We start from the raw sequence: 44432 nt of genomic DNA, 5'->3' as shown, positions 1-44432 counted from the left end.
TTAATAAGAAGAACTTCCATTTGTTTTTAAAAGAGTGCGAGTTTAGATTCAACTATGGCTCACCATCTAATCAGCTGAAAACCTTGAGAAAATGGTGTGATATTTAATCCTTATCTACTACAGCCCCATAATTTTTTATTGGACTTAACTAACCATATATTTGCTAAATTCTTTGCGCAGTTTGGCAAGCTTTGGCGGTATTGCGAAGTTGCAGTAAGCTTGTCCTGGGTTTCTGTTGAAGAAATCTTGATGTGAGTCTTCTGCTTGATAGAACTCAACGGCAGGATGTACTTCCGTCACCACATTGACACCCATATTGCGTAATTTGTTAATAGTACGGTCAACGGTCGGTTTTTGACTGTCTTCAGTGTAAAAGACCACGCTGCGATACTGACTACCGACGTCATTGCCTTGACGATCCATCGTGGTGGGATCATGCGTAGCAAAGAAAACATCGAGTATTACTTCTAACGGGACGATAGACTCATCAAATTTGACTTTGATGACTTCGACATGACCAGTCGTACCACTACAGACAGCTTCATAATTGGCAGAGACAGCATCGCCGCCCATGTAGCCTGAGACGACAGATTGCACACCTTTTACCGATAAAAATACAGACTCGGTGCACCAGAAGCAGCCGCCACCTAATACGATCGTTTGCATAATTTTTTCCTATTATTATAAATATGGGTTAAGCGCTATATTTGGTAGTGATGCTCTCGTTTTTCAATGCTTCTTTCAAACGTCTCATTACCCTTGGCACTATTTATTCAGCTTAGCAGGCAAGCCAAAGGCGATAAGTAACAAACAGTAATGTTATAATGGGCTTTTGCTATCTTGCTTCTTTATCAACTGATAATGACAAGCGAACTACCAAGCAAAATTCACCAAGTAATTCTTAATTTCAGTTCTATTCTAAAAAATGAGTCGTCCCATGAGCCAATCCCAGCCTGCTATCAAACATGACACCCTATTTGATAAACCGTTTACTACGCCACTGGATAAGGCGGCACGCTTTTCGTTTGACGAGCAAGTGGTGGCTTGTTTTCCTGACATGATTCGCCGCAGTGTACCCGGTTATGGTCAGGTACTAGCTATGTTACCTATATTCGCCCGTCGTCATTGCAAGTATCGCCAGCAGAGCGATAGCGGTCAACGCGTTAGTCGTGTTTATGATTTAGGCTGTTCATTGGGTGCAGCCAGTATGACGCTAGCGGGTGAGTTCGACCCACAAGACTTGCAGATTAAAGCAATTGATATCTCACCAGCGATGACGACAGAGGCGACCACGCTACTGAGTGAGAATTATCCTAAGCATGACATCGAAGTAATCACAGCAGATATCCGCGATATTGAGCTTGAGCCGTGCGATATGGTGATTTTGAACTTGACGCTACAGTTTTTGCCAGCTGCTGATAGGGTCGCAGTATTAGAGAAAATTTGTGCGGCATTGAGCGAAGGCGGTATATTGGTGCTGACTGAAAAAACTCATGCGTTTGATGAGCAGTATGATGCGTGGTTGGTGGAGCGTTATTACGACTTTAAACGTGCCAATGGCTACACCGAAATGGAGATTAGCGGTAAGCGTAATGCATTGGAAAATGTCCTCATTACTGACACGTTAGATGAGCATCATACACGATTAGATCAAGTTGGCTTTAAACGTCATCTGACGTGGTTTCAGTTTTTGAATTTTGTTTCTATTGTGGCGTTTAAATAATCCTTACTTTTAACACAGTTATTTCTTAATCAATACGGTAATCTGCTTTTATGCTCAACGACACTATCATTAACGCCGAACGCGAATTGTATCTAACCCTACTAGAGCTGACACAGCATCAGCCGAGCGCTTATGAGTGGCTTAAGCGATTACCAACATGGCTAGGTGATATAAAAGATAAAGCCAACTATGCGCACGCGCCTGCTTACCAAGCGTCAGTCGCTCGTTTGCCAAACTTAGCTGTCAATAATGTCGACCTAAACAGTGATACATTAACGATTGAGGCAAGTCTAAATGAGTCTCAGCGCAAGCAAACAACGGCGTTGTTAAAGCAGTTGATGCCATGGCGTAAAGGGCCATTTCAGATTGGCGGTCAAATCGGCGATGATGAGTCAGGTATTAAGATTGATACCGAGTGGCATAGTGATTGGAAATGGAAACGTGTTGCGCCGCATTTAAGTAGATTGGACGGTCGCCGCGTATTGGATGTGGGCGGTGGCTCTGGTTATCACGGCTGGCGCATGGCAGGGGCTGGCGCAGATACGGTTATTATTATTGATCCGTCATGTTTGTTTTATCATCAGTTTATGGCGATTCGTCATTTCGTTGGTGCCGCAGATGCTAGTGATACAGGCCGTTACCGTACGCATTATATTCCTGTACCGCTTGAAGCCTTACCTGAGCACAGTCAGCTGTTTGATACCGTATTTAGCATGGGCGTACTTTATCATCGTCAATCACCGTTTGAGCATTTACAACAGCTTAAAGGACAGTTAGTCAAAGGTGGTGAGCTGGTACTTGAGACGCTGGTCATTGAAGGTGATGCTAATACTGTACTGGTACCGCACGACCGCTACGCGCAGATGAATAACGTCTATTTCTTACCATCGGTGGCGGCATTAATTGGCTGGTTAGAGAAAGCAGGATTTTCAGACGTGCGCTGCGCCGATGTAGCAGTAACCTCGACTAAGGAACAACGACAAACCGAATGGATGACCTATCATTCGTTAGCAGATTTTTTAGATCCTAATGATTTTACTAAGACCGTCGAAGGATATCCTGCTCCCATGCGTGCGACTTTGATTGCCAAAAAATAGCATTGATGGTGGTAGCTAACATAAGGAAAGCACTATGAAGACATCAAAGACTTTGATTGTGGCTACCATCAGCTTGCTATCGTTACCTGCTATGGCAGGTTATGGAACTGTATCTGAAGGCTGGGGCTTTGTACAAGACGACTGGCAAGTGGTTTGTGATAATACGCGCACTTGTCGAGCTGCTGGATACGCTAGTGAAGCACTCATAGATGAGCCTGCCTCAATATTGCTCACAGCATTGCCAAAAGTAGCTCTACCAAAAGCGCAAATTCAGTTTGTCTCAGAAGTGCCGCTAGATGATCTTAAGCCTGCTGAGCTTTGGCTAAACAATAAAAACTATGGACTGCTGCAACCCAATAAAGAAGACAGTCTACTATACGACTTGTCAGCCAAGCAGACCCAAGCACTGCTTGATCATGCTCGTATAGCGACCAAGATAGCGATTAGAGCGGGTGACAATCAATGGCAGATTAGCGATAAAGGTATGTCGGCAGTGTTGCTCAAACTAGACGATGAGCAAGGTCGAGTAGGGACGCCGATAGCATTGGTCAGTAAGAATAATCCAAATCGTCAACGTCCTAAAGCAACCTTGCCAAAACCAACCATTCAAAAAGCATTTGCGTATTCAGCAAAAGACAACAAAGCACTTGCTCCATCAAAGCTGGCGTATTTTCAGAAAAATATTGATAACTGGGTCGATATTAATGCCGAGCAGCTTATAGGGTCTAAGGACGTGATGGGCGAGTGTGGGCTAATCAACCCAAAAACTGAAACGTATCAGCGGATGTCAGAGTATGGCTCTACGATGCTTGATTGGGACTTTATACCGATTGATGATAGCTATACGTTAGCCGCGCATACTTGCTGGCTAGGTGCTTACAATTCCAGTAACGGCTATTGGCTCATTGATAATACAAAACCTAGCAAACCTACGCTTATCACGACAGCAGGAAATGATTATTTTGATGGTGAGATTTCCGCCACTCACAAAGACCGAGGCATTGGTGATTGCTGGAGCCGTACTGCATGGATATGGAATGGTGAGACATTTGCTAAGAGTGAAGAGTCTAGTACGGGCATGTGCCGAGGTTTTGCTGGTGGAGCGTGGGACCTACCAACTTATGTGAGTCAGGTTATAAAAAATGATGCTAAGGCTCAGTAGCTTCTTTGATTTAGAAGACTTTGGTCTAAGAAGCCTTGATTTAAAAGGCCTTGATTTAAATGACTGATACCTTATAAAGCGCAGCAGTCATAGGCTGTATATTACATTTTCAGTTTTGCTATTCATGTCCTAAGTGATATCAAAAGATAAAGTTAAAAATGGCTAATTAGATTAACCATTTTTTGAACGCGACTTCCATAACTATCTTTAGGATAAAACCAACAGAACCTGCGCCTAGGGCTAAGAAGATCCAAAAAGTACCAGCGCGCCCAGCATCAGACTTTTTAGAGATATCCCACATAATAAAAAACAAGAAAGCGATGAATATCGGCAACAAGACGTACAGTCCCCAACTGGTGACAGTACTGGCGGCAATAGCAAACATGGCGTAATCCTATAATAGAGTAGTAACGTGTCTTCTATATTTTAGAAGAGCCGTACAAACCATTATTATAACGTGGAAGCAGTCAGGTATAAACGACTGCCCAGTATTGAGCAACAGTAACGCTACAATTCACGTTATGGGTTATTTATCAGTTTTGCATCATTGATATTAGTCAGCCCAAATCCTGATAACGGTAAGATTTTAGTGCTAATTTTGGCGCAAATGGTGCAATAAAGCGCAAAGATTGTTATATTTACAGGTTACTTATCTTTTTACATTATTCTATCCCTGCAATGTCGGTCGCTATTATAATAAGCAGTTATCGATTGCTCGCATTCGCACCGTTTTTGTTGTTTATTTAATTGAGTTCAAATTCCTATGTCACAAGCCCAAATTGATACGCTTGCATCCCTGTTTAACGATGCAATTCAAACCCTACAAGCAGATGGTACGCTACCAAGCGATTGGCAAAACAACAGTCAAATCACCCGTACAAAAGATTTAAGTCACGGTGATTTTGCCAGTAATATCGCGCTAACGGCAGCGAAAGCAGCTAAAGCCAATCCGCGTCAACTTGCTGAAAAAATCGTCAGTGCATTGCCTGACAATCAAGATATTCGCCAAGTAGAAATCGCAGGACCAGGGTTTATCAACGTATTCTTAAACTCGGAAGCTAAATTTTCTGTATTGGACGATATTTTCACGTTGCAGGACCGCTTTGGCTTGAGTAATCAGTTTGACGATCAAAAAGTCCAGGTTGAATTCGTCTCTGCCAATCCAACGTCAAGTCTGCATGTCGGTCACGGTCGCGGTGCTGCATTTGGCATGAGCGTCGCTAACTTGTTAGAAGCTATTGGCTATGACGTCACGCGTGAATATTATGTCAATGACGCTGGTCGTCAAATGGACATCTTGGCCACCAGTACATATTTGCGTTATCTACAGCTAAATGGTGAAGAGATAACTTTCCCAGTCAACGCCTATCAAGGTGATTATGTTAGTGATATCGCCCAGACGCTAAAAACACAGCATGGCGATAGCTACGTACATAGCTTTGCAGACGTTGCCAAAGACGTGCCAGAAGATGCTCAATTTGAGATTAATGCTGATGGCGAAAAAACCGTCATTTCAGGTGATAAAGAAGCGCATATTGATGGCTTGATTGCCAATAGTAAGTCTTTGCTAGGTGACAGCTATGCGTTATTTTTAAACGCGGCATTGAGCAGTATTTTGGCGGATATTAAAGACGACTTAAATGACTTTGGCGTGAGCTACGAGTGCTGGTTTAGCGAAAGATCTATCGATAGCGAGATTGAGCCTGTATTACAGATACTAGATGACAAAGGCTATCTATACGAAAAAGATGGCAACATCTGGTTTAAGTCGACTGATTTCGGCGATGAGAAAGACCGTGTGGTACGCCGTGCCAATGGCCAGTCGACGTATTTTGCTTCTGACATCGCTTATCATAAAAACAAGTTTGATCGCGGCTTTGATAAAGTCATTAACGTCTGGGGCGCAGACCACCATGGTTATGTCCCACGCGTAAAAGCAGCGCTACTAGCTCTTGGTATCGATGCTGAACGTCTTGATGTGGTACTTGTACAGTTTGTGGCATTATGGCGCGGTAGTGAAAAGGTACAAATGTCTTCGCGTTCTGGTCAGTTTGTGACCTTACGTGAGCTACGTGCAGAAGTCGGTAACGATGCTGCACGATTCTACTATGTTGCGCGTAAGCCTGAAGTGCATGTTGATTTTGACTTAGAACTTGCCAAATCACAAAGCAAAGACAATCAAGTGTATTATATTCAGTATGCTCATGCGCGCGTTTGCCGCGTGTTAGAAAAACTGGCAACCTACGATTTGACCGTAGATGATGCTGTTGGTTTGGCACATCAAGATTTGCTAAGTGCGCCCAATGAAGACGAGCTGATTAAACTGTTAGCAGGCTATCCGGCGACGTTACTTCGCGCAGCGACTGGTTACGAGCCACACGTCTTGACCAATTACCTAAAAGAGCTTGCTGCATTGTTCCATGGTTGGTATGACACCAATCGCATTTTGCCTGTGAGTCTCACGTCAGGTGAAACACCAAGCTCAGATGAGATGGCATTGATGCAAGCACGTTTGCGTTTGTCTAAGGCAGTACGGCAGGTACTGGCAAATGGCCTTAGTCTGCTAGGCTTGTCTGCACCGTCTAGCATGTAGTACTTTTCTAATATGTGACATGAGTATAGACAGCTGATAGCATTAATTCGATGATGATAGTTAAATTCAGTAGGGAGAACGAGATCCATGCTAGCCAAAAAACCTAAAGGCGCAACAGAAAAGCGCAAATCAAGTAGCGTATCAGGCTTATTGTGGATGTTTGTTGGGGCCGTATTGACCCTTATGATCGGGGTGTTTATCTACCTCTCACCATTATTCAATTTCAGCCCCGCTGATGGTAGTGCTGAGAACGATTCTGATCGCCAAGTACAGCCACGTGTGGATACTGATACCGACAATGGCGATTATGAATTCTACGATATTTTGCCAAATCAAGAGATGGCAACCATCCCTGATGAAGATATCGCTGACATTGATAATGATCAAATAGGTGATATAGGTGCGTTTGAACCAGACGTTGTTGTGACTCAACCAGAGAGCGATGCAGGCAGTATAGAAAATACAGGCAGCTTCGGTGGTTCGGAAAATGCGACTGTCGAACCTGCTGGTGCTAATAATGCTGGGTCTAATGAGGATATCGTTGTCGTTGAAGAAGATGCAACTTATGATGGTACGCCGCCTGCTACTAGTAACGCTACAACCCGTAATAACAATGCAGCAGCAGGTACGGCAAGCATCCAAGCTGCCAAACCTGCGGCGACCTACATCTTGCAGATCAATAGCTTTAGTGATGCAGATGAAGCGGATCGTCGCCGTGCGCAAGTACTGATGGCGGGTGTCGATGCTCGCGTGGTCAAAAACACGACGGGTAATGGCTTGCCAATTTATCAAGTCATCTCGCGTCCTTTGAATAACCGTCAAGCAGTGACGACGGCACAGCAGCGCCTACAGAACAACGGTATAGACTCTATTATTGTTGAACAGCGTCGCTAGATTCAGTCGTTTACAGTTATTGTATCTATTAAAAAAGCGTCGTAATGACGCTTTTTTTATCTCTTTATTTTATCAAAAGCTTTCTAGCTATTTTATCCTATTAAACGTCCATTAAGAGTATGGTTATGACCGTATCTAACTCAGTAACACCGCAAGCAGGCATCATTAAGGCGTTCTTTCAAAAATACTTTATCGATGCTTTTACTGGTATGGCTTTAGGGCTATTTGTCACGTTGATCGCAGGTCTAATCATCTCGCAAATCGGTGGTTGGTTAGATTTTCCAGCATTGGTCGCGGTCGGAAAGCTTGCCTCGATATTGATGGGTGCTGGTATCGGGGTAGGTATCGCTTACTATCTCAAAGCGCCAACGCTAGTGATGCTTAGCTGCCTCGTAGCAGGTATGCTTGGTGCCCATTCTGAAGCGCTAATGGCAGGAACACTCTTTACGCCGCAAGTGGGTGGACCTGCAACTTTTGTAGCACTGCCGGGTAATCCAATCGGTGCTTATCTGACCTCTGTGTTTGCTTATCGTGCTGGCACTTGGATCGCTGGTAAGACGAAGCTTGATATTTTATTGGTGCCCTTAGTGGTGTGCGGCGTCGCGCTATTAGTTTGCGCACTGCTCAATCCGCCTATCGTAGCAGGGGTCGCAGCTATCGGTCAGGGTATTCATGCCGCTACTGAATTACAGCCACTGTTAATGGGTATCGTCATCGCTGTAGTGGTTGGTATTTTATTGACCCTACCAACGTCGAGTGCAGCTATTTGTATTGCTATTGGACTGGGTGGATTGGCGGGCGGGGCAGCAGTGGTGGGTTGTGCAGCGCATATGATTGGTTTTGCTGTTGCAAGTTTTAAAGACAATGGCGTTAGTGGCGTTATCTCTCAAGGCTTGGGTACCAGTATGCTGCAAATCCCTAATGTGCTCAGAAAACCTATCGTTCTGCTACCTGCTGTCATTGCTAGCGCTATCGTTGGGCCGATCGCGACCGTTGGTTTTGGATTAGCTTGTACCGCGACAGGTGCGGGTATGGGTACTGCTGGTTTGGTCGGTGTGTTTGGGGTGATTGAGGCATCACAAGAGATTATGAGCACTGGACAATTATGGACAGCGATTATTCTATTGATGTTTGTATTGCCTGCGGTGATTGCAGGGTTAGTGGCTTATATCATGCGCCGTATGGGTTGGTTAGTCGCTGGTGATATGAAGCTTCCTTAATCTTTTAAGTATTGAGTTAAAATATCCTCAACAGTCTCAAAATTCAGTCTTATCCTTCATCAATAATGGCAACTTTCAAAAAGCCCAGCTACGACTATAGCTGGGCTTTTCATATATAAATTTATCAATTTTTCATGATGCAAAATATGCTTAGAAAATATTATTCAACCGTCTTTAATTTCTTATGACGACGCGGTTTTAGTTTGCGGGACAGTTGATGGAAGTCGTTCAGCACTTGGCTATAGTGTGATGGAAATACACGTTGGATGGCATCAATCATCTTGGCATCGTTACCAATCAGGCAGCGCTGCTGATTAGTCGCTGCTGCCTGTAGGATAATCCAAGCCGCTTCATTGGCATCGAATTTTAAGAATTTATTAAAACTTCTGATGGCTTTGGGCCCAGTACTCATGCCAATATCATGGATGCTCTCATTACCGCGCGCGCTGTTGGCAATATTAGTTTTGATGCCGCCCGGATGGATACAAGTCGCTGATACCCCGCAGTTCTGGATATTTAGCTCTTGGCGTAAACTCTCTGTGAAGCCGCGTACGGCAAATTTGCTAGAGTTGTAGGCGGACTGTGATGGCTGAGCGGTCAAACCAAAGAGACTTGAGATATTAATAATATGTCCATGCTCGCCAAACTGGCTCTGTTTAACGCTGTTTTTGATTAACGGTAAAAACGCCTTAGTACCGTAAACCACGCCCCAAAAATTAATGTTCATTACCCATTCAAGCTCACTAATACTACTGCCTTCGACGGTAGAGTAGAGCGCAACACCTGCATTGTTAAAGATAAAATTTACTTTGCCATAATCGCTCATCACACTATCAGCCCATGCTTCCACGGCTTTATTGTCTGACACATCGAGTACCGTCATAGTGACGTTGACATCATAATTGGCAAGTAATTGTTTGGTCGCTGCTAGCTGTTCAGGATTGATGTCCGATAGTGCAACATGACAGCCCATTTTTGCTAAATGAATGGCCAGCTCACGTCCCATACCAGAGCCTGCGCCCGTAACGGCAGCGACATGGTTTCGGTAGTAGGATGCAACGTCCGAGTCATCCAATGAAGTATGGTTAGAAGAAAACGGTAGATGTTGGCGCAATGAAGTCGCCATAGCGGTCACATGGTTGAGCATAATAAACAGTCCTTTGTCTTATTAATCATATGGGTTGTACGGGCTATATCTTGCGGTATATAGAAATAAAGTATAAAGGTCAAAATAGTCTATCTACATTAGCATGGTTTGTGCTGATGTTTACTCGCGATTGATAAACGCTGCTGTCATTTCGGAGCAGGTGTAATGAAAGTCGCCAATTTTCAGTAGACGAGTTATCTAACGGGCAAGCTATCTAACAGATAAATTGGTTAAATAATAGGCATAAAAAAAGCGCCTTAGCTTATTCAGCAAGGCGCTTTTTGAGTAGTCCGTTAATGATAACGGACTACTTATATCAGTTATAAATTAAGCAATTTTAGGCACTTTACCTTCATTGATAACGTCCGCATCAACCATTACAGTTTTAGCATTTTCCATAGAAGGTAGCTCATACATAGTCTCAAGCAGGGCGTTTTCTACAATTGAACGTAGACCACGAGCACCTGTCTTGCGCTCCATTGCTTTTTTGGCGATGGCATCTAGTGCTTCTTGGGTAAAGCTAATCTCAGCACCTTCCATATCGAACAAGTACTTGTACTGTTTTACCAGTGCGTTCTTAGGTTCGGTCAGGATTTGTACTAGGGCTGCTTCATCTAGCTCTTGCAGTGCCGCAAGTACTGGCAAACGACCGATCAGCTCAGGAATCAGACCAAACTTGATCAAATCTTCTGGCTCGACTTCTTGTAGCAAGTCTGAGCTGCGACGGCTGTCGTCTTTTGAGCTAACATCAGCGTTAAAGCCGATACCGCCTTTTTCGGTACGTTGCTGAATGACTTTATCAAGTCCAGCAAATGCACCACCAACGATGATTAGGATGTTGCTAGTGTCAACTTGGATCAACTCTTGCTGCGGATGCTTACGACCACCATGCGGCGGGATAGCAGCCACCGTACCTTCGATTAGCTTTAGCAACGCTTGCTGTACGCCTTCACCTGACACATCACGCGTGATAGATGGGTTGTCACCTTTCTTACTGATTTTGTCGATTTCATCAATATAAATGATACCTTGCTCAGCTTTAGCTACATCATAATCAGAAGCTTGGAGGAGCTTTTGTACGATGTTTTCAACGTCTTCACCAACATAACCAGCTTCGGTCAATGTCGTGGCATCAGCCATCGCAAAAGGTACATCTAACAGACGAGCCAAGGTTTGCGCAAGCAGCGTCTTACCAGAACCAGTCGGACCGATTAGCAAGATATTACTCTTAGCCAATTCTACCATTGCATCGTCAGCGCCGATCTTAGCTTTTTTGCTATCGTTGGCTAGCGTTTGGCTAACTTTTAGACGTTTGTAATGGTTATAGACGGCCACAGCCAATGCTTTTTTGGCAGCGTCCTGACCGATGACATATTCATCAAGCTTGGCACGCAGCTCTTTTGGCGTTGGTAATTTTTTATTGACCCAAGAAGTGTCTACTTCGCTATCATCATCACCGTGCTCTGCGCTGTCTGCGATTAAGTCAGTACATAGCTCGATACATTCATTGCAGATATTGGCATCGTCAGCAGCAATCAATTGCTGTACATCGCTTTTGGCTTTACCGCAAAACGAACACTGCGGGGTATTATCTTCTGCCATAAAAGGCGCTCCTAAAATTTAAAACTGGTTAGTTTATTTGTAGTATGTCGATTATCGTATCCATTCAATGTCATACCTTCCAATAGATCAGGTATGACATTGATAACGGTTTACTGTACGGCAAATAAACTATAAAAGGTCTTATGATTGCACTCTTAATTAAGAGGCATCACGTTAATGCTTAGATTACAAAGATTCAGGACGACGCTCTAATACTTCGTCAACCAAACCATACTCTTTGGCTTCTTGTGCATCTAACCAATAATCACGCTCAACGTCTTTTTCGATTTTCTCTACTGGCTGACCAGTGCGCTCAGCTAAGATACTATTTAAACGTGCACGAGTTTTAAGGATTTCACGAGCATTAATTTCGATATCTGTTGCTTGACCCTGCGCGCCGCCTGAAGGCTGGTGAATCATAACGCGAGCATTAGCCAGTGAGTAGCGCTTGCCTTTTTGACCAGCAGCCAATAGGAATGAACCCATGCTATAAGCACCGCCCATACAGATAGTGGATACTTCAGGTTTGATGAAGTTCATGGTATCAAAAATAGCCAATCCAGCGCTTACTGAACCACCTGGTGAGTTGATATACAAATGGATATCTTTATCAGGATTTTCAGCTTCTAAGAATAGCAACTGGGCGACGATAAGGTTAGCCATGTTGTCTTCGACCTGACCGGTCAAGAAGATAACACGCTCACGTAATAGACGTGAAAAAATATCAAACGAGCGTTCACCGCGTGAGGACTGTTCAACCACCATAGGTACTAAAGCCGCTTGTGTGGTCTGTACTTCTTTGTGCGCACTCATCAGCATATCAAAATGCGGGTTGGCAGTGATGCGATCATAATCTGTCATAGAAAAGTCCTATCGATAAATGTATAAAATAAAAATGGATTGAATGATTTTATTGTCTAGTAGTTTTTGACTAATGGGTTGTTTATAAGGGGGCTGCGCTCACTATTCAAGCCTATAAAATGGGTTTGTGCATAAAATAGCTGAAAAAGTGACCCTCCGATATGTCTAGGACTCATTGCTTATATTGAAACGGGCACTAAAAATACGTCTAAAAGTAGATAAATACTATCTTATCTATTATCAAGTCATACAGATATTGATAGTACCTGTATCGACAGTGTCTATATCGATACAAAGAGCGTAAATCATGTCTGACCTGACTTTTTAACATAGAATACCTGATTAATAGCCCTACAATCTACCTATCTTACTGACTAAGCCTGCAAATAGTTATGCGTTTAGTATTTTTGCTTATCTAACATCTTCATAAAGTATTGCGCTAACAATAACGCTAAAAAATGCACTGTTATGGACAAAATGTACTATTTTGGTGCAAATATCTGCTGATTTTATAAATAGATAAGGCTCAAAAAACGTTAAGAAAATAGCTGGAAATATACGGTTATTTTTATCATTTAAGTTAAATAAAAAAAAGCGCAGACAAATCAAAGTTTTGAGCCGATAAGGTTGTCTATTTGATTATCTGCTATCAAGAGTTGGCACAGTGCTTGTATCAATAAAAACATTGACGCTTTTATTTATAGTGGTGCGCTAGGCACGATAAATGGTGTAGGCTGTATTTCTTCGCTGTTATTCTGACATTACTGTAGTTAATGAACTGTAATTAACGATTGGCAATAGAGTTTTTAACGGATAGTAAATGAGAGTTGTCACATAAAATACTGAAACATAATTAATTGGTAAATGAGTATACAAAATGAGTTGGGCATCTTCTTTAGCATTAAGCTTTGACACTGTTAGCAGTACAAGTACGGCCAAAGAAGGTACGGCTGATAACTCAAAGACGCGGCTTTATCATCGTAAGCATACGGGTGCCTTGATGGTACAGCGTGCTCTGTATCCTGAGCCAAGCGTACAGCAGGGTATTTGTCACATACTGATGTTGTACCCGCCAGCCGGTATTGCAGGTGGCGATATGCTGACTATAGACCTAAATTTGGATAGTGGTAGCCATGCTGTTATCACTACACCAGGGGCAGGCAAATGGTACGGCAAGGACAGTGTTAGTCAAAAACATAAAGTTTCATTGGGCAGCGATGTTGCTCACCAAAGTATGAGTCAAGACGAGATAGCTGATTATGCTAGTCAACATGTACAGGCCAACCTCGCAGCACATACCCGATTAGAATGGCTGCCGCAAGAGAGTATCATTTATAACGAAGCCAATATGCATGCAGTGAGTCGCTTCGATTTGACAGATTCATCTAGCCTACTGACATGGGAGATTAGCGTATTTGGGCGGCAAGCTTACGACGAGCAGTTTTTGCAAGGGCGTTATCATACTGGATTGAATATCTACCGAGATGGTAAGGTTATCGTTGCTGAGCGAGTGGCGCAGGCAGCACAAAATCGCTGGTTTACCTCAAATTTAGGATTAGCGAACCAGCATATTTATGGATCGTTTTGGGCAGTACCAAGCTTAAGCGATGTCCATGACAATCTTGCACTCTCCGCATCACAAACCACGCAATCGACCGAAACTGCCCAAGCAACTATCAAGCAGTCATTAACTCGCTATCTAGATAACACCATAGCAGCATTACGACAAGTCATTGCTCAAGCACAACTGCCTGTCTACTGCACTCATAATTGCCAAGCGATCAATATCCGCTACATCGGCTCAGATGTACGTGGTTGTTTTGAAGCGTTTTATCAGCTGAGAGAAGTCTTGCGAAATCATTGGTGGCAACTTGAGCCTTGTCGTCCACGTATTTGGGACACCTAATACGGCCACTTTTAATAATGAAACTAAGATATATTGCGACTATTTTTAATCGATATTTAATGCTTTGAAAATCTCTAATCTGCTATAAATATAATGATAAGTACAATAAGGAATTGTCATGCACCTGACCCCAACAGAAAAAGACAAACTCATGCTATTTACCGCTGGTATGGTGGCTGAGCGCCGCAAAAATCGCGGTGTTAAGCTTAACTATCCCGAAGCCATCGCTTATATCAGTATGTTGCTGATGGAAGGCGCACGAGATGGTAAAAGAGTTGCCGAGCTGATGAGTGAAGGTGCTACGTATTTGTCTGCTGATGATGTCATGGAAGGTGTCGCAGAGATGGTAGATGAAGTGCAAATCGAGGCGACTTTTCCTGATGGCACCAAACTGGTCACGGTACATAATCCCATCGTGTAACGCTGTATACCATTGTTATAGCACTGACATGCTCACTATAAAATAAGGCGGCTACCATGCAAGCAGGCGAATACCATATCCAAGATGGCGATATTATCTTAAACCAAGGGCGACAGGTACAGACCATCAGTGTGAGTAATACTGGTGATAGACCTATCCAAATCGGCTCGCATTATCACTTTTATGAAGTCAATGATGCCTTGAGTTTTGACAGAGAGCAAACTCGGGGGTTTCGCCTAAATATTATCTCTGGCACCGCCGTACGTTTTGAGCCTGGCCAATCACGGGAAGTCGAATTGGTAGCATACGCTGGCAAGCAAGACGTCTATGGTTTTGCTGGGCGCGTCATGGGCGCAGCTCATCCAGACAAAGCATCAGAGAGCACTACTGATAAGAAGGTAACCGCTACTTCGAAGAAGCGAGTCAGTCGTCGTATTTATGCTGAGCATTTTGGTCCTACCACAGGCGATAAAGTCCGTCTTGCCGATACTGAGCTTTGGCTACAGGTTGAGGCGGATTTAACCAGTCATAAAGATACAGCTGTTGATCAAGCAGATACGTCGCAAAGTGGTGAGAGTAGTAAGCCTATTGAAATCAAAGGTGAAGAAGTCAAATTTGGTGGTGGTAAAGTCATCCGTGATGGCATGGGACAAGGACAGTTACTAGGCGCGGAAGTTGCCGATACGGTTATTACCAATGCATTGGTCGTTGACTATACAGGCATCTATAAAGCGGATATTGGTATCAAAGATGGTCGTATCAGTGCCATTGGCAAAGCGGGCAATCCTGATATCCAGCCCGCTATTGATATTCCTATTGGCGGAGCTACCGAAATCATCTCTGGCGAAGGCAAAATCCTGACAGCAGGTGGCGTCGATAGTCATATTCATTTTATCGCGCCCCAGCAGTGTGAGACGGCGCTTATGTCAGGGGTAACTACGATGCTGGGCGGCGGCACAGGGCCAGCTCAAGGTACGCTCGCTACTACTTGTACACCAGGGGCGTATCATATTGCCTCAATGCTAAAGTCTACTGATAGTATCCCTATGAATATTGGACTACTGGGTAAAGGCAATGTGAGTGTACCAGAACCCATTGCTGAACAAATCGAAGCAGGTGCCGTGGGACTGAAGCTACATGAAGATTGGGGTACAACACCGCAAGCTATTGATAACTGCTTGAGTGTCGCTGACGACTATGATGTGCAGGTGGCCATTCATACCGATACTTTAAATGAAAGTGGCTATCTAGAGAGTACACTTGCTGCTTTTAAAAACCGCTGTATCCATACTTTTCATACTGAAGGGGCAGGTGGTGGCCATGCGCCCGATATTCTAAAGGCTATTGGCGAGTCGCATGTTTTGCCATCATCTACCAATCCCACTCGACCATATACCGTCAATACCATTGATGAGCATCTCGATATGCTGATGGTTTGTCATCACCTAAGTCCTGCTATTGCTGAAGATGTGGCCTTTGCTGAAAGCCGTATTCGTCAGGAAACCATCGCCGCAGAAGATATATTGCATGATTTGGGCGCAATTTCTATGATGAGTAGTGACTCACAAGCGATGGGACGAGTGGGTGAAGTGGTCATCCGTACATGGCAAACCGCGCACAAAATGAAAGTTCAACGTGGCCATCTAGCGCCAGATGCAACGGCGAACATTGAGGATGAGCAACAGTACATCACTTTGACAGATTATGACCAAAGCGTGGACAACGATAACTTCCGTATCAAACGCTATATCGCAAAATATACGATAAACCCTGCGATTACTCACGGTATTAGCGATATGGTTGGTTCAATCGAAGTGGGTAAATGGGCAGATATGGTGCTATGGTCGCCCAAGTTTTTTGGGGTAAAACCTGAGTGTATTATAAAAGGTGGTCTTATCGCTGCGGTACCGATGGGCGATATTAATGCCTCTATTCCTACTCCTCAGCCTGTGCATTATCGTCCTATGTTTGCTACTTATCCAAAATCAGTCGCCCAAACTAGCATCACCTTTATGTCGCAAGCGGCGATCGACAAACAAGTGGATAAGCAGCTTGGATTGACCAAAGTCATTCAGCCAGTACACGGTATTCGTAAAATTCGTAAAAGCGATATGCGCTTTAACAGCTACTGCCCAGATATGGATATCAATCCTGAGACCTATGAAGTACGTGCGGATGGTAAAACACTGACCTGTGAGCCAGCTGATGTACTACCCATGGCACAGCGTTACTTTTTATTTTAGAGCTTATGATATACGTTTATAAGAGCTCTAGGACAGTGAGCCATAAACTATGTACACCAATAGTCAGTTGGTTTCTTGAGTGAGATCGCGTCTTTATTCCCAATACTTTTACCATCAATACTATTGACCAATAGTTTGAGCAACAACAGCCAGAGAAGAATAATGAAAATATTTAATACCCGTTTAAGTACGCTTAGCGATACCCAAAAAGCACAATTGGTAGAACAGTATCAAGCCGATGATTACCTGCTATTGGATTTTGATACTCGTCAGCATTCCCGCTTTAGAGCCATTACTGTTTCAGGTGAGGCAGTTGGTGTTGACTTGCCTCGTACAGGTGTACTAAAAGGAAATGATGTCCTTATCAATGCAGCAGGGGAGTTGATGCAAGTCATCGCCAAGCCGCAAGCGGTGACCAAAGTGACGGCTGACGATGACTTTCTACTAATGAAAGGCGCTTATCACTTGGGCAACCGTCATGTGCCATTGATGTTTGACCACAGTTTTGATCAGGGTAATGCAGGCTATGCGTTATATTTTGAAAACGATCATGTACTTGCACAAATGTTAGAAAATCTTGGTCTACATATCGAGTCTACCTCAGTGCCATTTGAGCCTGAAACGGGCGCTTATCAAACGGGACAAGGGCATTCGCATGGTCATGCTCACTCCCATGCACATTCGCATAGTGACTCTCATAGTCATAAGAAAAGTCATAGCCATGACGAAAGCCACAGCCACGGACATCACCATAGCCATAGTCATCATGATGCGCCTGTAGGTCGTTCAAATGATGGTTAATACCAGTGCTCAGCCTACTCAGTCTACCCAACTTGGGCAGCTGTTGATGCTGGCATCTAGCAATTTGCCGATTGGTAGTTATACCTATTCGCAAGGTGTAGAGTCAGCGATCGAGTCAGGGGTTGTCTCTGATGAATCCAGTACGCTTACATTTATGCAGGACTATCTAGCGCTTGCAGTCATTGGCTATGAGTTGCCTATATTGGGTCTGATCATGTGTGCACTAAGCCAAGGTCGTGAAGCGATAGCGGCAAATCTAGCACACGACTATCACGCTGGCCTCGAGAGTAAAGAGTTTGTTCTGGAGTCGCAGCAGTTGGCACAGGCGATGGTGTCGTGGCTCAACGAAGTATTGAGTCTTGGCATACCGGCCGAAATACCTGAAGATGGATTTTTGCCGCTATTTGCACATATTGCTCAGCATTGGCAGCTGCCACTAGCGCAGTCAATGACTACTTATGGATTTGCTCAATTAGAGAACATGGTGCTCGCCGCTGTTAAGACAGTGCCGCTAGGACAAATGGCGGGTCAGCGTATTCTTTGGCAATTGCAAAGCGAATTGGGTGCTCAGGTTGATGCTCTAAGCGATGATGTGCAGCATGCCTTTGATACTTTAATTACATCGACAAACACGTCCAATACTTTAGGTAATAGTGAAGAGTCGGACTGTCAGCAGCTATGCCAAGACCTCTATGAATCGCTTAATATCTCGAATAGTTTACCCAATTTGGCTATTCTCTCGAGTATGCATGAGGAGCAATACAGTCGGTTGTTCCGCTCATAACTGTACCTTTATTTCTATTTATACTTATTAATATACAAACTGTTTTAGGAAATTAATATGTCTCTAACTCCGCTCAAATCAAAAAATTCTCACGCTGCATTAGACGTACAGACTGATAGTGATAGCCAGAAACCATCTTCTGCCTTATCGTGTTTACGCCTTGGGATTGGCGGGCCAGTTGGTAGTGGTAAGACTGCTTTGACATTAAGACTATGCCAAAACCTGCGTGATACGATCAATATGGCAGTGGTGACCAATGACATCTATACCAAAGAAGATTCAGAGTTTTTGACCCGCAATGATGCCATGCCTGCTGAGCGTATCCGCGGTGTAGAGACAGGCGGCTGTCCGCATACGGCTATTCGCGAAGATGCTTCTATTAATCTGACTGCGATTGCTGAGCTACAAGCGACTTTTGAAGGGTTGGAGTTGATTATCATTGAGTCAGGTGGCGACAATCTAGCCGCGACATTTAGCCCAGAGTTGTCTGATTTGACCTTGTACGTCATCGATGTCTCTGCAGGCGATAAGATACCTCGTAAAGGTGGCCCTGGCATCACCAAGTCTGATTTGTTGATTATCAATAAGACCGACCTTGCACCAATGGTTGGTGCTTCGCTGGAAGTGATGGAACGCGATGCCAAAAAAATGCGTGGCGACAAACCTTTTGTATTTAGCAATATGAAAACAGGCGATGGGTTAAATGAGATTATCGCCTTTATTAAAGAACATGGCATGCTTGCCTAAAGAGCAGATGAGCTTTTACCATTAAAATATAAAGAATAAGGAAAACCCGCATGACACAGTATACAAAAGGTCTTCATATCGAAAACTCTCGCTTCTCACAAGTGCTCTCAGCTCGTCATATCGTGTCTGGTTCGGCTGTGATGATGACATCGCTAATGCTGCCGTCATTGGCGCAGGCGCATTCAGGTCATATTCACTCCACTACCACGCAAGCACCGTCGTTTTTAGGTACGTTGCAAGCAGGACTGATGCATCCAGTCACTGGCCTTGATCATCTGTTTTTGGCAGTAGGCATGGGCATGTTGTTTTATGGCCTGCAAAAGCAGCGCTTAGGCATGATGTCATTGACGGCAGGGTTGTCATTAGGCGCGATATTGGGCACGGCTGGCGTGCTGATTGGCGGTATCGCATTTGCTGCATCATCTGGGCTGATTGAAGTGGCGATATCACTGTCGGTAGTCGTATTGGCTATGGTCTTGATGAGCCAGAAAAGCAGACAAGAAGCATTCTCTGCTCAGACCCATACAGCACGCACGCCAAGTATTCAGCAGTTGTCACTGTTTGGCTTTGGTGGTCTGGCAGTGTTTCATGGCATGGCACACGCGATGGAAGTACCAGCAAATGTCGGTGTGAGCGGTCAGCTGGGATTTTACGCAGGGATGATGGTCACGATGCTAGCGCTATATGCAGTTGGTACGCTGGTTAGTCAGCAGTTGCAGCAACGCTTTAGCGATAGCCTGTGGTTACAGCGCGGGCTAGTGCTGCTAGGATTGAGTGCTGTATTTGCGCCTGTTTTGGTGTAAAACGCGCTTTATATTACAAGTACGATGTTTATAGGTTCGATGTTTGTAGAGTCGATAGTTGTGGCTGATTTTATCTAGTTAACGAACGCCATAAAAAATGCGCCCCCGATCAAAAGGTCGGGGGCGCATTTTAGTTTTGATAACCGACTACAGCATATCTAAAAAGATAGCTTGTCGTATCAATTACATTGCTTGCTGCTGTTGTTGCTGAGCAGCTAGCAAGTCTTGGTAGCTAACTTCTTTGTCAGTTACTTTACCTTGAGCGATCAAGTAATCTACTACTTGGTCTTCTAGTACAACAGACTCAATGTTAGCGCGCTGCTGCTTGTCATTGGTGTAGTACTCGATCACTTCTGCTGGATCTTCGTAGTTTTCAGCGGCTTCTTTGATGAAGGTTTCAACACGCTCTTGATCTACTTCTAAGCCTTTGGTATCGATAACACGGGCAACGATGATGCCAAGACGGGCAGCACGTAGCGCTTGCTCTTCAAATAGCTCATTTGGCAGCATGTCTTTATCGAAGCTATCAGCATTTGCGCCGAACTGCTGAGAAAAACGTTGCATCATCATGTTGCGTTGACGCTCGATTTCTTGCTCTAGCATCGCGTTTGGTACGTCAAACTCGTTCTTTTCTAGCAATGCGTCAAAAGTCGCTTGCTTAACTTGGCTACGCGCAGCGTTTTTGATTTCGCGTTCCATGTTTTTGCGTACGTCTTCTTTCAATTTCTCAACGCCGCCTTCTTTCACGCCGAATAGCTCAAGGAACTCTTCGTTGATTTCAGGTAGCTTAGATTTTTCAACCAATTTTACGTTGATTTTGAACTGAGCTTCTTTACCAGCTAGGTTCTCAGCTTGGTAATCTTCTGGGAAAGTTACGTCGATAGTTTTTTCTTCGCCAGCTTTCATGCCTTTGATACCCGCTTCAAAACCTGGAATCATTTGGTTGCTACCGATAACTAGTTTGAAGTCTTCAGCAGAACCGCCTTCAAATTTTTCGCCGTCGATAGAGCCTTCAAAGTCAAAAGTCACTTGGTTGTCTTTCGCCGCCATGCCTTTTTTCTCAACGAATTCTTCACGTTGCTTTTGTAGGTTTTCGATCATGGTGTCAACGTCTTCTTCACTCACTTGTGCAGTGTGACGCTCAACTTCGATCTCATCGATACCTTGTACGTCAACTTCTGGGAAGATTTCAACAGTGGCTTGATACACCAAGAAATCGTCTTCAAGTTTTACGTCGTCGATGTTAGGCATGCCAACAGCGCGGATGTCTTCAGATTTGATCGCTTCAAATACAGTATCACGGATGACATCGTTGATAACTTCTTGTTGAATGCCAGCACCGTACTGAGAGCGGATGTGTGACATAGGGACGTTACCTTTACGGAAACCGTCAATCTTGGCAGTTTTCGCAACTTGGCGAATACGGCCTTCAACTTTGTTTTGAATTTTTTCAACAGGAACTTTAACCGTTAGCTGAGTTTCTTTATTAGATAGCTTGTTGGTTGTGACTTGTAAATCTGTAGCCATGTTAATTACACCTTTAGGATTAAGTAGTACGTTTGATTAATGAAATAGTACTTAGGGTTAAATGGTAATAGACAGACCGCGCCTCAAATTACGGGCATGTACGACGGGCTGCCGTTGAAATAAATAGGGGATAGCGATAGCGCACAACGTCAAATTCAGTGCCAGTAGCAATCGCCGCTGATACCAAAAGGTGAACCTGCTGAGGTTGTCCATGCTATCAAATATCGATAATAAACCGTTAATGCACCGCATAATAACGCTTTTTGGTGAATTATACAGCCAAATAACGGATTTCAACAAAATTTTAAAAGTAGAACAGTATAATCTATCTGTTTATTAAAGTAAAAATTATCTCTTTGACAGCATGTTTCCTTATGTTGCTTGCTCTTATATGGCTTAATTTTATATAAAAATTTAGCCAGATTCGTATTCAATAAATCAGATAACGGACAAGAAACAGCGATAAGGTTGCAAGCGCATTATGAGCATTGAGCGCGCTTACGGATAGTTATGGATAGAACAGCTACAAATACTTATAAAGGTAGCTGCGCCAATAGCTGTTGGATTGCCTGACCACGATGGCTGATGCTGTTTTTATCAGCAGCGCTTAGACTAGCCGCACTGGCTTGCAAGTCAGGTAACCAAAACAATGGATCATAGCCAAAACCGCCGTCACCATGTAGCGTATCCAAGATTTCGCCATGCCATAATCCTTGGGCGACAATCGGTAGCGGGTCATCGGCATGACGCACCATTGCCAGTACGCAAACGAACGTACCTTTGATCGGAGCATTCGGATTTGCTACGCGGATAGGCTGCAAGTCAGCGACGAGCTTGGCATTATTTTTACTATCGTTACCATGCTCACCAGCGTAGCGAGCAGAGTAGATACCTGGCGCATTACCTAGTACAGGCACGCACAGTCCCGAATCATCAGCAATTGCAGGCAGCCCACTGATACGGCTCGCATGACGGGCTTTAATAATGGCGTTTTCTATAAAGCTTAGACCATCCTCGATCGCATCTTCGATATCGAGTTGACCTTGCGGGACAATCGTCACGTCCAAGTTCGCTTCGGCAAATAGTCGTTTAAACTCAGCCAATTTGCCTTTATTGTTACTGGCCAGTACCCATTGGTTGCCAGATGTCGGATGGGTAGCAGTTAACGAGTTAACAGTGGTGCTCATAGAGTCATTCCGTTATATGAAAATGATGAAAAACTATTATTCGAGTAGGCTTTATTTATCTTTTGTAGCGCTAATCGATAAATTGTTTGTCGATTGAAGTAGTTATACTAACAATGATAACGCATGAGTTTGGAGTGAGCGCAGTTACCGCTTAATAAATAACCAATCGCTATACAGATTGTACGGGCTATAACATTTGGTAACTGATATTATTGGTCACTATTGCTATAATAGATACCAAGCTACAGTGAATTATATCTTATAGCTTGTGAATATTAAGTTAATAAAAGTCTATAAAGTCAGAGACTTGGCTTTTTGGCGAAGAATAATAGCAATAAGTAACTGCTAGGTTAATTTTGGATTCATAATGATACGTGATATTGTATTGAGCAGTACCGTGTATCAAGCAATAAAGTTCATTTCAAACAATAAACTCAGCCAATTTAGTCCGCTATTTTATAGTGTTTTTTGCGGTGTAAAAATAGCGTAAAATTCAGTTTCTATAAGCAAGTTTTTATAAACTAACGGCTAAACAGCAAGGATAAAATAATTATGTCAAACATTACTTTACCAGACCTACCATATGCAAAAGACGCACTAGAGCCACATATCAGTGCCGAAACGCTAGAGTATCATCATGACAAGCACCATGCTGCTTATGTAAACAAGCTAAAAGACATGTTGCCAGGTTCTGGTCTAGAAGACAAAACATTGCCAGAAATCATCGTAGCGACTGCTAAAGATGACAGTAAGCAAGGTATGTTCAACCAAGCAGCTCAAGTATGGAACCACACGTTCTACTGGAACTGCATGACGCCAAAGAACGGCGGCGGCGAACCTACTGGCGATCTAAAAGCAAAAATCGAAGAAGATTTCGGCAGCTACGACAAGTTCCGTGAAGAGTTCAAAAATGCAGCATTGACTCAGTTTGGTTCAGGTTGGGCATGGCTAGTCGCTGATAAAGTCGGTGGCAAATTGTCAATCGCCAAAACTGCTAATGCTGATACTCCACTTGCACATGACCAAGTAGCGGTATTGACTTGTGATGTATGGGAACACGCGTACTATGTAGATTATCGTAACCGTCGTCCTGACTATGTTGACACGTTCCTAGACAAGCTAGTGAACTGGGACTACGCAAACGCAAAATATAAAGGTCAAGATGCTGGCGTTGAAGAGTAATCTTTAACGACCAAGTATTTGATTAAAAAAAAGGACACCGCGAGGTGTCCTTTTTTTTGTGATAACTTTCTATATAGCTTTCTATTTTGATATCTGATCAACATATATCTTTAATAAAGCATTTCAATCACGCTATTAGGCAATACCGCCGTTTGCGCTGATATTTTGTCCAGTAACCCAAGCGGCTTCTTCACTGACTAAAAATGCTACCACACGAGCGATATCGACTGGTTCACCGATACGGTTAAACGGTGACATGCTAGCAAGTCTTTCTACCGTGTCATCCGCTTTACCTTGATGAAATAGCTCAGTATCAGTAGGGCCGGGAGATACTGCATTGACCGTGATGTTGCGCTCGCCAACTTCTTTGGCAAAGATTCTGGTGAGCTGATCGACCGCACCTTTGGTCGCACAGTAGGTGCCGTAACTAGGTAGTAGCATACGAGTGGTCGTACTTGAGAGGTTTACAACGCGGCCACCGTCATTGAGTTTAGTCGCAGCTTCACGCAATGTATTGAACGTGCCTTTTACATTGATAGCAAATATACGGTCAAAGTCTTCATCGGTGGTCTCGGCAATGGGTTTATTAATCATTATACCTGCGCTATTGACCAAAATATCTGGCTTACCAAACGCGCTGATAGTGGCATCAAACATTGCTTCGACTTGCTTGGTATTGCTGACATCAGCTTGAACGGCAATGGCTTCACCGCCTGCGGATTTAATCTGACTTACGATATTATTGGCTGCTGAATCATCATTTGCATAATTAATGACGGTTTTAGCCCCTGATTCTGCAAGTGATAAGGCTATCTGTGCGCCGATACCTTTTGATGAACCGGTTACAATCGCGACTTTATTTTTTAGTGTTGTCATCGATACTTTCTCCAATAGTATAAGTGAATATCAGCACGCGCATATGGCGTTTTGACTGATGTCTCTTGATTAGTAGGATATAAGTTACCAGTGTGCCAAACCAATAAATAGAGCGATTCTGTAGGCTTGTTTTTAGATAAGTTTATCTATTGTGTCTATGCGGATGTAAAGCATAGAGTTTAAGAGGTTGGCGTGGAAAGTTAGTCTTTAGCTATTGAGGGCTTGGATGATAAAAGGACACCGTGAAGCGTCCTTTTTTGGTTATTGTATGTTTTAAAACATAGCAACTCCCGTTTCAGAAAGAGATGTCAAACTCAGAAAGAGATGTCAAACTCAGAAAGAGATGTAGGATGTATTTTACTTTCAATTAGAGAAGTCAAGTCTTGTGCTTCAGTAACTAATTCTCTTAATATTTCTACCGATAATTCAATTTTATTATTTTCTTTGTCATAACCCGCTCTGTGTACGCAATGATGCCTAGTTACAACAGCTTTAAACAACCAACTAATATCGCCAAACTCACAATCTAAAACATCCTTGTACATAGGTTTTACTTTTTTGAGGTCATGAAATATTAAGTCTTTTAAGTAAGTAGCAACTGTGATTTTCAGCTTTTCCTGTTCTTCAAAAATTTCTTTAAGGGTAAATTTCATTTTTGAAAAAGTAGGGTCAGTCTCAATAAGCTTTCTAGTTAATTTTTCAGAATTAGTTACCTTCTGTATAAATGTAGAAGATAGGTAGGCTTCTATTGCAGCAACCACATGACCGTATAACATGACCAATAAGCTAAAATAAGCTTCTGAATCGATATTAGCTTCAAGAATCTTTTCAACACTTTTTATATGATTCTGAAAAATTTCGATTTGAGTTTCGCTTTGAATTAACCATGCCAATTCATCTTCATCGTAATCTGATTCTGGAAAGTAAGGCATTCCAAAACTTACATCTGTATTTCCATCACTTGTTACATAACAATCAGCTGCTGAAAAAGTATTTACTACAAGTATTTCGTGTTCTCTCTCACAAGACATACAACAAATTTCTTCATAATGTTCACTGGCGCTATCTTTGTTTTCTTCAGCCATAAAGTTAGGTGCTGGTACATAAACTGTTTCTTCTATCCGTTCACCACATTTACATGAAAACGATATATCCATTAGCATCATTTGATAGTCACTCCCCTGACAATATTTTAGTTCACGTATTTATATGACTTTATACACTATAGTTTACTAATCAAGGAAAGATTACATTATTCTGACTTGATAAAAATTCAAAGAAAATATGTATGACCTTGATTCATCTTTAGGTGATGATTTATGTAGCGATAAATTCAACTTACAACACCTCAAACCCAAACTTACCCAGCGCTTCACGCAGCATCGCAATATTATAGTAAGCGTGTGCATTGACGGTATTTTGAAAGAAAATATAGAGCGTATCAAAATGCTGTCGCTGATTGGCAATCGCTTGCGCCCAGTCTTGCATCTCTGTCTCACTATAACGATAATCATGGCGATCAGCCGCACTCATCGCATCCCACCAGTTTAGATTATTGCCGTGCATACGCAGATAGCCAGTGCGTTCAGTGAATATCAACCGTGACGGCGGTAATCCGCTGACCTTGGGGTAATCAACGCTGCACCAAATGAGCCCTTGCTGCCGAAAGCTATCGACCACTTGCGGTGTGTGCCAGCCGTTATGACGAAACTCAATAGCGAGTGGATAGTCTTGAAACCAACTGACGAGGTTCGCTAAATAGAGACGGTGCTCGCGAGTACGATCAAAGCCATGCGGAAACTGTAATAGTAAAGGCGCTAAAGCATTTGCTTCGATAAGTGGAGATAAAGCGTTTAGAAATGCCTGTGCGTGTTCGGCAGTGCCTTTACGTGCATGAGTAAAGTCTTGATGCAGTTTGACGGCGAACTTCAACTGACTGTCCGCCTGTACATAAGCTTTATCAACCATCCCAGCAAAGGCTTTCTGTCCGATGGGCGCATAGAATGTGCTGTTGATTTCTACTGCGCCGTATTGTTTGGCGTATTCACGTAAGAAATCGGTCTTTTTAGTGCCGGTGGAATACAGTGTACCGAGCAAATCGGTATCGCTATAGCCACCAGTGCCGAGGTAAATGCGCTGGGTAGGGGAACTGTCCATGTTGACCACTCACTGCCGTTTTGAATAATAAAATTTACTAAGATATCTACTTTCGACTGCTATTTGACAAGCTACTTTTTACGCGACCAGAGCCATTCAATCAGTGCTAGTAGTGCATCATTGTCTGTGCCAATATTATCTTCATTGTCGCTAAGCTCACGACTATGTAGTTCATGAGAAATGGCTGCACGTCCGTCATTAAATAGCGATTGCGCATAACTGGTGGCATTATCGACACCCATCAGTTTTACGTAGGTAGATTTGTCTAGTTTTTCATCGCTACCTGCAGGCTTACCAAGTGTATCAGTCGTCATCGTGACGTCTAGCACATCGTCTTGGACTTGAAAGGCGAGACCGATATGTTGGGCGCACTCTTGTAGTGCCATGCGCTGCGGAGCCGTTGCACCAGCACAGACACCGCCCATGAGCATCGCTGCTTCAATCAACGCGCCTGTCTTATCACGGTGGATGGCTTCCAAATCATCCTGCGCGACACTGACACTGGCTTCGGCATTAAGATCTAACATTTGACCCGACACCATGCGTCTGGCGCGCGGCGCAAATATTGCCATGAGCTGACTTGCAATATTTGTATCAAATGGCGCAAAGGTTGGCATCTCTGCGGTTAATACTTCAAAGGCTAGCGTCTGCAATACATCTCCTGCCAGCAGAGCCGTCGCTTCATCAAAGGCGATATGCGCAGTCGGTTGCCCACGGCGCAGCTCATCATCGTCCATACAGGGCAAGTCATCATGCACCAACGAATAAGTATGCAGCAGCTCTACCGCCAATGCGGCACGGCGCGACATATCATAGTCTGAGTCGTTTTCTAGTAGCGCGTCCAGCTCAGCATCGAGAGTATTGATATCGTCATTAGGCTCGTCTGTACGCGCATTATTGCTGCTATTAATACTGGCAAAAGCGCTGGCAACCATCAGTGGGCGTACCAGTTTACCTTGACCCGTCATTACGTAACGGCAGGCATCTACCAGTGGGCTAGGGAGCTTGGCATAAGCAAACAAGACCTCGATATCTTGCGCTAATTGGGCACGCACAGCACCATGGAATTGCTCAGTGCTTTGAAAAGAGACAAAGTTAGAAGGGATAACGCCAGTAGAGGTAGTGCTAGAAGTAAGGGAAACAGTCATAATCCAACCATTTATCAGGGATACAGTAAAACTTATTAGGGATAAGGAAAAAACGCTATTAGTGTAGCATGATAGGTCATATCGCTTATGTGACACACGGTATCAATTGATTATTTTTTGCATTTTTCTACCAAAGTCTATTCGAAAGTAGAGCAATCTTAGCTGCAATATAACGACAAGATTTCGTTACCGATGGATGATGTCACTCTCTGGTTGAATATGTTCTGATAAAAGAGCAAGCTAGGCTGGTACGTTAATTTTATTATAGTAGAAAAGTGGTATTGAATGCTGACACTGAATAGCTAGCACTGACCAAGTAGCATCGATCAATTGGCACTTATTAGATAGCGCCAACGGACTGTCGTTCCAAAGATGGCATTCGTTGAGCCAACAACACGAAATAAATCTAAATTAACAATTCAGTATACATTTATTCACTAAAACACTTTTAGCGTAAGGTAAATGCCTGCAAGTGATTTAAGAGTGACTTGCGAGTATGGTATTAGCTTGTGACAGTTAGGGGCATAATCCCCTACACTAATTGACGTGAAAATGGTCTGATGGTGGCCCTACTGGGTTTTTTCTCAGGATGTTCAATCGTCGATACCGAGTATTAGACCAAGTCTCAGTCAATATTTTGAACATCAGTACCTGCAACAGCAGTATATAAATGAAGCGTCATATGATGTCATGCAAGAGACGCAAAATACGTGCATCATGATGAACGCTGGATAATAAAGACATCTTCACTTGTGAGCTAGTTATATGTTTGTCTTTATAACATGACAAGCGCACAGTGCTATTACCCATTTTACTAACAGTAACTGGCTATTTATTTTAATTCAAAACGTAGCTTTCGTTATATAGAAAGGAGTTTCAAATGGTATACCAAGGAAATCGCATCACGGTGACAATGCTAGAGGATGGCATCGCCAACATGCAGTACAACGCCGAAAATGAGAGCGTGAACAAATTTGATGCCGAAACTAACAAACAGTTTGGTGAAGCAGTTAGTGCGTTAGAAAAAGCCGACAACGTAAAAGGTCTTATCGTTACTTCAGCCAAAGGCGTGTTTATCGCTGGTGCTGATATTACAGAATTCGTCGGTTCTTTCAAAAAATCAGAAAGCGAGATCAAAGATTGGGTCGTTCATGTTAATGACGCTTTCAATCGTTTTGAAGACCTGCCATTCCCGAAAGTTGCGGCTATCAATGGCGCGGCAATGGGCGGCGGTTGTGAAATGACTTTGGTTTGTGAATACCGTGTCATGAGTGACAAAGCGATCATCGGTTTGCCAGAAACTCAGCTAGGTATCTTCCCAGGTTTCGGCGGGACAGTTCGTAGTACGCGTATCATCGGTATCGATAACGCACTTGAGCTGATCGCGACTGGTAGCCCAAAGAAAGCATTGGCAGCATTGAAACTAGGCTTGGTTGATGCGACTGTACCTGCTGATGACTTACAAGATGCCGCAATTGATCTAGTCAAAAAATGTATCTCAGGTGAGCTTGATTGGAAAGCAAAACGTGAAGAAAAACTGGCTCCAGTTAAGCTAAACCAGCTTGAGCAAGCAATGGCGTTCAACAGTGCCAAAGGTGCTATTTTCGCTAAAGCCAATCCTAAGCAATATCCAGCGCCAGCAATCGCTATCGAAACGATTGAAAAGCACGTTAATTTATCACGTGACAAAGCAATCGAAGTAGAAGCTGCTGGTTTTGCAAAAGCCGCTAAAACCCCACAAGCAGAGAGCTTGGTTGGTCTATTCTTAAATGATCAGCTAGTCAAAAAACTGGCCAAAAAACACAGCAAGCAAGCACACGACATCAGCGAAGCTGCTGTACTAGGCGCTGGTATCATGGGTGGCGGTATTGCTTATCAAGCAGCCAGCAAAGGCTTGCCAATCATCATGAAAGATATCAAGTCTGAGCAATTAGACCTTGGTATGGGTGAAGCGAGCAAATTGCTTGGCAAAATGGTAGAACGCGGCAAGATGACCCCAGCAAAAATGGGTGAAACATTAAGCCGTATCCGTCCTACTTTGAACTACGGTGATTTTGCTGAGACTGATATCGTAATCGAAGCTGTCGTAGAAAATCCAAACGTGAAGCGCGCGGTACTAAAAGAAGTAGAAGGTCTCGTAAAAGACGATTGTATCCTAGCATCAAACACGTCGACTATCTCTATTACGTTCCTAGCAGAAGCGCTTGAGCGTCCAGAAAACTTCGTTGGTATGCATTTCTTCAACCCAGTACATCGTATGCCACTCGTCGAAGTTATCCGCGGTGAGAAATCATCTGAAGAAGCTATCGCGACTACTGTTGCACTTGCTTCTAAAATGGGCAAAGTGCCTGTAGTAGTTAACGACTGCCCAGGTTTCCTCGTAAACCGTGTATTGTTCCCATACTTTGGCGCGTTTGACTTGCTACTTAAGCAAGGTGCTGACTTTGCTCATGTCGATAAAGTTATGGAAAAATTCGGTTGGCCAATGGGCCCTGCATACCTAATCGACGTGGTCGGTCTAGATACAGGTGTACATGGCGCAGCAGTGATGGCTGATGGTTTCCCTGATCGCATGAAGCCTGATTATAAAGGTGCTATCCAGCATCTATATGACAATGAGCGTCTAGGTCAGAAAAACGGTATCGGTTTCTATAAGTACGAAATGGACAAGCGCGGCAAGCCAAAGAAAGTTGCTGATGAAGCCACTTACGAGCTGCTAAAAACCACAACTGACAGCGAAAAGCAAACGTTTGATGATCAAGCAATCATTGATCGCACTATGATTGCCTTCTGCAACGAAACGGTTCGCTGCCTAGAAGATAACATCGTAAGTACCCCAAGCGAGGCCGACATGGCGATGATTATGGGCGTAGGTTTCCCTCCATTCCGTGGTGGTCCTTGCCGTTATGTCGACCAAATGGGTCTAGATAACTACTTGGCACTATGTGAAAAATACGCACATCTTGGCAAAGCTTATGAAGCGCCACAAAAGATTCGCGACATGGCAGCCGCAGGCGAGACTTTTTACGCAACAGCGTAATAGTCAGTCATTACTAGGATGAAGTGCAGTACGTTTGCTATTTTGCATAAAAGCAATTGAGACATGAATCGTCTCCAATAGCGAACGTACGATTATAGTTGGTTCGGTTTAAGGCTAGTACGAGTAAATCAAGCGCAAATGTACCTATTGTACTTTGAGCGAGATTGACGAGGTAATAGGCGTAAATTGGGCTGACTACACTGACAATAAAAATTGAAAAGGAATATGGTATGACAACTTTAAGTCCAAAAGATGTGGTCATCGTAGATGGCGTACGCTCGGCAATGGGCAAAACCAAAAACGGTATGTTCCGTCATGTACGTGCTGACAGCATGTCAGCGGAACTAGTACGTGCGCTAGTAGAACGTAATGACTTTGATACCAATGATATCGAAGACATTATCTGGGGTTGTGTAAACCAGACACTAGAGCAAGGCTTGAACATCGGTCGTAACATCGGTTTGCTAGCTGGTATCCCAAAGACTGCTGGTGGCCAAACGGTTAACCGTCTATGTGGTTCTTCTATGCAGGCACTACATACTGCTGCTGCACAAATCATGACCAACCAAGGTGATGTATTCATCATCGGTGGTGTTGAGCACATGGGTCACGTTGGCATGATGCACGGTGTTGATTTGAACCCTGCTGCTTCTAAGCATTATGCAAAAGCGTCAAACATGATGGGCTTGACTGCTGAAATGTTAGGTCGTATGAACAATATCACGCGCGAAGAGCAAGACGCGTTTGGTCTTGAGTCACATCGCCGTGCATGGGCTGCAACCACTGAAGGTCGTTTCGACAATGAAATCATCGGTATCGAAGGTCATGATGCTGCTGGTCGTCTGCAACTATGTACGGTTGATGAAGTGATTCGTCCAGACGCAACGATGGAGCAAATGCAAAAGCTACGTCCAGCGTTTGATCCAAAAGGCGGTACAGTAACAGCAGCAACCTCATCTGCATTATCTGACGGTGCGTCAGCGATGCTAGTAATGAGCGCACAAAAAGCCAAAGATCTAGGTCTAAAGCCACGTGCTCGTATTCGTAGTATGGCTGTGGCTGGTTGTGATGCCGCTATCATGGGTTATGGTCCTGTACCTGCGACCCAAAAAGCATTGAAGCGTGCTGGCATGAGCATCGATGACATGCAAACCATCGAGCTAAACGAAGCATTTGCTGCTCAAGGTCTATCGGTATTAAAAGGTCTGAACCTATCTGACAAGCAAGACATCGTTAACATCAACGGTGGTGCCATTGCTCTAGGTCATCCACTAGGATGTTCGGGCGCTCGTATCACAGTGACATTGCTAAACGCAATGGAGCAGTCAGATACTGAAATCGGTCTAGCGACAATGTGTATTGGTCTTGGCCAAGGTATTGCTACTATTATCGAGCGTGTTTAATCTTATTTATATAAACAAGATTATTTGAACACTTAATAAATAGCTACTCGCTAATAAAAACCTCTAGTCATAACGGCTGGAGGTTTTTTTATAGGTTAAATTAATGGTTGGTAAGCTAATAAAACACAGAGTCGAAAAACACAGTATTACAGCGATTAAAAATTATCTCCATTGACGCATTCATGAAACTATGACTAAATAAGAGAAAGATGAACCATGGCACTGTTTATGATAATTCTAAAATAGTTTTTAGTTGCAACTGTCAGCCGTACAAGGAGTGTACTATGTCTACTATGATTAATGATCGCACCTATCGAATCGCTCGTGAGAATACCCAAGCAATGATTGTCGATGTGCAAGAGCGCTTAACGCCGCATATCTATGACCACGAAAATATCGTCAAAAAAACCGTTACCTTGATTAAAGGGCTGCAAGCGCTCAATATTCCAATCATGCTCAATGAACAATATAAAAAAGGCTTGGGCGATACCTTGCCAGAGCTGCGCGACATACTCGAAGGAGACAATGCCAAGAGCTTTGAAAAGGTTACCTTTAGTGCCTGCGACAACAATGATTCATGGCACCATCTAGCGCAGCAAAACCGTAGTACCGTGTTGCTTTTTGGTGCTGAAGCTCATGTCTGTATTATGCAAACGGCACTAGATTTATTGGATAATGGTATGCAGCCTGTCATTATTGGGGATGCAGTGGGTTCTCGTTTTCCTTATGACAAAAAGCAAGCAATTCGCCGTATTCGCCGTGCAGGTGGGGTGATTAGTACCGTTGAATCAATCTTATTTGAGCTGTGCCGTAGCAGTGAAGATCCTGCATTTAAAACCATTATTAATTTGATTAAGTAGGTGGTTAATATTTAGGTGCTTAAGGACTTGGATAAATAGGGACTCAATTTGACCATTTATTTTCTAATTTATAATAGATAGCGCTTGGTAAAATAAGCGCTATTTTTTTGATAACGGTAATAGTCTTTTAACCATTGCTAGATATCAAACTAACTACAATACCTTATACCTTTAGCAATGAAACTTAAAATCGCCAGAACTTATCAACATTAAAAATCAATAACTAGAGAAAACCAGAGAAAAACTAATGCCGCAAGTCAGCTCTATATCACTCACTCATTCCGAATCTACTTCACATATCGACATCGACGATGTCACTCATTTCTTATTAGAGTTAGATGCGCTCAAACGCGTGAATCGCCGCAGCTATGTGACACAGACTACTCGTAAAGAAAACTCTGCCGAACACTCTTGGCATCTAGCAATGGCCTGTTGGTCGATTGCTGAATTATTTGCACTAGATGTCAATCATGAAAAGTTGCTGAAGATGGCACTGGTTCATGATTTGGGTGAAATTGATGCTGGCGATACTTTTTTGTATGCCGTTACGCGTACTGATGCACACGTCGAAGAGCGTGCAGGCATTGCCAGATTGCAACGTGAGCGAGGCAATGGCATTAGTGATTTAAGCGAGGTTTGGGAAGCGCAAGAAACAGGAAGTAGCAAAGAGAGCCAGTTGCTCAGAGTAGTTGATCGCTTATTGCCATTTCTACTCAATCTAAATACCAACGGTAAAACGTGGATTGAACTTGGTGTTACGCGCTCGCAGGTGGCGGGTGCGCATGCATTTATCGAAGACAGTTTTCCTCCTATTCATGATTGGCTCTCACATAATATTGCATACGCAACTCAGCAAGGCTGGCTGATTGATGCGTAAATCTGCATAAATAACAGGCATAAAAAAAGCCCAATTAAGCTTTATGATTCACGCTTAACTGGGCTGATATTTTCAGTACTCTTATACAGGCGTGTTATTGAGCGTTCGCCATTCCTAGCAATTGACCCATTTGCACGACGCTATTGGCTTGCATACTATCTAGCCAGTCAGCCTTCGCTGCTTTTGGTAATACCACGATAGCCGTTGAGCCTAGATAGAAGCGTCCAAGCTCTTCGCCTGCTGCAAACTGCATGTCATGATCAGACTCGAATATGTCGTCAGTACGAGCAATCTTGCCAGTGGCGACAGTTTCAATACCAGCGACGATCATAGCACCAACCATCACGACAGCTGCTTTGCCGTACTTGGTATCGAACATACAGACCAGACGCTCATTACGCGCAAACAAGTCTGGCACGTTAGCCGCCGTAGTATTGTTGACCGAAAACAGGGTGCCAGGTACATAGCGAGTCTTGGTCAATGTGCCAGTAAACGGCATATGCACACGGTGATAATTGCTAGGTGCTAAGTAGATAGTTGCAAAACTACCATCAGCAAAATAACTGCCATCTTCACTATCAGCAAGCAATTGGCCGACATCATAGTGACGACCTTTTGCCTGTAGCAGTTTGTGATCTTCGATTTGTCCTAGCTGAGAGATAATACCGTCCGCAGGGCTCACGATACCATTTGCAGTAGCGTCGATGGTACGAGCGTCTTCTTTTAACTCGCGGGTAAAAAAGTCATTAAAACTTTCATAAGCGTTGAGGCTTTGGCGTTCGTACTCGTCTAAGCTGATATTATAAGCTTTGGCAAAGCTACGGATAAAGGTGCGTTTGACATAAGGGTGGCGACTGGCGGCCAAACGTCCAGCGACTTTACTGAGCTTTTGCTGCGGCACAAGCTGTTGTAAGGTGGTAAATACATTCATAATAAGGCTACCAAAATAAGGTGTAATGTAATAGGGGCGTGTTGAAAATTCGACCATGGCACTGACAGTGGCTAAAATTGCGCCATACTACGTTGTAAATCTAGATAAGGCATGAGCATTATCTAGATTTACGCCTTGTCTGGAACAGTTTTAACGATCCGCAGCACCTATTTGTGAATATCAAACACGCCCTAATAATAGTTAAGTTAATGACGGTATTTTATCATGGACAGCATATTATTGTATGGCCATAATCTGTTAAGGAATCAGTAAATGAAAGCACTCATACAACGGGTGAAGCAGGCTAGTGTGGTCGTCGATCAGCAGTGTATTGGCGAGATTGGGCATGGGGTATTGGCATATATTGGCTTAGGGCACGAAGACGATTTCGCCGCTGCCCAGCGTATGCTTGACAAAATACTGACCTATCGCATTTTTGAAAATGACGATGATCCTGCCAAGTTTGGTAAACTGGATAAAAACGTCCAACAGGTCGGTGGTGGGCTATTATTAGTTTCACAATTTACCTTAATGGCAAAAACAGACAAAGGTCGTCGACCAGACTTTGGTGGTGCGATGGTACCTGCTGCGGCACAAGCATTATTTGAAAAACTGGTCGACTATGCCAAAACTAAGCACTCAAATGTGGCAACTGGTCAGTTTGGTGCGGATATGCAAGTGTCGAGCGTCAATGATGGGCCGCTCAATTTTTTACTAGAGATCTGATTTTAGAGTGTCATCAAGCTGTCATAATTAATCCGTTTAATAGGTAGAGACTGGTGAGTATATATCGCCTTTTTACATGCTAGATTTTGTCCGCTAACACGAGAATGTCCTATGTATAATGAGCAAATTTTGATTGTTGAAGATGAGCCTGCGATTCGTGAAATGGTTGTCATGACGCTAGAAATGGCTGGGTTTGATAGCTTGCAAGCGGCTGACGTGTCAGAGGCGCATCAGCAAGTGGTCGATCATAGACCATCACTGATACTGTTAGACTGGATGTTGCCGGGTGACAAGAGCGGTGTGGATTTTTGTCGTATGCTCAAAAACGATGAGCTGCTCTCTGAAATACCAGTCATTATGCTAACAGCAAAAAGTGAAGAAGACAGTAAGGTGCATGGTCTTGATGCAGGTGCAGATGATTATATGACCAAGCCTTTTTCGACTCGTGAACTGATTTCTAGAATCAAAGCCGTACTACGCCGCAGTAGTGCGATGAGCAGCGACAAACCTATCGAAATTGGACAGTTAAGTTTAGATACCAAGAGTCAGCGCGTGACAGCTGCAGGTAAAATCGTTGATGTTGGGCCCACAGAGTACCGTCTATTGGCATTTTTTATGAGTCATCCTGAGCGCGCCTATACACGAACGCAGCTACTCGATCAGGTATGGGGCGGCAATGTATATATCGAAGACCGAACCATCGATGTACATATCAAACGTCTACGTAAATTACTGCGACCTTATGACTGTGATACATTAATACAGACGGTACGTGGAACAGGCTACCGATTTTCTAGCCTGATTGAGCCAAGTTAATCTTGTACAAATAATGCCGCAGCGATATAAAGGCCGCGGATAGTGGTAAGGATAAAAAATGGACAAGATAGCGCCAGCACAACGTGAGCAATCAGCTCTATTAGAGCAAATATCTACTCAAAGTACAGCTGAGCAACTCAAAAAAATCGGCAGTGCACTACGAGCCCTGCGCGATGCAGTGATTTTGCTCAACAACAATGACGGTCTAGAATGGTGGAATCAGGCGGCACAAGACTTATTGCTGCTACAGCCAGAAGATAAAGGTCAGAACATCTTTGACTTTATTACTGTACCTGAGTTCCGCCAGTACTATGAAGGTACAACGATACCTAACGATGGCGTCCATATAGAATCATGGCGAGATCCTAGTCGCTACTTAAAGTGTGAATTGACCCCTTTCGGTGATGAAAAACTGCTGTTTGTATATGATGTGACCCGCTTGCGGCACTTAGAGCAAATGCGTCAGGATTTTGTGGCGAATGTCTCGCATGAGCTTAGAACACCATTGACGGTAATGATGGGCTATCTAGAGAATTTCTCCGATCAGCCAGATATGCCGCCGCAATGGCGTCGCGGTTTTGAGCTGATGACCCAGCAAACTGCCCGTATGAACAGAATCGTGAACGACTTACTGCTACTGTCTAAGATTGAAATCGAAGAGTCACACGAACTGCACTACATAGATATGACTAAGCTACTGACTAATATCTACGACGATGCACAGGCCTACAACCAAGCGTACAAACACATCATTCATTTGCATATAGATACGTATGATGGGCTGTACGGGTCAGAGATGTACTTGAATAGTGCGCTATCCAATTTGGTAATCAATGCAATCAAATATACGCCAAAGGGTGGCAATATCACTATCAGCTGGACAAGGACGTCTGATGGCTGCCGTTTCGCGGTCGAAGATGATGGGATAGGTATTGCGTCAGAGCATATCGCCCGTTTAACAGAGCGTTTCTATCGTATTGACAAAGGTCGTAGCCGTGCGACAGGTGGTACGGGGTTGGGATTAGCGATTGTAAAACACGTACTGCACCAACACGAAGCGCAGTTGCAAATCGATTCAGTAGAAGGGGAAGGATCGACATTTAGTGTGGTATTCCCTTCAAATTATGTCAGATCCTTCACAGCTAATTAATATGATTTAGGGGCTGTATTAACGACAGTTTTTCGGCTTCTGTTTTTGATTAATCTAAACCTAGCACGACTTTAAATCAGGATAACGACATACTTTTCTATATTCGTTAATCCTTTTGCAAAAGCGGATAAGGGTTGACCGCACTGCCATTAATATAGATACCATAATGTACATGTGTCGGTGTCCCTTTTGCATTACCGCTATCGCCCACATAACCTATCACATCGCCCTGATTGACCCAGTCATTGGGAGAGATGTCAGCATAGTCTTCTAGATGAGCGTAGTAATGTCCTGCGCCACCAGGCCCTACCACCACGACTACGCGCCCACCCAATGTGTTCTCACCAACTTTGCTTACTACGCCTTGCGTGGTCGACTGCACGGGAGTATTACGCGGCGCAAAGATATCGATGCCTTCGTGGGAGCGGCCTTGACTACGTGCAGCACCCCAAGTGTCTGTTAGGTTTCGTTCTGGTAGTGGACTGGGCAAGCTATTTTCAGTCGGCAGTTCTTGTTGCAATAGACTCAATTGCTGCCATTTGGCAACCACAAATGATTGCGTTTGTTGACTGATACTGGGTAGCAGTTTATCAAAGACAAATAACAGTGCTAGTAATACGATAGCCTTAATCAGTAGGCTTATTAAACGACTAAAAAAAGAAGGTCTGGGAGGCTGGTTGTTTCCATCTGCTAGCATTGATGTCTCATATATATTTTATGTCAATTGAGTTTTTATTATAAAAGCTTCGTCTGATAACGTATGTATCGCATTGTTATCTATCGTTTTTACCCCCATAGTTATTCTTATGGTTAAGGATATAGACAGCAAATACAGTTTTATCTACTTAACATTTCTGCTGAGCATAGACAGTTGCTACTGATGGTTAATACTTTATGAATGATGCTTTTAAGCCTGCTGATATTTCTACCACGCGCGAAACAGCGCTGGTTATCGATACCGAAACAGATCAGGGCAGCGATCCCAGACCTATCCAAGTTGCTACTATCAATGTAGCAACTGGTTTTGAGTGGATGAAATACTTTAATAGTGGTCGAACTATTTCACCCATTGTCATAAAGGTGCATGGTATTACTGATGATGATGTGGCTGGACTTGAGCGCTTTGAGTTGGAGCAGTTTGAATTGCCAGAATACTTGATTGGTCATAACGTACGTTTTGATTGGCGAGTGATTGGCAGTCCTTCTGCTAAGCTGATTTGTACGGTGAGACTTGCGCGGGCAGCCTTTCCAGAATGGCGTGCTTACGGTCAGTCTAAGTGTATCGAGCAGTTATTGGGCAAGGGTGAGGCGAGTGCAATGACGATTGCCGCTCATGATGCGCTTGGCGATGCTCGGATGTGCTATCTGCTGTATCAAGCATGCTGCGAGCGTCTAGAAATTGCGCCGACAGATTTTGCAGCGGCACATGCTATCTCCAATAAGGCGACTCCTGTGAGCAAGATGCCGTTTGGCAAGCATAAAGGCAAACCGATCAAAGATGTGCCTATCAGCTATGTTAAATGGATGATAGGCAATATTCATAATATGCAGCCATCCCTGTATTCGGCGTTGACTAAACGCTTACAACTGAATGAAGCAGAAAACCCAAAAAAGTAATCTAAAGTATTATGGGTCTGCTATGTAAGGTGCGACATGGCTCTAAGCTTATGATTGGTCGTGCAACCATGTCACCGCCATTTGCCATAGCTGCGGTGCTTTGATATTGGTCTTACTGCTAAAATAGCGCATATGACCGATATGATTTAGTCCAAAATCTTCAGGGTCTAAGAATCGCTTTTCTACAGGCATTTTTGTAAATACCCTTATCATATCGTCCATGTTTTCACTGTTGGCGATATCGTCATCGCTAAAGCCAAGCCATAGTGCTGGCATGCTGAGTTCATCGTAGAAATGCGTATGTATGCTTTTGCCAAATGCGGTTTTGATATAGCCCGCACCATTGCACCATTCACGCCATTGACGAGCCACACCGCGTGGCAGCGGCTCACCCATACCGATTTTGTCTGACGGCGTATAGCCTAGTGTTAAATTAGTGAATGGAATAAACGCATCCATAAAGCCCATGGCTTTGAGCTTATATGGCATGCCCATGTTTTTGATACGCCCTGACGAGCAAGCGACATTGAACACTGAGCCAATCGCCTGATAATTAGGCATCAAGCCGATGAGCTGACCGCCTGCGCTATGACCGATAAGATGATAAGAGGCATCAGGAAACTCATCTTGTAAGGCATCAAGTACAGCTGGCATGTCGTGGCGACCCCAACTGATCAAGGAAGCGCTACATTTTGCCAGATCGGTCGATAGTGACTCACCGATTCCTTCGTTATCAAAGGTCAGCACCCCAAAGCCGCTTTCTGCTAGATAGGTCGCAAAATTATGATAAAAGTGACGCTTAATACCTGTGGCAGGTGCCATCATGATTGCTTTTTTTGTTGCATCTTTAGGGCGGTAGACAGTGGCTGCCAATGCTTGGTTGCGATCGGTCATGATGCTTAATGAGTAAGTATCAATATTGCTCGCGTCATTCGTATTGCTTTTACTAGTGAGATTGCTATTAACCACAGAGCTTGATGGCTCGGCGGTAGGAGAGGCGTTATGATTATCCATGGGTATACCTTAGTATTTTTATTAGTAGATAACGAATATCGGGCTATGATGAACAATAAATGCGCATCTTGAAAGTGTAGTCGTTGCGTAGTGATAAATCGTTGTGACTATGTGGTAGCATTGCTTATGTTAAGATAAATGCTGGCAAGACAGTTGCTCAAATATGACTTCCAAGTTTTATATAGCTTGGTTGAGTTTGTCTTATGAATCATGTGCATGACAATATAAATGATAGGTATCGGTATGCAGCCTTCACTAATAACAAGCACTCAATAAAAACTGACAGGTAATTAAGGAAGCTATATGCAAATGAAAATCAACGATGATACTTATGATGTAATCACAAGCAAAGACATTACAAATATCGAAAAAGCAGTTGACAAGTCTGCCCTATCAATGCCGCTCGTGGCTGTGTATTGCGGTTCACGCTTGGGCAATGGTGACGTGTATGAACAGGCGGCACGTGAGCTTGGCAGTGCATTAGCAAATAATGGCATGGGACTAGTATATGGTGGCGCTAGTATCGGTCTAATGGGTGCAGTTGCGGATGAAGTAATTAATGGCGGCGCGCAAGCAGTGGGCGTGATTCCAACCTTTATGCTCAAGCACGAAATCGCTCATGAGCAGCTGACTCGCTTGCATTTGACTGACACTATGCACACGCGTAAGACTGTTATGGCAGAGTATGCCGATGCCTTTATCACGCTACCAGGCGGGTTAGGAACATTAGAAGAGATTATGGAAATCGCCACGTGGCGTCAATTGTACCAGCACGAAAAACCAATGATCATTCTGAATATCAATGGTTTTTATGACCGTATGATTGAGCATTTAAAATATACCACTGAGCAAGGCTTTATGAAGCAGGAAGATTTAGATCGTCTAGTGGTGTGCAATACCATCAGCGAAGCGATCGATATGCTACAGACAGTAGTGACCATAGATGATGCTGTGGATACAGAGAAAATGGCAGGTAGTAATAGTTAAGCCATATAGTTATTAATACACAGAAAGTACTTAAATATTAAAAGCTATTGCAAAAAAGGAGCAGACAACCAAATCTCGGTTATCTGCTCCTTTTTTATGTCTACTAAAAAATCATCAACGAATCATGTCTGTTAGGCATCAACAGGCGTGAGATCGTCCAATGCTACTTCACGAATACTATGATTAACGTGAGCCATCGCTATCGGGAATCCACGCTGCTCAGCGAGCTCACGTGCAACCTCATCGACAGCGAGGCTATCGTTATGGACAAGGTACGACCATTCATGAGCATAGCGACTACGATTCAGAGGTGTATCGTTCTCTATCAAGCCTAGATCTGTCAGCTCATTAACTATTTGATCAGCGGCAATCAAGGTCGAGGATGCTTTGACGTTTTCTGCACGGGCATAGCGTATATTAGAGTACAAGCTAACGTCTGCAACTCGCAGCGTATCATCCTGCCCGGGAATCTGCTGCCCACCATATAGCGCGTTACCAACAGTACGTGCGCTGTTGAATGTCGGTACAAACTCCGCCACATACTCAATCGCTTGCTGACTACGTGCCTGTAGGGGTGCTTTATCCCAACCATCTTCAATATAGTGCACATATTGCTGTGGCAGTTTGGGCTGCGCACTGTCTTCACTTGATGCGACAAGACCATCATCAAACAAAGTAATGGCTTTACTCATACCATGAATCTGAAAATATCCACCAGGGTAGGGAGTAAGCTGCGCCATGCCTTCTGGCGTGCCTCGTTGACCATAGACAATAATCTCTGGTATCTGTCCACCAGCATCGCCCCAGTAGGTCACATAAGACGATTTAAACTCGACCATACGCGTGACTTCGACACCAACCATATCGTCGATGACACCTGTACGGAATCCGCAAGCATTGACTAGATAATCAACCTCGATAGACTCAGGCTGAGAGGCGTGTTCTTGACTATGAATCTGTTGATAGTCGATACGCCATTTGGTGACATGATGGTCAGCGTTGGTACAGTTCTCACAATCTACCGGTACAACTTTTTGCACAGCAGTTTCAGTAAACACGTGCGCATTGTCGTACTCTTCAAGTGCAAGTTTGGCAGAAGCGGCTAAACGAAAAATATTCCAACCATATTCTTGAACAACAATTAATGGAAATTTAACTTTGTTCAAATCCAAGTATCTAGCGACTGGAATCATCCACTCATCAACTGTACTTGGTACAGCGACTTGCTCACGTTCAGAGAGCTCAATCAGTTGCTCATGGCTATAAAGCTGATAATAATCTTCAGGCTCGCCCAATACTTTATTATTAGCATCTTGCTCGATCAGCTCTCGATAAGCATCGGTCAAAATATCTAAACGCGGCAGTAAGTCTTCAGGAAATCCTTCGTCACGTGTCGGTACGGCAAACACAGTAGGACGAACGTCAATAGTGTGCGGATACAAACGCAAAATATCGATACATTGCTTAAGCAGCGCTACGCAATCTTCGTCCGGTATTTCACGGTACAAGTTACCACCTGCATGCAAATGACACATAGGTGGTCCATCAATGAGTGATTTTTTCTTCTCAAATAAGTAGGTCTCTAATCCTAACGCAGCAAGACGAATCGCAATCGTAGATCCCGCAGTACCGCCGCCCAAAATGCCAACACGCTTTTTAGGTTGAATGTTTTTTGCCCCGTAAGATAACACCTCAGAATGAGCGTCACGATTAAAGGATTGAGCGTAGTTTTTATCAAAAGACTGAGTCATTGTCGTCGTTGTATCCTTAATAGCATCTGTATTAGCCCGTGCTCGGTATATTTATTCAATGTTCTATATTTCTTGATATGAGTGCGAAGGTAATTAAGTTCAACACACAAATCTGAACTTCAATAGTCATCTTTTCTATTGTTTAGCCATTCTTCATCTCTATAGGTTTATTTTACGAAGAACTACAGACAATATGATGGGAAATACGTAAGAAGATGCATGAGTTTTGTCAACGAGTCGCTATATGTGTGAAGTTTTTCAGATGAATGAGTCTGTTTAAAAATAGAGTAAACGAGAGAGGTGGCAAACTTGTGAAATCGACAATAAGCTCGTTTTATTGTTTTGTAAAATTCGACCACTTTTGTAAGTGTGTATATTGGTAGCCAAGATAACTTGAAAGCATATGCTATATTTATTTTGCTTAACAAGAAGTGTAGGTTATGTTTTGATGACTGTTCAAAATTACAAATATCAGAATTAACAAAAGGGACAGTCGACAAAGTAAACGATAACAAGCTTATCGCTATAAAAAACACGATTAAAATTACAAGGAAGTTATGATGAAAAATATGATGATGTTATCGGCACTAACAGGTGTATTAACACTAACTGGCTGTACTACTTTAAAAAACGTAGTCGGTAACGATATGTCAGGTACGCATGAAGTACAGGCAATGAGCAATAACACAGCACCAGTTACTAGCAAGAATGGGGTGTTGGTAGATGCTACCAACCATATGACGTTATATACGTTTGATAAAGACTCTATGAATAAGTCAGATTGCGGTGCAGCTTGCCAAGTTGTTTGGCCAATTTTCAAAGCACCCAGTGATGCCAAAGCCTCAGGTCAGTTCGCTGCCTTTAAGCGTGAAGATGGTAAATATCAATGGGCAATGAACGGTAAGCCTTTATACTTCTATGCTAACGATACAAAAGTTGGTGACAAAGACGGTGATGATAAACTTGGCGTTTGGCATGTTATCCCAAGCAAATAGTATGCATTAGATATAAACTGACTCGAAAACGTTAACGCAAAAAAGCGGCCCGTCCTCTGGGAGTTTCCTAAAAACTGTGTAACTGCTTATAATCCACTAACAGGAGAATAAGCAATGACTACTCAATCTGACATTAAAAAATTGGCCGAGCAAATGGCTGGTAGCATGAAAAGCTTTGATGACA

Annotated in this window: 39 protein-coding genes and 2 pseudogenes; 26 read left to right on the top strand and 15 right to left on the bottom strand. The window is 43.5% G+C overall.

Annotated features, from left to right (window positions below; translation table 11 throughout):
• Positions 1 to 107, top strand: a pseudogene (locus JMX63_RS11390) (IS1595 family transposase); the annotation flags it as partial.
• A gap of 37 nt (positions 108 to 144) precedes the next feature.
• On the opposite strand, the gene msrA reads toward JMX63_RS11390, so the two are convergent.
• Complete coding sequence (gene msrA / locus JMX63_RS11385) at positions 145 to 666, bottom strand: peptide-methionine (S)-S-oxide reductase MsrA (RefSeq protein ID WP_201572443.1); 522 nt, start codon at positions 664 to 666, stop codon at positions 145 to 147.
• 259 nt (positions 667 to 925) lie between these two features.
• On the opposite strand from msrA, the gene cmoA reads away from it, so the two are divergent.
• The 3 genes from cmoA to JMX63_RS11370 are packed head-to-tail and all read left to right on the top strand — an operon-like array spanning position 926 to position 3982.
• Positions 926 to 1723 (top strand): carboxy-S-adenosyl-L-methionine synthase CmoA, encoded by a 798-nt coding sequence (gene cmoA / locus JMX63_RS11380; RefSeq protein ID WP_201572441.1) that lies wholly within the window; start codon positions 926 to 928, stop codon positions 1721 to 1723.
• Between the two features lie 50 nt (positions 1724 to 1773).
• On the top strand, positions 1774 to 2820 hold the full coding sequence (gene cmoB, locus JMX63_RS11375) for a tRNA 5-methoxyuridine(34)/uridine 5-oxyacetic acid(34) synthase CmoB (RefSeq protein WP_201572439.1): 1047 nt from the start codon (positions 1774 to 1776) through the stop codon (positions 2818 to 2820).
• Positions 2821 to 2854: 34 nt separating this feature from the next.
• Positions 2855 to 3982, top strand: coding sequence for a DUF1176 domain-containing protein (locus JMX63_RS11370; protein ID WP_201572437.1), 1128 nt, complete (start codon positions 2855 to 2857; stop codon positions 3980 to 3982).
• A gap of 166 nt (positions 3983 to 4148) precedes the next feature.
• Here JMX63_RS11370 and JMX63_RS11365 read toward each other — a convergent pair whose 3' ends face one another.
• The gene (locus JMX63_RS11365; protein ID WP_057761830.1) at positions 4149 to 4367 is read right to left on the bottom strand and encodes a DUF2788 domain-containing protein; all 219 of its coding nucleotides are present in this window, start codon (positions 4365 to 4367) and stop codon (positions 4149 to 4151) included.
• A 378-nt stretch (positions 4368 to 4745) separates the two neighbouring features.
• On the opposite strand from JMX63_RS11365, the gene argS reads away from it, so the two are divergent.
• The 3 genes from argS to JMX63_RS11350 all read left to right on the top strand — a co-directional run bounded on the left by argS (position 4746) and on the right by JMX63_RS11350 (position 8689).
• Positions 4746 to 6575 carry an arginine--tRNA ligase gene (argS, locus tag JMX63_RS11360; protein ID WP_201572435.1) on the top strand — a complete coding sequence of 610 codons (1830 nt, stop codon included), beginning with the start codon at positions 4746 to 4748 and terminating at the stop codon, positions 6573 to 6575.
• Positions 6576 to 6662: 87 nt separating this feature from the next.
• A complete protein-coding gene (locus tag JMX63_RS11355; RefSeq protein WP_201572433.1) occupies positions 6663 to 7469 on the top strand; it encodes an SPOR domain-containing protein in 807 nt (268 codons plus the stop codon).
• Positions 7470 to 7594: 125 nt separating this feature from the next.
• On the top strand, positions 7595 to 8689 hold the full coding sequence (locus tag JMX63_RS11350) for a PTS transporter subunit IIC (protein WP_227673325.1): 1095 nt from the start codon (positions 7595 to 7597) through the stop codon (positions 8687 to 8689).
• A gap of 160 nt (positions 8690 to 8849) precedes the next feature.
• Here the strand turns inward: JMX63_RS11350 and JMX63_RS11345 are convergent, their stop codons facing one another.
• From JMX63_RS11345 to clpP, 3 genes are all read right to left on the bottom strand, one after another.
• Entirely contained in the window at positions 8850 to 9836 is a 987-nt protein-coding gene (locus JMX63_RS11345) for an SDR family NAD(P)-dependent oxidoreductase (RefSeq protein ID WP_227673324.1), read from the bottom strand.
• Between the two features lie 327 nt (positions 9837 to 10163).
• Positions 10164 to 11438 (bottom strand): ATP-dependent protease ATP-binding subunit ClpX, encoded by a 1275-nt coding sequence (clpX, locus tag JMX63_RS11340; RefSeq protein WP_057761822.1) that lies wholly within the window; start codon positions 11436 to 11438, stop codon positions 10164 to 10166.
• 186 nt (positions 11439 to 11624) lie between these two features.
• Positions 11625 to 12251 carry an ATP-dependent Clp endopeptidase proteolytic subunit ClpP gene (gene clpP, locus JMX63_RS11335; RefSeq protein ID WP_197411852.1) on the bottom strand — a complete coding sequence of 209 codons (627 nt, stop codon included), beginning with the start codon at positions 12249 to 12251 and terminating at the stop codon, positions 11625 to 11627.
• 925 nt (positions 12252 to 13176) lie between these two features.
• Between clpP and JMX63_RS11330 the strand changes: the two genes are divergently transcribed.
• From JMX63_RS11330 to JMX63_RS11300, 7 genes are all read left to right on the top strand, one after another.
• Positions 13177 to 14205: an urease accessory protein UreD gene (locus JMX63_RS11330; protein ID WP_201572429.1), complete on the top strand. Its 1029-nt coding sequence runs from the start codon at positions 13177 to 13179 to the stop codon at positions 14203 to 14205.
• A gap of 118 nt (positions 14206 to 14323) precedes the next feature.
• The gene (ureA, locus tag JMX63_RS11325; RefSeq protein ID WP_057761815.1) at positions 14324 to 14626 is read left to right on the top strand and encodes an urease subunit gamma; all 303 of its coding nucleotides are present in this window, start codon (positions 14324 to 14326) and stop codon (positions 14624 to 14626) included.
• Positions 14627 to 14682: 56 nt separating this feature from the next.
• Entirely contained in the window at positions 14683 to 16869 is a 2187-nt protein-coding gene (ureC, locus tag JMX63_RS11320; protein ID WP_201572427.1) for an urease subunit alpha, read from the top strand.
• Between the two features lie 162 nt (positions 16870 to 17031).
• The gene (gene ureE, locus JMX63_RS11315; RefSeq protein ID WP_201572425.1) at positions 17032 to 17670 is read left to right on the top strand and encodes an urease accessory protein UreE; all 639 of its coding nucleotides are present in this window, start codon (positions 17032 to 17034) and stop codon (positions 17668 to 17670) included.
• Entirely contained in the window at positions 17660 to 18454 is a 795-nt protein-coding gene (locus JMX63_RS11310) for an urease accessory protein UreF (RefSeq protein ID WP_201572423.1), read from the top strand. The genes ureE and JMX63_RS11310 overlap by 11 nt, the downstream gene beginning before the upstream one ends.
• A gap of 57 nt (positions 18455 to 18511) precedes the next feature.
• Complete coding sequence (gene ureG / locus JMX63_RS11305; RefSeq protein WP_160023340.1) at positions 18512 to 19201, top strand: urease accessory protein UreG; 690 nt, start codon at positions 18512 to 18514, stop codon at positions 19199 to 19201.
• A 50-nt stretch (positions 19202 to 19251) separates the two neighbouring features.
• Positions 19252 to 20004 carry a HupE/UreJ family protein gene (locus tag JMX63_RS11300; RefSeq protein WP_201572421.1) on the top strand — a complete coding sequence of 251 codons (753 nt, stop codon included), beginning with the start codon at positions 19252 to 19254 and terminating at the stop codon, positions 20002 to 20004.
• Between the two features lie 183 nt (positions 20005 to 20187).
• Here JMX63_RS11300 and tig read toward each other — a convergent pair whose 3' ends face one another.
• On the bottom strand, positions 20188 to 21531 hold the full coding sequence (tig, locus tag JMX63_RS11295; protein WP_102091742.1) for a trigger factor: 1344 nt from the start codon (positions 21529 to 21531) through the stop codon (positions 20188 to 20190).
• A 533-nt stretch (positions 21532 to 22064) separates the two neighbouring features.
• Positions 22065 to 22718, bottom strand: a complete 654-nt coding sequence (rdgB, locus tag JMX63_RS11290; RefSeq protein WP_201572419.1) for an RdgB/HAM1 family non-canonical purine NTP pyrophosphatase — start codon at positions 22716 to 22718, stop codon at positions 22065 to 22067.
• A gap of 552 nt (positions 22719 to 23270) precedes the next feature.
• Here rdgB and JMX63_RS11285 point away from each other — a divergent pair.
• Positions 23271 to 23900, top strand: coding sequence for a superoxide dismutase (locus JMX63_RS11285; RefSeq protein WP_160023348.1), 630 nt, complete (start codon positions 23271 to 23273; stop codon positions 23898 to 23900).
• Between the two features lie 135 nt (positions 23901 to 24035).
• Here the strand turns inward: JMX63_RS11285 and JMX63_RS11280 are convergent, their stop codons facing one another.
• The 4 genes from JMX63_RS11280 to JMX63_RS11265 all read right to left on the bottom strand — a co-directional run bounded on the left by JMX63_RS11280 (position 24036) and on the right by JMX63_RS11265 (position 28081).
• Positions 24036 to 24776 (bottom strand): SDR family oxidoreductase, encoded by a 741-nt coding sequence (locus tag JMX63_RS11280; RefSeq protein WP_160023350.1) that lies wholly within the window; start codon positions 24774 to 24776, stop codon positions 24036 to 24038.
• Positions 24777 to 25090: 314 nt separating this feature from the next.
• Positions 25091 to 25933 (bottom strand): hypothetical protein, encoded by an 843-nt coding sequence (locus JMX63_RS11275; protein WP_201572417.1) that lies wholly within the window; start codon positions 25931 to 25933, stop codon positions 25091 to 25093.
• A 181-nt stretch (positions 25934 to 26114) separates the two neighbouring features.
• Entirely contained in the window at positions 26115 to 26933 is an 819-nt protein-coding gene (locus JMX63_RS11270) for a DUF72 domain-containing protein (protein WP_201572415.1), read from the bottom strand.
• A gap of 71 nt (positions 26934 to 27004) precedes the next feature.
• On the bottom strand, positions 27005 to 28081 hold the full coding sequence (locus JMX63_RS11265; protein WP_102091587.1) for a polyprenyl synthetase family protein: 1077 nt from the start codon (positions 28079 to 28081) through the stop codon (positions 27005 to 27007).
• 880 nt (positions 28082 to 28961) lie between these two features.
• Here JMX63_RS11265 and fadB point away from each other — a divergent pair.
• The 4 genes from fadB (at position 28962) to JMX63_RS11245 (ending at position 34261) form a co-directional block, all read left to right on the top strand.
• Positions 28962 to 31121, top strand: coding sequence for a fatty acid oxidation complex subunit alpha FadB (fadB, locus tag JMX63_RS11260; RefSeq protein ID WP_057761797.1), 2160 nt, complete (start codon positions 28962 to 28964; stop codon positions 31119 to 31121).
• A 230-nt stretch (positions 31122 to 31351) separates the two neighbouring features.
• A complete protein-coding gene (gene fadA / locus JMX63_RS11255) occupies positions 31352 to 32524 on the top strand; it encodes an acetyl-CoA C-acyltransferase FadA (protein WP_057761795.1) in 1173 nt (390 codons plus the stop codon).
• Between the two features lie 284 nt (positions 32525 to 32808).
• A complete protein-coding gene (locus JMX63_RS11250; RefSeq protein WP_201572413.1) occupies positions 32809 to 33384 on the top strand; it encodes an isochorismatase family protein in 576 nt (191 codons plus the stop codon).
• A 247-nt stretch (positions 33385 to 33631) separates the two neighbouring features.
• A complete protein-coding gene (locus tag JMX63_RS11245) occupies positions 33632 to 34261 on the top strand; it encodes an HD domain-containing protein (protein WP_201572411.1) in 630 nt (209 codons plus the stop codon).
• Between the two features lie 94 nt (positions 34262 to 34355).
• Here the strand turns inward: JMX63_RS11245 and asd are convergent, their stop codons facing one another.
• Positions 34356 to 35192 (bottom strand): archaetidylserine decarboxylase, encoded by an 837-nt coding sequence (gene asd, locus JMX63_RS11240; RefSeq protein WP_101205332.1) that lies wholly within the window; start codon positions 35190 to 35192, stop codon positions 34356 to 34358.
• A gap of 273 nt (positions 35193 to 35465) precedes the next feature.
• Here asd and dtd point away from each other — a divergent pair, with 273 nt between their 5' ends.
• The 3 genes from dtd to phoR all read left to right on the top strand — a co-directional run bounded on the left by dtd (position 35466) and on the right by phoR (position 37884).
• Positions 35466 to 35918 (top strand): D-aminoacyl-tRNA deacylase, encoded by a 453-nt coding sequence (dtd, locus tag JMX63_RS11235; protein ID WP_201572409.1) that lies wholly within the window; start codon positions 35466 to 35468, stop codon positions 35916 to 35918.
• 111 nt (positions 35919 to 36029) lie between these two features.
• On the top strand, positions 36030 to 36734 hold the full coding sequence (phoB, locus tag JMX63_RS11230; protein WP_057761786.1) for a phosphate regulon transcriptional regulator PhoB: 705 nt from the start codon (positions 36030 to 36032) through the stop codon (positions 36732 to 36734).
• A gap of 58 nt (positions 36735 to 36792) precedes the next feature.
• Positions 36793 to 37884 carry a phosphate regulon sensor histidine kinase PhoR gene (gene phoR, locus JMX63_RS11225; RefSeq protein ID WP_201572407.1) on the top strand — a complete coding sequence of 364 codons (1092 nt, stop codon included), beginning with the start codon at positions 36793 to 36795 and terminating at the stop codon, positions 37882 to 37884.
• A 106-nt stretch (positions 37885 to 37990) separates the two neighbouring features.
• On the opposite strand, the gene JMX63_RS11220 is transcribed toward phoR, so the two are convergent.
• The gene (locus JMX63_RS11220) at positions 37991 to 38581 is read right to left on the bottom strand and encodes a M23 family metallopeptidase (RefSeq protein WP_101205360.1); all 591 of its coding nucleotides are present in this window, start codon (positions 38579 to 38581) and stop codon (positions 37991 to 37993) included.
• A gap of 197 nt (positions 38582 to 38778) precedes the next feature.
• On the opposite strand from JMX63_RS11220, the gene JMX63_RS11215 reads away from it, so the two are divergent.
• Entirely contained in the window at positions 38779 to 39501 is a 723-nt protein-coding gene (locus JMX63_RS11215) for a putative quorum-sensing-regulated virulence factor (RefSeq protein ID WP_201572405.1), read from the top strand.
• Between the two features lie 48 nt (positions 39502 to 39549).
• Here JMX63_RS11215 and JMX63_RS11210 read toward each other — a convergent pair whose 3' ends face one another.
• Positions 39550 to 40395, bottom strand: coding sequence for an alpha/beta hydrolase family protein (locus tag JMX63_RS11210; protein ID WP_227673326.1), 846 nt, complete (start codon positions 40393 to 40395; stop codon positions 39550 to 39552).
• A gap of 423 nt (positions 40396 to 40818) precedes the next feature.
• Here JMX63_RS11210 and JMX63_RS11205 point away from each other — a divergent pair, with 423 nt between their 5' ends.
• Positions 40819 to 41502, top strand: a complete 684-nt coding sequence (locus JMX63_RS11205) for an LOG family protein (protein WP_057761780.1) — start codon at positions 40819 to 40821, stop codon at positions 41500 to 41502.
• Positions 41503 to 41633: 131 nt separating this feature from the next.
• Here JMX63_RS11205 and JMX63_RS11200 read toward each other — a convergent pair whose 3' ends face one another.
• Positions 41634 to 43253, bottom strand: coding sequence for an FAD-dependent oxidoreductase (locus JMX63_RS11200; RefSeq protein ID WP_201572401.1), 1620 nt, complete (start codon positions 43251 to 43253; stop codon positions 41634 to 41636).
• 557 nt (positions 43254 to 43810) lie between these two features.
• On the opposite strand from JMX63_RS11200, the gene JMX63_RS11195 reads away from it, so the two are divergent.
• The gene (locus tag JMX63_RS11195; protein WP_227673323.1) at positions 43811 to 44248 is read left to right on the top strand and encodes a COG4315 family predicted lipoprotein; all 438 of its coding nucleotides are present in this window, start codon (positions 43811 to 43813) and stop codon (positions 44246 to 44248) included.
• A 114-nt stretch (positions 44249 to 44362) separates the two neighbouring features.
• Positions 44363 to 44432: pseudogene (locus JMX63_RS14730) on the top strand (transposase); the annotation flags it as partial.

This window comes from Psychrobacter nivimaris (genome assembly GCF_904846365.1).
GTDB classification, from domain to species: domain Bacteria; phylum Pseudomonadota; class Gammaproteobacteria; order Pseudomonadales; family Moraxellaceae; genus Psychrobacter; species Psychrobacter nivimaris_B.
The sequence above is the reverse complement of the archived record's forward strand: the minus strand, read 5'-3'. Positions and strand labels throughout refer to the sequence as shown.

What these genes read in the sequence shown, in the direction of transcription:
- phoB (WP_057761786.1), top strand. Translation starts at nt 36,030, where the DNA reads ATGTATAATGAGCAAATTTTGATTGTTGAAGATGAGCCTGCGATTCGT.
- asd (WP_101205332.1), bottom strand. Translation starts at nt 35,192, where the DNA reads ATGAATGTATTTACCACCTTACAACAGCTTGTGCCGCAGCAAAAGCTC.
- JMX63_RS11285 (WP_160023348.1), top strand. Translation starts at nt 23,271, where the DNA reads ATGTCAAACATTACTTTACCAGACCTACCATATGCAAAAGACGCACTA.
- JMX63_RS11270 (WP_201572415.1), bottom strand. Translation starts at nt 26,933, where the DNA reads ATGGACAGTTCCCCTACCCAGCGCATTTACCTCGGCACTGGTGGCTAT.
- JMX63_RS11365 (WP_057761830.1), bottom strand. Translation starts at nt 4,367, where the DNA reads ATGTTTGCTATTGCCGCCAGTACTGTCACCAGTTGGGGACTGTACGTC.
- JMX63_RS11220 (WP_101205360.1), bottom strand. Translation starts at nt 38,581, where the DNA reads ATGCTAGCAGATGGAAACAACCAGCCTCCCAGACCTTCTTTTTTTAGT.
- JMX63_RS11265 (WP_102091587.1), bottom strand. Translation starts at nt 28,081, where the DNA reads ATGACTGTTTCCCTTACTTCTAGCACTACCTCTACTGGCGTTATCCCT.
- JMX63_RS11275 (WP_201572417.1), bottom strand. Translation starts at nt 25,933, where the DNA reads ATGGATATATCGTTTTCATGTAAATGTGGTGAACGGATAGAAGAAACA.
- JMX63_RS11210 (WP_227673326.1), bottom strand. Translation starts at nt 40,395, where the DNA reads ATGACCGATCGCAACCAAGCATTGGCAGCCACTGTCTACCGCCCTAAA.
- clpX (WP_057761822.1), bottom strand. Translation starts at nt 11,438, where the DNA reads ATGGCAGAAGATAATACCCCGCAGTGTTCGTTTTGCGGTAAAGCCAAA.
- JMX63_RS11215 (WP_201572405.1), top strand. Translation starts at nt 38,779, where the DNA reads ATGAATGATGCTTTTAAGCCTGCTGATATTTCTACCACGCGCGAAACA.
- cmoA (WP_201572441.1), top strand. Translation starts at nt 926, where the DNA reads ATGAGTCGTCCCATGAGCCAATCCCAGCCTGCTATCAAACATGACACC.
- JMX63_RS11330 (WP_201572429.1), top strand. Translation starts at nt 13,177, where the DNA reads ATGAGTTGGGCATCTTCTTTAGCATTAAGCTTTGACACTGTTAGCAGT.
- JMX63_RS11200 (WP_201572401.1), bottom strand. Translation starts at nt 43,253, where the DNA reads ATGACTCAGTCTTTTGATAAAAACTACGCTCAATCCTTTAATCGTGAC.
- JMX63_RS11205 (WP_057761780.1), top strand. Translation starts at nt 40,819, where the DNA reads ATGCAAATGAAAATCAACGATGATACTTATGATGTAATCACAAGCAAA.
- JMX63_RS11250 (WP_201572413.1), top strand. Translation starts at nt 32,809, where the DNA reads ATGTCTACTATGATTAATGATCGCACCTATCGAATCGCTCGTGAGAAT.
- argS (WP_201572435.1), top strand. Translation starts at nt 4,746, where the DNA reads ATGTCACAAGCCCAAATTGATACGCTTGCATCCCTGTTTAACGATGCA.
- ureG (WP_160023340.1), top strand. Translation starts at nt 18,512, where the DNA reads ATGTCTCTAACTCCGCTCAAATCAAAAAATTCTCACGCTGCATTAGAC.
- JMX63_RS11310 (WP_201572423.1), top strand. Translation starts at nt 17,660, where the DNA reads ATGATGGTTAATACCAGTGCTCAGCCTACTCAGTCTACCCAACTTGGG.
- clpP (WP_197411852.1), bottom strand. Translation starts at nt 12,251, where the DNA reads ATGAGTGCGCACAAAGAAGTACAGACCACACAAGCGGCTTTAGTACCT.
- tig (WP_102091742.1), bottom strand. Translation starts at nt 21,531, where the DNA reads ATGGCTACAGATTTACAAGTCACAACCAACAAGCTATCTAATAAAGAA.
- JMX63_RS11350 (WP_227673325.1), top strand. Translation starts at nt 7,595, where the DNA reads ATGACCGTATCTAACTCAGTAACACCGCAAGCAGGCATCATTAAGGCG.
- dtd (WP_201572409.1), top strand. Translation starts at nt 35,466, where the DNA reads ATGAAAGCACTCATACAACGGGTGAAGCAGGCTAGTGTGGTCGTCGAT.
- JMX63_RS11280 (WP_160023350.1), bottom strand. Translation starts at nt 24,776, where the DNA reads ATGACAACACTAAAAAATAAAGTCGCGATTGTAACCGGTTCATCAAAA.
- ureA (WP_057761815.1), top strand. Translation starts at nt 14,324, where the DNA reads ATGCACCTGACCCCAACAGAAAAAGACAAACTCATGCTATTTACCGCT.
- JMX63_RS11300 (WP_201572421.1), top strand. Translation starts at nt 19,252, where the DNA reads ATGACACAGTATACAAAAGGTCTTCATATCGAAAACTCTCGCTTCTCA.
- phoR (WP_201572407.1), top strand. Translation starts at nt 36,793, where the DNA reads ATGGACAAGATAGCGCCAGCACAACGTGAGCAATCAGCTCTATTAGAG.
- JMX63_RS11345 (WP_227673324.1), bottom strand. Translation starts at nt 9,836, where the DNA reads ATGCTCAACCATGTGACCGCTATGGCGACTTCATTGCGCCAACATCTA.
- cmoB (WP_201572439.1), top strand. Translation starts at nt 1,774, where the DNA reads ATGCTCAACGACACTATCATTAACGCCGAACGCGAATTGTATCTAACC.
- fadA (WP_057761795.1), top strand. Translation starts at nt 31,352, where the DNA reads ATGACAACTTTAAGTCCAAAAGATGTGGTCATCGTAGATGGCGTACGC.
- JMX63_RS11355 (WP_201572433.1), top strand. Translation starts at nt 6,663, where the DNA reads ATGCTAGCCAAAAAACCTAAAGGCGCAACAGAAAAGCGCAAATCAAGT.
- fadB (WP_057761797.1), top strand. Translation starts at nt 28,962, where the DNA reads ATGGTATACCAAGGAAATCGCATCACGGTGACAATGCTAGAGGATGGC.
- ureC (WP_201572427.1), top strand. Translation starts at nt 14,683, where the DNA reads ATGCAAGCAGGCGAATACCATATCCAAGATGGCGATATTATCTTAAAC.
- ureE (WP_201572425.1), top strand. Translation starts at nt 17,032, where the DNA reads ATGAAAATATTTAATACCCGTTTAAGTACGCTTAGCGATACCCAAAAA.
- msrA (WP_201572443.1), bottom strand. Translation starts at nt 666, where the DNA reads ATGCAAACGATCGTATTAGGTGGCGGCTGCTTCTGGTGCACCGAGTCT.
- JMX63_RS11370 (WP_201572437.1), top strand. Translation starts at nt 2,855, where the DNA reads ATGAAGACATCAAAGACTTTGATTGTGGCTACCATCAGCTTGCTATCG.
- rdgB (WP_201572419.1), bottom strand. Translation starts at nt 22,718, where the DNA reads ATGAGCACCACTGTTAACTCGTTAACTGCTACCCATCCGACATCTGGC.
- JMX63_RS11245 (WP_201572411.1), top strand. Translation starts at nt 33,632, where the DNA reads ATGCCGCAAGTCAGCTCTATATCACTCACTCATTCCGAATCTACTTCA.
- JMX63_RS11195 (WP_227673323.1), top strand. Translation starts at nt 43,811, where the DNA reads ATGATGAAAAATATGATGATGTTATCGGCACTAACAGGTGTATTAACA.